Genomic DNA, 56,838 nt, shown 5'->3' with positions numbered 1-56,838 from the left:
GGACACTGGTTTCATCCATCCGTGTGGCAAAACGTCAGATAACGGCATTAAAACAGAAAGAAAAGAAATAGGAGGAGCATCAATTGAGTAAATTAGATTTAACACTGACTGTATCCTCATCACCACATATTCGCGCAAAGCATAACACCTCCAGTATTATGCAGAGTGTTATCGTTGCGCTTTTACCGGCACTCGCGGTTGCCGGATATGTATTTGGCATGAGAACCTTCCTGATCGTGGCGATCTGTGTCGCCAGCTGTGTTGTGACGGAAGCAGTTATCCAAAAACTGATGAAAAAACCCATTACGGTCAGTGACTGGAGCGCTGTTGTTACAGGTCTGCTGCTGGCTTTTAACCTGCCCATCACAGCACCGTGGTGGATGTGTATTGTCGGGTCTGTTTTTGCCATCGCTTTGGTTAAGCAGTGCTTTGGCGGCCTTGGACATAACTTTATGAACCCGGCTTTGGCAGCCAGGGCTTTTCTGGTTGCGTCATGGCCAACGCATATGACAGGCACAGCCTATATCCCGGCAGCAGATACCTTTACGACTGCGACACCGCTGGGAATTTTAAAAGAAGGCATGGATTTGACCACACTGCCCAGTAATCTGGATATGTTTCTTGGCATCAATGGCGTTTATGGCTCCATTGGAGAAATATCCGCTTTGGCGCTGCTGATCGGCGGCATTTATCTGATTGTCCGCGGCGTTATCAGCTGGCGTATTCCGGCGGTTTATCTTGCGACCGTCGCGATTTTGTCCCTTGTATTCGGTCAGGACCCAATCTTCCAGCTTTGCTCCGGCGGTTTAATGCTGGGCGCCTTTTTCATGGCGACTGACTATGTCTCATCCCCGAGTACGCCAGTCGGGCAGATTATCTTTGCCTTTGGATGCGGCTTGATTACCATGATTATACGAATGTTCGGCGGCTATCCTGAGGGGGTATCTTATTCCATTCTTCTCATGAATGTGGCGGCTCCGCTCATCGAACGGTTCACCCGTCCGCGTATTTACGGCGCGCCGAAAAAGGAAAAAAAGAATAAAGAGGTGAAAGTGAATGGCTAATAAAGAAAAAATGTCCATCGACTGGAAAAATGTCATCAAGCTGGCCGTTATTCTCTTTGTGATCACGGCGATCGCATCTCTTTGCCTCGCAATGACGAATTATGTCACATCCGATGTTATCGACCAGCGCAATGAGCAGGCCAACACAGAGGCAAGACAGGCTGTTTTGCCAGATGCCGATAAATTTGAAACGGTAGAAAATATCGAGGCGGTCGCGGCCGCTGCGGCGCCCAATGAAGCCAGTATTATTAAGGAAGCTTACATTGGTTATAAAGGCAGCGAGCTGGCCGGCTATACCATAAAAACAGCTCCGAGCGGCTATGGCGGAGAGGTTGAAGTACTGACCGGCATTGACGCAAAGGGTAAGATTACAGGCATCACTATTTTAAGTCAGAATGAAACCCCGGGTCTGGGTGCGAAATCCACCGATCCGTCATTTCAGGAGCAGTTTAAAGGGAAAGATGCTAAAAAAGAAATCGCGGTTATCAAATCCGGTGAAGCTTCTGACAGCCAGATAACTGCCATCACTGGTGCAACAATTACTTCAAAGGCCGTTACAACAGGTGTCAATGCATCTGAAAAAGTTTATGAAGCGCTTGCGAAGGAAGGAGGCGCACAATAATGGGTAATTTTAAACATTTTACAAACGGGCTGATCAAGGAAAATCCAACCTTCCGCCTGCTGCTGGGGATGTGTCCGACTTTGGCGGTTACGACCTCGGCGATAAACGGTCTGGGTATGGGGCTTGCGACCACTGTTGTTCTGATTGGTTCAAATGTAGTTATTTCAGCTTTAAGGAAAATCATTCCGGATAAAATCCGTATCCCGGCTTTTGTTGTCATCATTGCATCCTTCGTAACCATTGTCGGCATGCTGATGAAGGCCTATGTGCCGGCTCTGGATGCTGCACTGGGGATTTATATCCCTCTGATTGTTGTTAACTGTATTATTCTCGGACGTGCGGAAGCTTTTGCGTTTTCTAACCCTGTCCTGGCGTCCTTTGCGGACGGTGCAGGAATGGGCCTTGGCTTTACGCTGTCCCTGACAGTGCTGGGTTCGATCCGTGAGATTATCGGCGCAGGTGCGATTTTCGGCCTGAGTATTTTCGGCGCAGGCTATGAACCGGTTCTTATATTCATCCTTCCGCCAGGAGCATTCCTGACCTTGGGTGTTGGCATTGCCGCCATCAATAAGATTACACAAAAACTAGAAGCGAAAAAATCAAATAAGGAGGATAGCCTGTCATGACCAATATACTCCTGATTTTAGTCAGCGGCATTTTTGTCCAGAACTTTATTTTGTCAAAATTCCTCGGTATTTGCCCTTTCCTCGGCGTTTCCAAACAAATCGAAACAGCAGTGGGGATGGGGATAGCCGTTACCTTTGTAATGGCCATGGCTTCAGCGATCACCTACGTGGTGCAGTACGCTATTCTGGACCCGTTAGGTCTTGGATACTTACAGACCATTGCCTTTATTCTGGTTATCGCGGCCCTGGTACAGCTGGTTGAAATGATCATTCAAAAAACCAGCCCGTCACTTTATCAGGCATTGGGAGTATACCTTCCTCTGATCACAACCAACTGTGCGGTATTAGGGGTTGCGCTGTTAAATATCCAGTATGGCTACAATTTTATCGAAACAGTTTTCAATGGAATTGCCGGAGCCCTTGGCTTCACACTGGCGATCGTGCTGTTCGCCGGTATCCGTGAACGTCTGGAGCTGTCCGATATTCCAAAGCCCTTTGAGGGATTCCCGATTGCGCTTGTTACAGCGGGCCTGATGGCCATAGCATTCCTGGGATTCTCCGGAATGCTGTAAGGAGGTGCCGGAAATGATAATGGAATTACTGATTCCCGTTGGTATCTTAGGTGCCATGGGATTGATTTTTGGAGCGGGTCTCGCCATCGCCTCAAAGGTATTTGAGGTTAAAACGGACGAGCGGGTCCCTTTGGTAAGAGAGGCTCTTCCAGGAGCAAACTGCGGCGGCTGTGGGTTTCCAGGCTGTGATGCTCTTGCGGCGGCCATTGTAAACGGCGAGGCGGCGGTTAATGCCTGTCCGGTAGGCGGCGCGGCCACAGCCATGGCCATCGGGGAGATTATGGGAGAAAGCGTTGGCAGCAGCGAGCCGATGGTGGCCTGTATTCACTGCAACGGAGACTGCACCCATTCGCCCAACCGTGCAGATTATTATGGCATTCAGGACTGTCGTCAGGCGATGATCGCGAGCGGTGGTGTAAAGACATGCCGGCATGGCTGCATGGGACTCGGTACCTGTGTCAATGCCTGTATGTTTGGTGCGTTATCCATTGGTGATAACGGTTTGCCGGAGGTGGATGTTGATAAATGTACAGCCTGTGGTAAATGCCGGGAGGCCTGTCCAAAAGGCATTATTGATTTGATTCCGGCAGACCAGCTGGTACATGTGGACTGCCGAAATACAGATAAAGGCAAGCTGGTACGCGCGGTCTGTGATATTGGATGTATCGCCTGTAAAGCCTGTGTGAAGGTCTGTCCGGTAGAAGCCATTACGGTTGAAAATAATCTGGCCGCCATTGATTATGATAAATGTACCCAGTGCCAGGCTTGTTTTGAAAAATGCCCGACAGGCGCCATTACGCTGGAACAGCGCATTGTCATTGGCGATGAAACCACTGTCATTGAGCTGGAACCGGAAAAAGATCTGGATGAGGAAATGGAAGCGATCATGCAGGTCGATGCTGAGCCAGAAGAAGAATTTGTGGAGGTCAGCGAAGAAATTGAGGTTCTGGAAACGAAGGAAAGCGTAGAGGAATCTGAAAAAACAGTTGACTCTGGAGAAGAACAGACAGAAAATGAAAAAGATAAGGTCGAGTTTAAAATTAGCGATCTGAAATAGAATTGAGGAGTGCCGCGCAGGTTGCGGCGCTCTTTTTTTGAATTGACGATAATTTCCAGCAGAAAGAACTGGAAAAAGCATTGGGTTTAGGCTATAATAGAAACTCATGGGCCAAAGTGCCACATTTTTTCAAACCAGAGGAGTATAGAGATCACAGAATGATTACAGTATCTGATTTAAGTTTAAATTTTGATGGAAGCAATTTGTTTTCAAATGTTAATATAAAATTCACACCGGGAAACTGTTACGGGATTATCGGTGCCAACGGAGCGGGTAAATCCACTTTTTTAAGAATTTTGTCCGGCGATCTTGAGCCATCCAGCGGCGATGTCATTATGCCTAAAGAACTGCGTATGTCCGTATTAAAGCAGGATCATTACGCTTTTGATGATTATTCGGTATTAGATACCATTATTATGGGAAATCAGCATCTTTATGACATCATGAAGGAAAAGGACGCCATTTATGCCAAAGAAGACTTTTCCGACGAAGATGGAATCCGAGCCGGAGAGCTGGAGGGAGAATTTGCGGATCTGGGCGGTTGGGAAGCCGAATCAGACGCATCTCGTCTGGTACAGGGGCTCGGGATGGATGCATCCATTATTGACGCGCAGATGGGCGGTTTGACCGGGAATGAAAAGGTTAAGGTGCTTTTGGCCCAGGCCCTTTTTGGTAAGCCGGATATTATCCTGCTTGACGAACCCACCAACAACCTGGACATCCAGGCAGTGGTCTGGCTGGAAGAATTTTTGATGGATTATCCCGGAACCGTGATTGTAGTGTCTCATGACCGTTATTTCCTGAATAACGTGTGTACCCACATTGTGGATATTGACTTTGGAAAAATTAAACAGTATGTCGGGAATTATGATTTCTGGTACGAATCCAGCCAGCTTGTTCAGAGAATGCTGAAGGATCAGAATAAGAAAAAAGAAGATAAGATTAAAGAGCTGCAAAACTTTATAGCCCGTTTCTCGGCGAATAAGTCAAAATCCAAGCAGGCAACTTCCAGAAGAAAGCTGCTTGACAAGCTGGCCGTTGAAGAAATGCCGGCCTCATCCAGGAAGTATCCTTATGTTGGCTTTAATATGGACCGCGAACCAGGAAAAGAAATTTTGGAGGTAGAAAACCTTTCTAAAACCATTGACGGCGTGAAGGTTTTAAACAACGTGAGCTTCAGAATTAACAAAGAGGATAAGGTTGGTTTTGTCGCTGAAAATGAGATTGCCATGACGACCCTGTTTAAAATTCTGCTGGGGGAAATGGAACCTGACGAGGGCAGCTTTAAGTGGGGTCAAACAGTTTCGACCTCCTATTTTCCACAGGATAATACCTCCTATTTTGAGGGCTGCACCCTTAATATAGCAGAGTGGCTGAAGCAGTTCACCACTGAGGAAACAGAGACTTACCTGAGAGGCTTTTTAGGACGTATGCTTTTTTCAGGGGATGATATCTATAAAGAGGTGCGCGTGCTCTCCGGTGGGGAAAAGGTACGCTGCATGCTGTCCAGAATGATGATGTTTGGCTCTAACGTATTGGTGGTAGACCAGCCGACCAACCACCTGGATCTCGAGTCCATCACCGCGGTCAACAACGGATTGATGGATTTTAAAGGGGTCATTCTTTTTGCCAGCCATGACCACCAGTTTATGCAGACGCTGGCTAATCGAATCATTGAGCTGACAGATGACGGTATTATTGACCGGTTATCAAGCTATGATGAATTCCTGGAATATAAAAAACAGATGAATTCTTAATTAAATAAAAAAAGCACGGATTACCAAGTAGGTTTCCGTGTCTTTTTTATTTTATTCAAAGTTTATCCGCAATGAGCCGACACCGCCGCTTATATCTAAGCTGTTGGGAGCTCCGCTGTTTCTGAAACGATCCTCCGTATAGCGTGAGCCGTCTACTGTAAGCTCGCCAATTCCAGGCTCGCCTTTTATGTCAAAGTCAGAGGCTTTGCCATTGATGGCCAGGGTTGTCTCGCCGACGCCGCCTTCAATTTTATTCTTTCCTGTGAGAAAGCCCTCAAAGGAGACTTTGCCGACGCCGCATTCCATATCCATGTCATTTATCTTCATGTCTGAGAGAATAACTTCCCCTGCGCCATTGTTGAATTTGGCATTATCAGCGGTGATGCTTTTCATCTCAACGCGGCCGACGCCCATATCCACCCTTAAGCGGTCAGTTTTAAGGGTATCAATACTGGTGTCTGACGCACCAAAATCCAGATCCACTTCTTTAAAAGCAGTCCCATCAGGAATGGTGACGGTGAGATGCGGCTTCTGGGAATCCGACAGGGTATTTAAAAAATTTATCGGATCTTTAATGCTGTCTTTAATCTTCAAGGTGTCATTCTTTTGCTCAGCGGTAAAATTACTCGGAAGATTATAGCCTTCGACCTTAAAAACATCGCCCTTTTGAATTTCTAAATATCCGGCGGAATAATCGAGGTCGAGCGATGTGACACCATTAAATTCCTGAGAAAACTCCTTGTTTGTCACGGTGTTGCTGGCGGCATTTTTACCGAAGTGCCCAAAAGCGCCGAAGATACCCAGGACGGTTCTAACAATGACAGATATGATGAAAATCGCCAGGATCAGCCCAAGGGCGATAGCAACGTATTTTGCGACTTTATTGGTGCTTCTCATAAAATATCAACTCCTCCAAAAATACAGACGCTGTTAAGATAGACGGTGGGCGGGTTTATATCGGTGGGGCGGGGGGTTTTATCAGAAACGCCTCCAAATATCGGTGTGCTGGAGACATCCACCCGGACATTGGGAGGCACATTGATATCAATACCGCCGAAGATACTGGTGGTGGTGATAGTAATGTCCTCTGTGATAAGCGCGTCCCTTAAATCAAGCTCAATACCGCCAAATACAGCGGTCAGTGTTGCCCCTCGAAAGGACTCTCCTGGAAAACGCAGCTCCTGAGAGCCGAAGATAGCGGTATAATCCTGCGTTTCCCCCTGAGTAAGAAGCTTAACCTCACGGGCGCGGCGGCTGCCTTTACCACGGAAAATAATGCTGACGCCAATAACCACCAGAATTAACGGAAAAATGAGCTCGCCGATTAAATGTCCGCTGATAAAATCCTGTTCGCCGAGCAGTAATAAAACGCCGATGGCAAGTACAATACAATTGCCTGTTCTAAAGCCGTTTTGAACAATGCTGATAATACTGGGAACAATAATGACTAAAGTCCACCAGCCGTTAAAAAATAATGAAAAATGCCAGTATCCCATGACCTGTCCGCCAAAGCCGACGCCAAGAGCTATAAAGAAAATCCCCCAAAGGGCATTACCGAGTGAATGTCTCATTTTTATTCTCCTTGCTTTGTAGTGATTTCATTATAACGGATTCTAAAAGCTTTTAACAGCAAAATATAAAAGTGGTGACAGATGTAATATGGACATGATAAAAATCACAATAGAAAGCTTGATAAAAGCAGCGGCCTGGTTTAAAACGATAATTTATAAAGAAAAAGAGAAACTTTGTTTGATGATTTAAAGGTTTTGGGTATATTATAATAGATAGATAAGACCATATGATTTAATAAGGAGATGAGACCATGGCATTACAGGAAGTTAAAAAGTTTATTACTTACATTAAGGACAACCGCGAGGCTCTGGAAAAATATAATGAAAAGCTTCTGGAAACCGGCAGTTACATGTTTATGGATCCGGCATTGATGACCGAAAGCTATACACCGTTGACAACCATTCCGGATAATCCGGAGGATGACATTCTGGAAGAAATCATTCACATTGATGATAAACAGCAGGAAGAGGCTGAAAAAGAGGCGAATCCAGCGCCTAAAAAGGAAGGTCTTGGTGAAAAGATAGCGAACAAATGGGACGAGTTTGTTGAAGGTGTCGTATTTGATGGGAAATCAAAAGAAGAACGTCTGGAAGAAAGACGCCATCGTCTTTTTGGGAAGCTCGCGGAGATTGCAAGGGATGAAGATTTCAACGTTACCCAGGATGATCTGGAATATTATATCGGGCAGAGTGTCGAAAAACTGATCGAAGAAAACCCAGACGATGACGCTGTTCAGATATTAGAAAAGCTTTTAGACAGCTTTGCAGAAAAAGAAAACAGAGAAGATTAATAAAAAACCGGCTTAAGCCGGTTTTTTAGTCTTCAGTGATATAGAAGATTTCAGGTTTTTTATAGATGCCTGCAAAATTACTTTCAAGGAATTGAACAGTCGCCAGGAAGGGCTGCGCTGTAAATCTGCGGGCTTCGACCGGGCAGATTCTTACACAGGCACAGCAGCGGATGCAGAGATCCGGGTTGGTCTTAGTCGGGTCGTCAGGATTAATAGCGGCAACCGGACAGGCAGAGACACACTCACCGCATTGGGTACAGTCCTCTGAAACCTCTGGCGCCAGAGGTGTATAGCTCATACCCTCTTTATAAGGATAGTTCCCCTTTACGATAAGCGTTCCCTTATAGTCGTTTTTCCGCAGATATTTTTCGCGGATGGTACGGCCAAAATTCCCCATGATTTCAAGGTCGTTTTCATCCGGGCGCCCGCTGGCCAGTTTGTCACTGTAGGAATGGACTGCCAGAAAAGCGGCAGCTGCTACTGGAATAAAGCCATTTTCGATGGCAAGGTTTTTCAGCTCCAGTAAAGCATCGTCATACTCGCGGTTTCCATAGGTTACAACCAGGACAACGGGTGTGTCGTCACCTTCAATGCCTTCAAAAATATTTTCCGGTTTTGACGGGATACGTCCAGCATAGACAGGACATCCAAGAATCACAAAGCTGTCTTTTGTGAAGTGAAGTTTCTCCTTGCGGCTCTGCGGATAGGTTCTGTCATGCTCGATTACCTGGGTTTGGGCTCCGGCGGCGATGGTCTGGAGCGTTTTGCGGGTATTTCCTGTAGGACTGAAATAAACGAGATCAATATCTTTCATAAATACCTCCCTGATTTTAGGTTTTATTATTAAGCATACGCCTTAAAACGCCTCCTGTCAAGAAAGAGGGCAGAGGGCAGGCATTAAAAAATCCTTCTGGTTTAATCAAACCAGAAGGATTTATAGCTAAATTAAAGACTTCGTCTTACCTGGCGGACAACGCCGAGAATACGGGCTTTTTCTTTGCTGGTGTTTGCGTAAAAATCGCCTCGTTTAGAAGGTACTAAAGGCTGTACCAAAACGCCGTTCGGCTGCATGAAAACATATTTGATTTCTGCGTCATAGCCGCTTACCTGTACCAGCGCAATTTCGCCATCTTCGCAGTTGTCGCGGACTTCGACGATCAGAACGTCGTCTTTTAAGAAAACAGGCGCCATTTCGTCATCAGAAACTTTGAAGCCAACATAAGTTTTGCCGTTTTCAAGCATTTTAACGCCCAATTCTTCATAACCAGCGCGTTCTTCAATATTTGCCCATTCTACACCTGCAGGTACACGGGTGTAAACAACGATTTCATTATCCTTTTTCAGACGACTTGAGTCTACGCCAAGCAGGTAATCAGTTGTGACAGAATAAATATCTGCTAACTGTTTAATGGTGTTAATATCCGGATAATTTTTATCCGTTTCCCACTGGCTGACAGCAGTCTGTGAAACACCCAATCTTTCGGCAAGATTTGCCTGGGACAAGTTGCGTTCTTTTCTGAGTTGTCTGTACTTGTTCATTCTTCCAATCTCTCTCTCTTAACATTTTTTTATTGCTTTGATTAGTGCTCCAGTTAATCAAAGATAATATTATCTTATAAGTAAATGAAAGAAAAGTAAATAATAAATTCAAAACATTTTAAATTCAATTGAAAATGTTTAAGTAAAAAACATTAAATTGTATTTATTTTTTAATTATATGAAAACAGTTCCACAATTCTTAATGGTTTTAAAGAAGTGGTTGACCTGTTCAGTTGAAAAAATGCGGAGAATGGTTCATAATAAGAAATAGTTTATAGAAAAAGAGGAGAAAAATATTGAAGGCGATCAGTATACATCAACCTTGGGCAAACTACGTTGTTTTGGGGCTAAAGCAGTATGAAACCCGTTCCTGGCATACCAAAATACGCGGCAGGGTTGCGATCCACGCGGCTAAAATTAAAAATTTAGAATATGAGGAAGGGATGGCGTTAGGTGCAATTATTGGAACTGTCGAAATAACCGATTGCTTCCCGGTGGAGCTTTTGAGAAATTCTCTCTCAAAAGACGAAATAAAGCGGGGCGATTTTTCTGATGGGCGCTATGCCTGGGAGCTGAAACATCCAGTTTACTTTGAAAAGCCAATTTTGCTGAGAGGGTATCAGGGCTTTTGGAATTTAGACGATAATTTATTGAAACAGATTGAAAAGCAGAGCGGAGCATGTTAAAATAATCAAAAATACGTTAGGTGGTACCAATGATTTTATCAGATAAAAGCATTTATAAATATTTAGACAGCGGTGAGCTGATTATTGATCCTCTGGAAAAGGGACAGGTGCAGCCAGCCTCGGTAGATATTCGGCTTGGCCGCAACTTTCTGAAACTGGATGAAAATAAGTTTGAGGCAATGTCCATGACGGATGAAATCCAGTATGTCCAGTTTGAGAGTGATTCGATTATTATCCCTTCCAATTCCTTTCTGCTAGCTACGACCATGGAGTACATCAAGCTCCCCTGCGATTTGACGGCTTTTGTGGAGGGAAGAAGCTCTATCGGGCGTATGGGCCTGTTTATCCAGAACGCAGGGTGGGTTGACCCTGGCTTTGAAGGTGAAATTACTCTGGAGCTTTACAATGCCAATCGCCTGCCCATTAAACTGGAAGCAGGACGCCGCATCTGCCAGCTGGTATTTGCCCAGATGGACGAGGAGGCGCTTAATCCTTATGCTGGAAAATACCAGGGCCAGCGCAATGCCGTGGGAAGCCGTATCTTTTTAGATAAAGAGCTGAAGGCGAAGTAACAAAGCAAAAAATGTTATGGAAATTTAAATCGGACAATTCGTCCGGTTTTTTTATGGTATTTCTTGAGCGGCGGCTGCCGGTAGGGTATAATAGAGGGCAGACTTGGGAAATTGAAATTGAGATCAGGTGATGAGAGTGAACGAAATATATTTGGATAATTCCGCAACAACGCGTCCCCATCCGGAAGTTGCGAAAGAAATGATGCGCTATCTTACAGAGGAATATGGAAATCCATCCTCTTTATATGACCGGGGAATTGTGGTCGAAAGAGCAATTAAGGATGTGCGCGGCCGCATTGCCCACGCCATTCACTGTAAGCCAGAGGAGCTGTATTTTACGTCTGGAGGAACAGAAGGCAATAATACGATCATTAAAGGCATTGTTGAAAATCAGCGCGTTGAGGACATAAGGATTATAACAACTCAGATTGAGCACCCTTCTGTTTTGGAAGTCTTTAAGTTTTATGAAGACCACGGCATGGATGTGGTGTACCTCAGTGTAGACCACGATGGCTTTATCGATATGGATGAGCTGGAAAAAAACATTAACGAGCACACCGTGCTTGTCAGTATTATGGGAGTTAACAATGAAACCGGGACAGCGCAGGATCTGGCGGCCATTGGGGAGCTTATTAAAAAATGCAACCCGAGCTGTCTTTTCCATACCGACTATGTCCAGGGATTTATGAAACTGCCCGTCGATGTGAAAGCCTGTAAGATTGACGCATTGACCTTATGCGGGCACAAAATATGCGGGCCTAAGGGAATTGGGGCGATCTATATCAGAAAAGGCGTAAGGATCAAACCGCTGATTATCGGAGGCGGCCAGGAGAATAACCTCCGCTCCGGTACAGAGAATGTTCCAGGAATCATGGGGCTTGGCAAGGCCGTTGAAGTACAGCAGGCCTGCGGTTCCGGCCAGCTGGAGAAAATGCGTTTCATACGGAGTGAGATGATAAACTGCCTCAAGGAAAATATTGAGGACATGCGGGTGAATGGGCCTGAAAATGGCTGCCCTTATGTTTTGAGTCTGTCCTTTAAAGGCATCAGGGGCGAAGTGCTGCTCCACAGCCTGGAGGCGCAGCATATTTATGTTTCGACCGGCTCGGCCTGTTCGTCGCATAAAAAGGAAAAGCAGTATGTTTTAAAGGCGATTGGGCTTCCTGAGGAATATAAGGAAGGAACCATCCGTGTCAGCTTTTCGATGATGACGACCGAAGAGGAAGTGCTGAAGGCCGCAGAGGCCATTGAAAACGCAGTGGGCCAGCTGCGTAAGCTTTTGCGCCGAAAAAAATAAAAGTGAGGAATAAATTGATGAAACACGTCATTTTAGTAAGATATGGTGAGATCAGTCTGAAGGGCCTGAACCGAAATTACTTTATTGATTTATTGGTAAAAAATATCCGCAATACCCTGAAGCGCTTTGAGAGTGTAAAAGTCCAGAAAATACAGGGGCGCATTATTGTGCATCTTTCCGAGGAAGATCTGGAGGGTGCGCTGGAAGCAGTCACAAAGGTCTTTGGGATTGTATCGGTCAGCCCGGCCATTGTGGTGGAAAGTGATATTGAGGTCATCGAGAAGGCCACACTGGAACAGGCCAACGCAGCGGATTTTAAAACCTTCCGTATTACTGCCAAACGTGGAGATAAGCGTTTCCCCATTCAGTCACCAGAGCTCGGACGGCGACTAGGGGCTGTAGTGCTCCGCAACATTCCGGATATTAAGGTAGATATGCACACTCCAGACATGAACTTATGGGTTGAAGTCCGGGAAGAGACCTATATTTATCATAAATTTATTCAATGCAATGGCGGCCTCCCCGTAGGGTGTAGCGGCAAGACGGCTTTATTGCTCTCAGGTGGAATTGACAGCCCAGTTGCAGGTTATATGATGGCGAAAAGGGGAGTGGATCTGATTGGTGTTTATTTCCACAGCTTTCCTTTCACCAGCGACCGTGCCAAAGAAAAAGTCATTGATCTGGCAAAGATTGTGTCGGGTTACTGCGGTAAGGTTACTCTGTATGTCGTGCCTTTTACAGAAATCCAGACAAAAATTGTTGAGGTGTGTCCTGAACGTCAGACAACCATTATTATCCGCCGGTATATGATGCGGATCGCCCAGGAGATTGCCAGACGCAATGGGGCCATGTCTCTGACCACAGGAGAAAGCCTCGGGCAGGTAGCCAGTCAGACACAGGAAGGGCTGGGAGCTACCAACGCGGTTGTAGACCTTCCAGTATTCAGGCCTCTGATTGGAATGGATAAGCAGGAAATTGTAACTATTGCGGAAAGAATTGGTACCTTTGAGACCTCTATTTTACCGTACGAGGACTGCTGTACGATTTTTGTGCCCAAGCATCCAGAAACAAAACCCAAGCTGGAAGCCGTTGTTAAATCAGAAAGACCAATGGAAGAAATTGTAGCCCCCATGATTGAAAAAGCAATCGAGGACGCAGAAATTATAAGAGTTTAATAAAACAACATTTAAAAGGCAGGAAAACCAAATCGGTTTTCCTGCCTTTTAAAGTGGAGAGGGCTCTTGTAATATGAATTTAATAAGCAAAAGCTAGAGTTCGCTCTATTGTTTCCGTTTAAAAAAAGCGGCTGTTTTTATATTTAAAAAGAAACTTAAAAAAATCTTAAATATAAAAAAGAATAATTCTTGTATAGTTGCATACAAAAAACGGAAAGTACTTGATATAAAAACATCGAGAATCAGCCGTTGTAAACAGAATGATAATTTTCAATAAAATGTAATTTACATTTTGTTGAAAATTAATGTAAAATTAGAGATAAAAAAGCTTGACCTAGAGTATGCTCTAGGATTTAAAATGTAATCAAGTTAAGGGAACAGCCCAAGACAAGAAAGAAGGCAATAAAATGTATTACTATAACCCATTAAAAAAATTAAGAGAAAAAGCATTGAAAAGTGTTAAATAATTAAAACTGGGTAAATATATTTAAAGATCAGGAAATGATAATTTTTCCCCTAAGATTATCATCTGAAATATAACCAAACTTGAAAGAGGTGAAAAGAAATGATGTACTATAACCCATTAAAAGCAATGATGGAAAAGGCTTTAAAAGCTTCCAAATAATCTTACAATCTCCCTCCAATATTTGATAAATTAAAATATAGAACGAATTACATATTAAACTAAATAATCCTCCCCTTAGATTATAAATTAGTTTGATCTCCTCAAACCCCCTTATTAAATAATCTTTCAAAAACAAAGCAGGAAACTTTTCCCCTAAAGTTTCCTGCTTTGTTTTTTACGGGCAGTCTCCAATGTATGGCATTAAAAACCAGTAGGTTTCAAGAATGTCATGATTGCTGATCAACCCAAACTCCCTGAGAATGACATTGAGTGTCTCAAGGGAAGGCGTCAACTCAGTTTCATTGCTGACAGCATAATCATAGCCGTCTTCATTTAAAAGCTTTTCGACCATCTCATAATCTCCGGTTCCTGGTTTAATATCGTCTTCGTCGAGGTATTTTTTGAAAATCCCTGTAAAGTGAACAGAATCGCCGTATTGGATAATCGTTTCGTCTGTCGCCAGTTCACTGGCCTGCAGCAGTCTGAGAAAAGAGTCTTCTTCTGGTGAAAATGACGTTTTATTTTCCTTTAAAAAAATATCACGGACCTTTGGATACTGTGCCTCTATCTCGGAAATTTTTATCCGGTTTAGATCCTCTGCGCTGATAAAGTAACCAGTGCCATTGTATACGCCCATTGTTTATACCTCCAGTTTATAGCGAATATATTATTATAGTATTATAACACAGATGCGCCGGGCAGGAAGACTGTTTTTCGATCCCTAAAAAGAGAGCGATTGTATTGTTGTACAATGGAAGAATGGTTTTTCTGTGCTTGAACCCTATTGTATTGTGCATGAAAAAGGTTTACAATAAAAACAATTAAATGGAAAGTTAACAGGAGGTATGCAAATGGCAACATTTAAGACAAATGATAATGTTGAGCTTTATTATGAGGTTAAGGGTGAAGGGAAACCGGTTCTAATGATTCCAGGCTGGACCTGTACCACGCAGTTCTTTAAAAAGAACAGCGATGTACTGGCAGAAAAATGTCAGGTGATTCTTCTCGACTACAGAGGACATGGAGAATCTGAAAAAGTCATGCATAGCCACCGTATTTCACGCTATGCGATGGACGTAAAAAATCTTCTGGATCATCTGGACGTTGAGGACGTAACCGTTTTGGGATGGTCCATGGGGGCGGCTATCCTGTGGAGCTATATTGAGCTTTTTGGAAAACATCGTGTCAGCAAGCTGGTATGTGTCGATCAGGCGCCGCTTCAGTACACCGGCCCGGATTGGGTTTGGGGGCAGAACGGCTGCTATGATGTGGAAATGTTTATTCGTACCTGTTATGATATCAAATATGCCCCGAGAGAAAGTGCGGAGGGGCTGGCAACCGCCTGCCTGCACCATACGCCATCAGACGAAGAAGTGAAATTTATTGCGGATGAAATCTCAAAATGTCCGCCTTATGTAAGAATCGAAGTTATGCGTGACCATACCAATCTGGACTGGCGGGACTTCCTTCCTTTTATCGATATGCCTACGCTGGTGTGCGTGGCGCGTCACAGCAATGTTTTTGACTGGCAGGGAAGCGCCTATGTTGGCGAAGTGATACCAAATGCGAAGACCGTATTTTTTGAAGAATCCGGCCATATGCTTTTCTGGGAAGAACCAGATAAATTTAATCAGACTTTGCTGGAATTTGTGGAAGCATAAAAATTTTGATAAAATAACATGGAAGGAAATTTCCATGTTATTTTTCTTTTTAAGAAAAATTGTCAGGAGGATAAAATGAAAATTGTCATAGCACCAGATTCATTTAAAGGATCGCTGTCGGCCGAAGCGTTTTGTAATGTAGTGGGCAGGGAAGCCGCAAAAATTTTTGAATCAGCTGAAATTATAAAGCTTCCGGTATCCGACGGCGGAGAAGGCATGGTTGACAGCCTGCTGGCTGTAACGGGGGGAGAGAGAATTACCGCAAAGGTAAAAGGCCCTTTATTCGAGGAAACAGAAGCCGAGTATGGCATATTAGAAGACGGCACCGCAGTGATTGAGATGGCTGCGGCATCAGGGCTTCCGTTGATTTTGGAGGAAAAAAGGAATCCCATGGAGACAACAACTTATGGGACTGGTGAATTGATGCGGGATGCACTGGAAAGAGGGTGCAGGGAGATCATTCTTGGTATTGGCGGCAGCGCAACGACCGACGGGGGCATTGGCGCGGCCGCGGCTCTGGGAGCACAGTTTCTGGATAAAGAGGGATGTTCCGTGCCTTTATCCGGAAAAGGTCTGGAGAAGATAGCCACTGTTGATTTTTCAGCTGTCGACAGGCAATGGCAGGAAACAAAGATAACCATCGCCTGCGATGTGGTTAATCCCCTTTGCGGGCCGTTGGGCTCTGCGGCCATCTATGGCCCTCAAAAAGGTGCGGATACTGAAATGATCCGTCTGTTAGACATGGGGCTAAACCATTTTGAAGGGCTTATAGCCAGACAGAAGGGACAGGAATATCGTGAATTGCCTGGAATTGGCGCGGCTGGAGGATTGGCCCTGCCCTTTGTGGCATTTATGGGGGCAGAGCTGAGACCGGGGCTTGAAATTGTGTTGGATGTCCTGGAATTTGACCGTCATCTTCAGGGGGCAGATCTTGTTGTAACCGGGGAAGGAAGAACGGATGAGCAGAGTGCGATGGGCAAGGTGCTTTGCGGCGTTTCTGGCCGTGCCAGGGCTCAGGGAGTACCGGCTGTGGCCCTTTCCGGCGCCTTGGAGAAAGGCTACGAACCGTTATACGGAAAAGGACTGACAGCGGCTTTCTCGACCTGGAAGAGCGGCGAAGGGCTTGAATGGCAAATGGACCATGCAGAGGAGAATTTGTCAAACGCGGCCCGAAATCTGTTCAGACTGGTTCGGGCGTTCTGTTAAAAGGGGATAAAAATAATGCTGGATTCAAAAACTGCTCAGAAGATTGCAGATGAAGTAATGAACAGCCTGGGCTATAATATCAATGTCATGAATAAAAACGCCATTATTATCGGCAGCGGGATCGTTGAGCGTATTGGTACCTTCCACGAAACAGCCATGCAGACAATCCGTGACTGCGCCATTTATGAGGTGACGGAGGAGGATGCCGCCAAGTTGCAGGGAGTAAAGGCCGGTATTAATATGCCCATTGTCAGCAAAGACGGGAAAGTTTTGGGCGCTGTGGGGATTACCGGGAAACCGGATGAAGTCCGCAACATTGGAAAGCTGGTAAAAATGACGGCAGAACTGATCATCGAACAGGAAGAATCCATGAACCAGTTTTACCGTCATCGAAACGATAAGGAGCTTTTTGTGACAATGCTGCTCAGCGACAGTCCGGGTATGTCGTCTGAGGAGATGAAGCGCTGGGGGCAGCGGATGGGTTATAATATGGAGCTTCCAAGGGCAGCCTGTATTATTTCCATCAAAGCCAGGCCAAACCCAGGCGGCTATGAAAGACTTCTGGACCGTATTAAGCGTTCAAAAAACCACTCGAAGCAGGATCTTTCTGTGGTAATGTCCGCCGGATATATTTTGGTTTTTAAAAAACTGGATCAAACTGAGCCCTGGCAGATTGAACAGACGCTGAAGGATTATCAGGAACATATTTTGAAGCATCTGGATAGGGAGGACCAGCAGGCCATTCGGTTTTTTATCGGAGGCTACCACGCGGGGATCAATGGCTATCGGAAATCCTATGAGGATGCCGTGGCAATGTACCACAGTGTTTCACTGCCCCAGGATACAGCATTGTTTTTCAGCCACCGACGCTTAACGGAGGGCTTTTATAATCAAATGGAGACTGAGACCCGGGAAAGGGTTTTGGACCCTTATATCAGTCTGCTGGAAAATTCTTTTGGAAAGGGGGTACTGGACGCGGTATTGACCATGAAGCATCTTCTGGAAAATGGTTTTCGCTATGAACAGACAGCCAATGAAATGTTTTTGCACAAAAATACAGTTATTTTCAGAAAAAAGAAGGTAGATCAGTGTCTGGGGATAGAACCAAAAGAAAATATGAATGATTTGCTGTTAATGTGGCTGATTATCTGCCGGTATCTTGACCAGGTAAAAGAATAAACAACTAAAATACGCCTAAAATATAAAGAAAATGTAAAGCTTTTAAAAGAAGCTGTTAATTCAGCGTAAATTAGGTTATAATGGTTTCAACATAAGTGAAAGGAGGCGTTAATATGGAGGGTATCAGCATGGTCACAGTGTGGATCGTACTGCTTGCAGTTTTTTTGATAGCAGAGATTTTAACAGTGGGCGCTCTGGTTTCTATTTGGTTCTGCTTTGGCTCAGGCGCGGCATTGATCTGCGCGCTGGCTGGCGGCGGAGTTGGCCTGCAGACAGGTCTCTTTATCGGTGTCTCCCTTATTCTGCTTTTGTTGACCCGGCCTTTTATCAAACGATTTATCAGGCCAAAGGAATCAAAAACCAATGCGGACCGTATCGTTGGTTTCAGAGCCGTTGTTCTGGAGGAGATTGATAATCTGCATGGTACAGGGAGCATTGAGGTAGATGGTAAGATATGGACCGCCCGCAGCGTAATGGATAACGATATTCTGCCGGCCGGTTCCGAAGTACTGGTAGAGCGGATCGAGGGCGTTAAAGCCATGGTCCGTAAGTATAAACTTTAAAGGAGGACAAAATGGGTTTTATTTTTCTATTGATCCTGATTATTGTGGTAGTGGTGCTGGTTGTACTCAATACCAGGATTGTGCCGCAGGCACACGCTTATGTTATTGAGCGCTTAGGCGCTTATCATGCCACCTGGGAAACCGGCTTTCATATGGCGATTCCGATTATTGATAAAATTTCAAAACGGATCAGCCTCAAGGAAAGCGTGGCGGATTTTCCACCGCAGCCGGTTATCACCAAGGATAATGTTACCATGCAGATCGATACAGTAATCTACATGCAGGTGACAGATCCGAAATTTTATATGTATGGTGTCGATCACCCGATGCGGGCCATTGAAAACCTTACGGCTACGACGCTTCGTAATATTATTGGGGATCTCGAGCTGGACCAGACCCTGACCTCCAGAGATACCATCAATTCGCAGATGCGGATCATTTTGGACGAGGCAACCGACCCGTGGGGGATTAAGATTAACCGCGTTGAGCTGAAAAATATTATGCCGCCGACCGAGATTCAAAACGCCATGGAACGCCAGATGAAGGCAGAGCGTGAGCGGCGTGAAAAAATTCTCCAGGCAGAGGGCGAAAAGAAAAGCGCGGTACTCGTAGCAGAAGGTGAAAAGGAAGCGTTGATTCTCCAGGCCCAGGCTCAAAAGGAAGCAGCGATTCTGGAAGCTGAGGCTGATAAGGAAGCCCAGATACGCCGAGCCGAAGGGGAAGCAGAAGCGATCCTTAAGGTGCAGAAGGCAACGGCTGAAGGGGTTAAGATGATGAATGAGGCCGAGCCGATTAAAGAGGTAATCGCCATTAAAAGCCTTGAAGCTTTTGAAAGGGCAGCTGATGGGAAAGCGACGAAGATCATTATTCCATCAGAGATACAAGGTCTTGCGGGTTTAGCCGCCTCTCTGAAAACACTGGTAGAGGATGACAGCAAGCCTAAAATTGCGCCTCGTCAAAAATAAAAAGAGACAAAAGAAGAGTTGATAGAAAAAAGCCGGTATCCCTGAAGTGAACCCCATTTGTTAGACATGTGGTATAATACTAACAAGTGGGGTAATTTTATATGCCAAAAGGAATACCAAACAAGAAATACACCGGTGAATTAAAGCAGAAGCTGGTTGAATTAGTGCGTAATGGCGGACTTAGCCAAAGGGAAGTGTCAACACAATAGGGTGTTAGTCGATATTCTCTGCAGCTTTGGGAGCGCATCTATCTCGAGGAAGGCTCGGAAGGACTGTATGTAGAACGGCGAGGCCGCGGCAGTAAAGGCGGCGGCAGACCGCGAAAGCAGCTCAAGCCGGAGGTCGAAGAGGATCTCATCGCCGAAGTACAAAGGCTTCGATCGGAGAATGTATACTTAAAAAAATGGCGAGCCTTAATTCAGGAAGAGGAACGCCAAGGCAAAGGGCGCAAATGATCTGGGAATTAAGGCATGAATTCAAGCTGTCGCTGCTGTTGGAGATAGCAGAGCTTCCCCGTTCTACGTACTATTACTACATCAAGCACATGAAGGACGAGGACAAGGACAACGAGATAAGGAAACAGATCACTGACATATTCCATGAGAACAAGGGACGATATGGCTATCGAAGGATAACCATGGAAATGCACAACCGTGGTTACGTCATCAATCACAAAACCGTTTTGCGATTGATGAATGAAGAGAAGATAAAATGCATGGTACGCATTAAGAAATATCGCTCCTACAAGGGCGAAGTCGGGAAGGTAGCACCGAACCTGCTTGAGAGAGATTTCAGCACCTCGGCGCCGAACGAGAAGTGGGTAACGGACGTCACGGAGTTCTCTCTCTTCGGACGGAAACGCTATCTCTCACCGATACTCGATCTCCATTCGAGCTACCTTGTGAGCTACACTATTAGCGAACGTCCGGCTCTGTCTCTGGTGCTGAACATGGCGAGGCGGGCGCTGTCGGTTCTGCCCCGCAGGGCAGAACCGATCCTCCACTCCGATCAGGGCTGGCAGTACCAACACAAGCAGTATCAGAAGTTGCTTAAAGATCATAGTATCAAGCAGAGCATGAGCAGAAAGAGCAACTGTCTTGACAATGCTGTGATAGAGAACTTCTTTGGACTAGTGAAGAGCGAGCTCCTATACATGAAAGAGTTTGACTCTATGGATCAGTTCAAAGCCGAGCTGATCGAGTACCTTGACTACTACAATAACCGTCGTATCAAAGCCAAGCTAAAGGGCTTACCTCCTGCTGTTCACAGGAAGCAAGCCCTCGAAGTTTCTTGATTTAATTCTTTTGTCTAACTTTTTGGGTTCAGATCAAAATGCCGGCTTTTTAAATACGAAAATAATACTGTAAATAGTTATTTTAAGAGCTTAAATAAAGGGATTCCGGGTCCAGAAGCGTGATTTCTCCGCGGGAGAGGTGAACGAGCCCTTCGGATTGAAACTGGTTGAGCAGACGGGTTACGACCTCGCGGGCCGTTCCTAAATCCCGCGCCAGTGCATCATGCGTTAAATGGAGCGTTTTGCTTTTTTCCAGACGGTAGTGCTCTAAAAGAGCATTGGATAAACGGTTTCGCATACTGGAGAAGGCAAACTGATTAAAACGATCCATGATGATGGAAAAGTTGTTGGCGACCATGCCAAGGGTAAAATCCTTCACAGTTGGGTTTGTATCGCTGATGGCCTTAAAGACATCCTTTGGGATGATGCAGCTCTCCGTATCCTCCTCATAGGCAATATCAATATCAAAATTCAGATTGTGGATCATGCAGGCAGCACTGAGGATGCAGACCTCGCCTTCAAGCAGGCGGCATAAAGTGATTTCATCCCCTTCGGGTGAGGCAATGAAAATGCGTGCGCGCCCCTTTTGAAGAATATTGAGACCGATACAATTGCCGCTGTATTGATGGATCACAGTTCCCTTTTCATATTTCTGGATAAAAATGCTTTGATTGATGGCGGCCTTTTCTGAATCGGTCAGGGCATCCCAAAACGGGAGAAAGGAAATAGATTCAGGCATGATGAACCTCCGATTATTAATTTTATTAAATTCATTATAACAGTTTATTCTAAATTTAGCCATAAAGCGCTTCAGTGACTTTGTCACCGACACGCAGTCTTCAGTGGGATATAATAAGAAAAAATGAGGAGGTTAGCAATGAATACAATATTTAAGGCAACAGCAAAAAAATTACCGGAAGGTTTGCAGGTTGAGACAACTGCACGGAATTTCAAAATTTTATTGGACGAACCAGAAGATCTGGGCGGGACCGACAAAGGATTAAATCCTGTGGAAGCAGTATTGAGCGCTCTGGGCGCCTGCCAGACTATCTGCGCGTATGCTTTTGCGGGAGCCATGCACATTGATTTAAAAGACTTTTACGTCGAACTGGAGGGTGACCTCGATCCGGATGGCTTTATGGGACTGAACAAAGAAGTGCGAAATGGTTTTTCTGAAGTTCGTTTTACCATGCACATGACAACTGACGCATCACAGAAAAAAGCAGAAAAACTGGCGGATTTCATCGAATCACGCTGCCCGGTAGGCGATTGCCTGGAAAATTCGGTAAAATTAATAAGGACTGGTGTGGTGGTGCATCAGGAATAACAGAAAGCCAGTGAAAGCTGGCTTTCTTATTTTGGTAAAAAAGCGTTTGATTTGGTAAAAAGATCGATAATGACGATGGTTTGTTCTATAATAAGGATTGCATATTTTCTGTTTGCCGAGAGTTTTTTGAAAAATGTATTTGCATTTTATTTTCTTTATAGTATAATAGACCAGTAACAAATGCGCCCGTAGCTCAGGTGGATAGAGCAATGGTCTCCGAAGCCATGTGCCGTTGGTTCGAATCCAATCGGGCGCACCATATAATATGAAATTTTCAAAGCTTGGTCTCTAACAAAAAGAAATCAGGCTTTTTTTATTATGTTATGAATTTTATTAATAGCTGAACTTTATTTTAAGCTGGCTAATTTGTCTGTTATGGTATATAATCATTACAATATACTTAAATGAAAAGGGGGAAAAGTATGAAAAAGAAAATTGGTGTTTTTTCACTTGCCGTGCTGCTTGTTTTATCGGTTACATTAGCGGGGTGCAGCGCCTCACCAGCGACCAAGGTTAAGCTGAGTCCTGATGATCCGGTATCGCTTGAAGTCTGGCATTATTACAACGGCCCGCAGAAAGAGGCCTTTGACGAAATGGTAGCAGAGTTTAATGATACCGTCGGTATGGAAAAGGGTATTACCGTCGAGGCTTTTAATAAGGGGAATGTTAACGAGCTGACTGACGCGGTGCTGGCATCGGCCAATAAAAAGGTTGGTGCGGATGAGGTGCCGGATATTTTTGCCGGTTATGCCGATACGGCCTATCAGGTTGACAAGCTTGGAATGGTTGCTTCTCTGGATAACTATCTGACTAAAAAGGAAATTGAGGAGTATATCCCGAGCTATATCGAAGAGGGTCGTTTTGACAGTGAGGAAAATCTGAAAATTTTTCCATTTGCCAAATCAATGGAAGTCATGATGATCAACAAGACTGACTGGGATAAATTTGCTTCTGCCACAGGCGCTTCACTGGACAGCCTAAATACCATTGAAGGATTAACTGATACAGCCAAAAAATACTATGACTGGTCTGGCGGGAAGGCTTTCTTTAACCGTGACGCCATGGCGAATTATATGATTATCGGTTCTAAACAGCTTGGCGTTGAAATTTTTGAGGTCAAAAACGGAGAGGTGACGTTTAACCTGGACAAAGATGTCATGCGTAAGCTTTGGGACAACTATTACGTACCTTTTATTAACGGGTATTTTGCATCTTATGGACGTTTTGCTTCTGATGACGCTAAGACCGGCGATATTATTGCACTCGTTGGCTCATCATCAGGCGCTACTTACTATCCTACAAAAGTAACAGTCAGCGATACCGAGAGCTATCCGATCGAAACGGTGGTAATGCAGGCACCGGAATTTAAGGACGGCAAAAAGGTAGCAGTGCAACAGGGAGCTGGTATGGTCGTTGTTAAATCGGATGAGCGAAAGGAATACGCATCAACTGTTTTCCTGAAATGGCTGACCGATGCGAAGAGAAACATTGACTTTTCAATCACCTCTGGCTATCTGCCTGTCAAGAAAGAGGCTAACACGCGTGAAATGCTTGAGACCGCAGTGGAAGAAGCTGGCGATAATGCCATTTCGGATAATCTGGCCAAAACCCTTCCGATAGCCGTAGATATTACGAATAATAACGAGCTTTACACTAACAAAGCTTTTGAAGGCGGCACGAATGCCCGTAATATTCTTGAGGCTTCAATGAAAAAGAAAGCCGCGGCAGATGCAGAAGCTGTTAAAGCTGCCGTTGCTTCCGGTACAGCTAAGGAAGCCGCCATTGCAGCCTATAATACCGATGAAAATTTCAATCAATGGTATGAAAAGCTGAAAAAAGAACTGGATGAAACTCAAAAATAATGCTCGATGAGGTGTTCAATGGCAAAACATAAATTTTTGGATTGGGGTAACCGGTCCATTATCCGAAAAATCTTCACTCCAATGATTATTGTTATGGTGATACAGGCAATTCTATTTTCCTTTGTCATCCTGTGGGGTGGAACAATTGAACAATTAAATAACAACGCCTTGGACATCCTCAATGAAAGAGTCATTAACCGGAAAAATTATCTTGAGAACGAAATGATTCAACGCTGGTCTAATGTGGATGAGTCCGTTAAGAGTATCAACAGCACTGTTGAAAAAGTGCTGAAGGAAAAAAATGCTTCGGTGCAGGACCTCGGTACAAACGCAGCCCTGCCTGAAGCGGTCATTTCCTCAAATACCCAGAATCTGATTTATCTGATCCGAAAAAATTTTGTGACAGGCGCCTTTATCATTTTGACGGGCAATGACACAAATTATGAGCTGGAGCCAGGTCAGTCTGTACAGAAGACCTCTTTGTACATCCGGGACTCAGACCCGGGGAGCGATGTTGTCGACAATTCTGACCTTTCACTGGAGCGGGCGCCGGTCGATGTTACAAAGGCCACGAATGTGACCATGGCAACCGGATGGGCGCCGCTGCTGAACTTCTCGGGAGATGATCCTGACGCGTCGGCTTTTTATTACAAACCGCTTAAAGCCGCGGCGGAGAACCCTGATTTTGCCTATTCAGATCTTGCCTACTGGAGTCGTCCTTTTAAGCTGAATTCAGACGAAAGCGATGTGATTACCTATTCGGTGCCGCTGAGGACAGAAAATGGGACGATTTATGGTGTGCTGGGTGTTGAAGTCTCAGCGGATTATCTCCAGAAGATTCTCCCGAACACGGAGCTGGATTCCAATAAGAACGCTTCCTATCTGCTGGCAGTGGACGCTAATCAGGATGGAAGCTTTCAGAATGTAGTAACGACCGGGACCGCCTATAAACGGCTTGCCGGAAATGCCGACCACACAACCTTTGAAGATGATCCTTATTATAAAAATATCTATGGCATAAAAAAGAATGAGCGAATCACAGAAGATGCGCTCGGCGCAGTTCAATACCTGAACCTGTACAACAGCAATACGCCCTTCTCAGGAGACAAGTGGGCACTTGTCGGCGTGACAACCAATAAAAACCTGTTTGCCTTTTCGGATATGGTCATGCGGATGGTTATGATCGCATTGTCCATTTCGCTTGCCATTGGATTGATTGGAATTCTGCTCGCTGGCATCCATTTTACCAAGCCCATTACGACATTGGTGCAGCAGGTTAAAAAGAGTAACCCCAGAATGCCGGTAAATCTCGATAAAACAAACATTACTGAGATAGATGAACTGGCCGGAGCTATCGAGACACTGAGTCAGGATGTGGCCAGTTCTGCTTCCAAACTCTCGCGTATCATCGCCATTGCGGGGATACCGATCGCCGCTTTTGAGATTAATAAGGTAACAGAAGAGGTCTACTGCACAGACAGCTTTTTCAAGATGCTGAATTTGAGCCATGTGAAAGAGGCGTCTGATGGTCTGAACAAAGAAAACTTTGAATCCATTATGCTTGGCCTTAAAATTCTGAATCAGGATTTTGACCCTCAGACAAATGTGACGGTTATTGAAATTATGGATCAGAACAAGCAGAGCAAATGGATCGAAATCAAGCTGGTAGAGGATGATGTGAACATTCTTGGCGTTATCCGGGATGTGACCATTGAAACACTGGAACGGCTGAAAATAGAGCATGAACGCGACTATGATATTCTGACTAACCTGTTAAACCGGAGGGCCTTCTACGCTGCGCTGAACGAGCGTTTTGGGACACCTGAAAGACTGAAAACGGCGGCGGTTCTTATGCTTGACCTGGATAACCTGAAATACATCAACGATACCTATGGTCATGATTTTGGGGATGAATACATACGCAGTACAGCGAATATACTTAAGCAGTTTGCTTCTCCCAACGCGATTTTTGCGAGAATATCCGGCGATGAATTTTATGCTCTGATTTATGGCTATGACAGCAAGGATCAGATACGCCCGATTATATCGGAGATACGGCAGAGGCTTTTGAACACAGCTTTCCCGCTGTTGAATGACCCTGACCTTAAAATACGGGCTTCCGGTGGCGTAGCCTGGTATCCGGATGATTCATGCTCCTATGAGGCGCTTTTAAAATACGCTGATTTTGCCATGTACCAGATAAAAAATTCTGTAAAGGGTGAGTTCTGCGAGTTTGATTCCAAGAGCTACAGCGAAAACGCCTATCTTCTTGAAAACAAAGAAGAACTGAATAAATTTATTGATGGAAATCTGGTCGATTACCACTTCCAGCCCATCGTTGATATACGTGACGGGCAGATCATCGGCTATGAGGCGCTTATGCGCTCCAGACTCTCAACCTTGAAGACCCCAATGGAAATTCTGGCGCTTGCCAAGTCACAGTCCAAGCTTCACCAGATTGAGTGGCTGACCTGGTTTAACAGCCTGAAAGCACTCAAAGAAAATCAGGAAGCCTTTGGCGGTGCGCGGATGTTCATTAACTCCATTTCAAACCAACTGCTCTCCAGCGATGAGATGGAAGAGCTGGAACAGCTTTACCAGCCCATTCTGGGGCAGGTTGTTGTCGAGCTGACAGAGGAAGAGCGGACAAACGAAAGCTTCACACGCAAAAAACAGCGTTATATCCGAAACTGGGGAGCAGGCTTGGCCCTGGATGATTTTGGAACAGGCTATAACAGCGACGCAAATCTGCTTTTTATGACGCCCGATTATGTAAAGATTGATATGTCGATTGTTCAGAATATTGATGAAGATATTAACCGGCAAAAGCTGTTGCAAAACCTGGTAACCTATTTCAAGGAAAGAAAAATCAAGATTATTGCTGAAGGGGTGGAAACCGTCAATGAACTGCATGCGCTGATCCGTTTTGGCGTGGATTATGTCCAGGGCTTTTATCTGGGCAGGCCAGATATACAGCCACAGAAGCTGACGGATGAACAGGTGGCAGAAATTTTGCGGCTAAACGCAGAAGTTAGAAACGAAGTATAAAAAGAAAACCCGGAATGAATATCCGGGTTTTTTTAATGGTTGCAGTAATTATAGACTGAACCGACACTCAGACCAAAGTTTTCCGCAATTTCTGCGTAGGTACAGCCCTTTGCGCGGTAGCTCTTAATCAATTCAATATCCTTACTGTTCAGCTTGCGCTTTCTTCCGGCACCACGGCTGTTCTGCGCCTCAAGCTGAGCCTCGAGCTTGGAGATATAATCTTTTTTTGTCTGGAGCTGATCCTCCAGCAGCCGAATCTGTTCATATGGGTCCATGAGAATGACTCCTTTCAAAAATTAATTTATGAATATATTATAACGGATATTTCTTAAAAATTCAATAATTAATTTATGAAAAATACAGATATTTGTGAAAAGCGTTTCTTTTCGCTTTTAAAAATGTCTGGAATAGTATAGAATAGAGGAAATAGGAATGAAAGAGAGAAAATGTTGTGAAAAAACTTCTGAGCGGCGGCATCGAAAAATTATTCAGCAAACTTGAGGAAAACCGCATACTGACCGCTGTACGTGACGGAATGATCCTGGCAATACCGTGGATTATGGCCGGGTCCTTTGCGTTGCTGCTTAAAAGCCTGCCGATACCGGCTTACAAGGCTTTTTTAGAGACCTTTTTGAATGGCTTTTTCTTGAATATGCTGCTGCTGATTAACGACGCGACCCTTGGTATTATCTCACTCATCCTGCTGCTGACAATCAGCCTGAGCTTTGAAAAGCAGACAAGTACGGAAAATCTGGGGCTTCTTCCGCTCATCAGCCTCTGCGCTTATATAGCCTTTGCCTACAATATTGAGAGTGGATTTACCTTTGAGATATTTCAGAGCACCTGGCTTTTTAATGCGGTGGTAGTCTCGATTGTGACCTGCCTGCTTTATGACAAATTATCCATACTTTTTTTAAACACCTTTAAATCTTATTCGGAAGGGGCGGACAATCATTTTAACCAGGCTCTGGCAGCACTGGTGCCGGGTGGGATGATTATTTTTCTGTTTGCCCTTTTAAATAATCTGATGGTCATGGTTTTTGGCATCCCCAATTTTCAGATGCTGGTATCCAATTATCTTTTTGGGCTTTTTCAGCATTTGGGAAGGGGACTGGGCAGTGCACTTTTCTTTGTGTTTATTATGCACTTTTTGTGGTTCTTTGGCGTGCACGGGGCCAATATGCTGGATGACGTCGCAAAAACCTTTTTTAGCCAAGGCCCATGGATTGCGACCAAGACCTTTTTTGACACGTTTATCTTTTTTGGCGGCTGTGGCGCGCTGCTGTGCCTGGTAGTTGCCATCTTTATCGGAGAACGGCGTAAAAGCGTGCGGGAGCTTTCGGCCATCGCGACCTTTCCGGTTTTGTTTAATATGAATGAGCTGATCCTTTTTGGCGTCCCTGTGGTCTTTAATCCTGTTTATTTTATTCCCTTTATCCTGACGCCGCTGGTGCTGACGCTTATCAGCTATGGTGCTTTTTATTTTGGCCTGGTGCCAATGATCACGAGCACGGTGGAGTGGACAAGCCCGATTTTTCTGAGCGGTTACGCGGCCACTGGCTCCATTGCCGGGAGTCTGCTCCAGCTTCTGAATCTGGCGGTGGGGACTTTGATATACCTGCCCTTTGTGCAGCTGTCCCAGAAGCAGCAGCTCAAAACCCTGACGCGTCGGATTGAGGAGCTCAGCGATGTGGTCAGAAGAGCAGAGGAAAGCGGAGAAAAGCCGGTTTTATTGAGACGCACAGGCAGACTGTCGACAGTGGCCAAGGGCCTTGTCAGTGAGCTGCGGCGGGATATCCGAAATCGCAGTATCAACCTTTATTATCAGCCCCAGGTTAACGCGGAGGGCAGGGTGATCGGCGCAGAGGCACTGCTCAGATGGAAGCACCCTGTGGCAGGATTTCTTTACCCGCCGCTGGTTATCGCCCTGGCTGAGGAAGCAGGCTTGCTTGAAGAGCTTGGCCGGATCATTACAGAGACGGCCTGCGACGATTTGGAAGGGCTCCGGCCCCTGGTTGATGACCAGTTTATGATTTCCGTCAATCTGACCGCGAGCCAGCTTGATAATCCCAAAATTTATGAGCAGATGAAAGCCCTGCTGGATCGCCATAGCTTTGGGCCTTGGCAGCTGGGCCTTGAACTGACGGAGCAGATGGCACTGTCCAGTTCGCAGACAATGACGGACCGGCTGATGGCGCTTCATGAGATGGGGATGCCATTGATTATGGATGACTTCGGAATGGGGCACAGCTCGCTGATGTATCTGCAGAATAACCAGTTTGATATCGTTAAGCTCGATGGCTCGCTCGTCAAGCAGCTGATGAGCAATAAGCGCAGCAGTGATATTATTTCCTCGATCATCTACCTGTCGCATTCTCTTAAATTTGAGGTGCTGGCTGAGTTCGTGGAGACCGCCGAGCAGCGAGACGCGCTGCTGGCGCTGGGGTGCAGAAATTATCAGGGCTACCTGTACAGCCCGGCCATCCCCATTGACGCGCTGAGGCTTTTTGTGCAGAAAACCGATTGAAATGCCGCCGGTAGCTGAGCGGTTACCGGCCTTTTAAAATGGGTACAATTGTTGTGACAGCAAGGAGAAAGAATCAATGAAACTGAGCAGTATTAAAGCACCAGATTACAGACAATTGAAAAACTGGGCGGCTTCTCCCCATAAGCCTTCTCCCAGTGACCTTGTCCCCTCGTTTCTATCCGAGGAAGACTTTAATAAAACAGCGGATGTTTTTTTTATCCATCCGACCACTTATCTATGCCAGCGGCATGGGCGCTGTAGCATTATGCTGGACAGGACCGAGATGAACCGGATGAGGGCCCAGGCCAATGATGAGCCCTGGAACAGTGACACTGACGATACAGCCCTTAACGCTTTTACCGACCGGGGGACGATCCGGATGCAGGCCAGTGTGTTTAACCGCTGCGCCAGAGTTTTTGCGCCGAGGTACCGACAGGCCCATGTCAAGACCTTTTTTCTAAAGCCCTCAGACGCGGTTCAGGCCGCCTTTGATATGGCCTATTCCGATATTCGCAATGCCTTCAGCTATTATCTTGAGCATGAAAACAACGGCCGGCCAATGATCATCGCAGGACACAGTCAGGGAAGCTTTCACGGGCTTCGGCTGCTGAGAGAATTTTTTGACGGTACCAGTCTCCAGAGACAACTGGTGTGCGCCTATCTGCCGGGCTTTCAGATCCCTCATAACCATTTCAGGCAGCTTCCCTTTGCCAATACGCCGGAGATGACCGGCGGTTATCTTGGCTGGAGAAGCTATCAGCGGGGCACTGTGCCGGAGGACCTGCCAGCCGAAAGGGGAGACTCCCTGTGTGTTAATCCCTTTATCTGGAACGATACCATCTTTAAAATATCACTGGGGAAAAAGGAATATGGGATTGAAGACTGTACCCATGTGATGCCTCAGGGCATGGCAGCCACCATTGAGCCCAGAACCGGGGTACTGCTGGTGGATTTGCCGGATACAGCGCCGGAGAAAATGAAAAGGCATCAAAACCTGCATTTATATGATTATAGTCTTTTTTGGCTCTGTATTCGGGAGAATGCCGCGCTTAGAGTTCAGAGGTTTATTGAAAAACAATAAGAAGGTCTTGCCGCTCAATAAAAAATATGGTATCTTATGGATAAAGAGGAGGTTCTGCTATGTGGAATGAAACAAAAAGCCTGGCTTTATCCAAGCTGTGCGTAAAGCTTTTTATGGCTTTGCTCATAGGCTTTGGCGTCAGCGCGCCCTTTTGGTTAAGAAGCCTTTTGGCCTTTTACTCAGAGCTGGGGCTGGAAACTTTTTATGCCTGTTTTTTAATGACAATTTACGCCTGCTGCGTACCGGCGGCACTGCTTTTGTACCATTTGTACCGGCTTTTGAACAACATTGGGCTGGATCAGATTTTTAACGCTGAAAATGTCCGGCACCTCAGGGTGATCTCCTGGTGCTGTATTGCGGCTGGACTGGTCTGTCTGATTTCCGGGCTTTACTATCTTCCCTGGCTTTTACTCGCTGTGGCGGCAGCCTTTATCGGGTTAATCCTGCGGGTGGTAAAAAACGTGGTTCAGCTGGCTGTGGTCTTAAAAGATGAGAATGACTACACGATTTAGGGGGGACCGGGATGCCCATTGTTGTTAATATTGATGTCATGATGGCAAAGCGTAAAATGTCAGCTGGTACACTGGCAGAAAAAATTGGAATAACCCCTGCTAATCTGTCGATTCTTAAAAACAATAAAGCCAAGGCAGTACGCTTTACAACGCTTTATGCCCTGTGCAGGGCGCTGGATTGCCAACCGGGTGATATTCTGGAATATATACCCGATGAAGCCCCGGATAGCAGTGATTAAAAAGGACGACCGTCCGAAACAGACGGTCGTCCTTTTTTTTGTGTTTATCAATTGATAATTATCGAAAAACAATAAAAATCACTTGAAAAACAGAAAATAACGTGTTATACTGTCCTCAATGTAAGAAGTGTTTTGAGAAATTAAGAGCTCAAAGCGTGCATGCAGCTTCTGCACAGGAGGATTTACAGTGAAAGAGAATACAATTTATCTGAAAAGTCAGGAAACGCAGCAGGCATCTGTTGACGAAAAACTTTTGGCGGTAATGTCGCTGTTCACGGCTTATGTTTTTGTACGCTGCTTTATTCCAGGCCACTATGGATTTCTGGGAATGACCGTAACGCTGTTTACAGGGGTGTTTGCTTTGGCAGGCGGCTTTTATTTTCATAAAAAGGGCCTCGCCCTTACAGGGGAAAGCCTTTATTGGCTTGTGATGGCACTGGCTCTGGGAGGGAGCTATACGCTTTTTGTCAATCAGCGCTTGAACGTGCTGATGCTCCCTGTCCTTTTTACCGCGCTGGCCTATTGGGTACTGTGTGCCGCGGGTGCAAGAATTGGCAGGGGGAGCTTTTTCCTTTCGGATCTTTTTAATGGGTTTCTGGCATTGCCGCTCTTTAACTATACAAGGGAATGGCATACCTTTAAAAAAATGGGCAGCGGGAGCAGTACAGGCCATGCCCTGAAGGCTGTTTTGCTGGGGCTTGTCCTTGGCATACCGGTTTTCCTGGTGGTGCTTTATCTGTTGGTTGAGGCCGACGCGGCCTTCCAGGCAATGATCGGGCGTTTGTTTTTTAATGTGCCTCAAATGCTGCTGGAGGTTTTGAGGATTGCATTGGCGTTTGTTCTTTCAGCTTATTTCTTTGGTCTGTTTTATGGCGCGTGCAAAAAAGAAAAGACGGTGTTTGACGCTGTGAGCCTGGAAGCACAGAAGCAAAAGCTGAAAAAGCTGCCAGCGGTTACAGGTTGTACGGTTCTGGGCCTTTTATGCCTGGTCTATTTTATGTTCTTTGCCGCCCAGGGAGGTTACTATTTCTCGGCCTTTTGGGGGAGCCTGCCGGGCGGGGGCATCACCGCAGCCGAGTATGCCAGACGCGGTTTCTTTGAGCTGTGCCAGGTTTCAGTCATCAACCTCTTTGTAATGGGGGCAGGACAGCTCTTTTTAAGAGAGGCTCAAAAAACGGTCCGAATACTGCTCAAGTGCCTGAATGTGACGCTTTCAATCCTCACCCTGCTGCTCATCACGACTGCGCTCAGCAAGATGTTTTTGTACATTGGACGGTTTGGCATGACACAGCTCCGGGTTTTTACCAGCTGGTTTATGCTCCTGCTGGCTCTGTTCTTTATCCTGCTGATCATACGCCAGTTTAAGGCCTTTGCGGTTATGAAGACCTGCGCGGCGGTGGCGGCGGCCATGGTGGTGGTGCTCAGCTATGCGAATATGGACCGGATGATCGCTGTCTACAATCTTTCGGCTTACGGTAAGGGCCAGCTTGAGGAGCTGGACATGGATACTCTGGCGGCCTGCGGCCCCGCGGCGATTGAGCCGATGAAGGCCTTTTATGAGCAGACAGAGAATGCTGGGGCCAGAGAGCGCATCGAGGACTATCATCACGCTGAGTACGCCTCCTATCTGGCAGAAGCGCGTTTTTATGGCTATAACCTGGAATACGAGAGGGCGTCTGCGCTTTGGAAAATGGATTGGAAGGCCGCGGAATAAAGGGCTGATTTAAAAGATTATTGACATATGCCCATAATAACGGTATAATAAAGACAGATGAACCACTGAGGGAGGAATAGATATGCCAAGGCCAACGAAACGCAGGCGGATATGCGGACTGCCTGAGGGAAAAATATTTGTCTGCGCAGACGCGTGCAAAAAGCAGGCTGAGCCAGTGGTGATGACGCTGGAGGAATACGAGACCGTCCGGCTCATTGACCATGTTGGCCTTAACCAGGAAGAGTGTGCAGAACAGATGGCAGTGGCCCGCACGACGGCCCAGCGCATTTATAACAGCGCCCGGTCAAAACTGGCGGAGCACCTGATTACAGGCGCGACGCTTAAAATAGAGGGCGGAAGCTATGATATCTGTACCGACCGGGAATGCGGCTGCAGAATGCGGCAATGCGGCAAAAGACAATGTGGCTGTCATCAGGAAAAGGGACGCTGTCCTAAAAAACCGAAAAAGAGGAATGAGGTATAACAATTGAGAATTGCAGTTACTTATGAAGATGGACATGTATTTCAGCATTTTGGGCATACCAGCCAGTTTAAGATTTATGATGTCAACGCAGACCAGATTCTGGCCTCGCAGGTCGTGGACACCAACGGTGTTGGACACGGGAGCCTGGCAGGCTTTTTAAAGGATGAGTCCGTTGACCTGTTAATCTGCGGCGGTATCGGCGGCGGAGCCCAGAATGCCCTGATGGATGCCGGCATCCTGTTTAAAGGCGGCGTAGCCGGCAGCGCAGATCAGGCTGTTCTGGCCTATATGAACGGCACGCTGGACTACAACCCCAATGTCCACTGTGATCACCATGACCACGCCCACGGCGAGAGCTGCGGGCACCATCATGAAAACGGCGGCTGCGGCCAGCATGGACATAGCTGCGGACATCATCACTGATCAAATAAAAAAGACGATGGACATTAATCCATCGTCTCAGGCTGTCAGAGAAAAGATGCAGTCCGAGACTGAACCTTTTATCCAGATAAGAAAAAGGCCCAGGCGCCGCAGCAAACGACCGGGAATCGTGCCGCATTACTGGAATAGCCGGACACTGGAGAGATCAAGCATCTGCTTTAGTGAAGAAGCTACAGGTGTAAGGGCAGTGTCCCGCAGGACGCTTTTTCTTCCTTAGGTAAAAGGTTTTGTCTCTTGAGATTTTTAAAACGCTGGGACGATGGGCATTAATCCATCGTCTTTTTATTTTGACCGAAGGCCCGGATGCCGCCCTCGATAAATTGGTTCAGGGCATGATTGACGGACTCAGGCGAATAGAGTTCCCGGTGCTGCATGCAGTTTTGGAGGACGCCGGCGCAGCCATAGGTGATAAAAGTGGTGCAGATATCCTGGGACAGGGGATCGCCCTCAAATATTTTTGTATAGCCTTCATTGGATAAAAGCTTTTCCTTAAAGACTTTGTGAAGCTTTTTAAAAAACATCTCAGATTCTCTGGAGTTGAGAAGCCTCTGGCTGAGCTTGATATCCTTGTTCAGATAACAGTCGATGGGGTGCATCATGTCACCGATATTTTCAACCGAATTATTTAGATTGTCGAGGAAATGGCTGAGGTTCTCGATGGCCTCGTCCTCAATCTGCTCGAGGACATCGTAAACGTCACGGTAATGGGCGTAAAAAGTACCCCGGTTGATGTCTGCTCTGTCTGCAATATCCTTTACCGTGATTTTTGAAATTTCTTTTTCAGCAGCCAGCTCCATAAAAGCTGTTTTTATGAGCTTGCGCGAACGAATGGCGCTGCGGTATTCCGCTTTACTTCCCATGGATTAAGCTCCTTTTAAGTTGAATTTTATAAAATCAAACAAATTTATGCTAAATGTTCAATTTTGTACAAAAGTCGATGTATTGTTTATTGAAAGAAGTGGTTTCCTTTATTATAATACAACCAACGTACAAAAATCAACATTTGTTTAATTTTAGTGGAGTGTTCAAAAAAATCGAAGGAGAAAAAATGGAACAGAAAAACCCCCACAGGAAACCCCTTATATTTTATTATCTGATCGGACTGGTGATCATCATGCTTCTTAACGCGCTGGTATTCCCATCGCTGATGAAGGAACAGGTAACCGAGGTTGATTACGGAACCTTTTTATCAGCCATCGACAGTGGAACCATCGATGCGGTTGAAATAAATAACGATGAAATTGTGTATAAGACAAAGGACGGCAGCGGTAAGGAGACGATTTACAGCACCGGTAAAATGGATGATCCGGACCTGGTCAACCGTTTGTCTGCCGCCAAGGGCAGCAATGACCAGGGCAAAATTTCCTTTACCCAGATTGCACAGCAGAGGACATCCCCCATTATCAGCTTCCTGCTCACCTGGATTCTTCCCTTCCTGCTGATCTTTGGAATCGGGCAGCTCATGGGCAACAGGCTTCAGAAGAAAATGGGCGGCAATGCCATGACCTTTGGCAAGAGCAACGCTAAAATATACGTCGAGGCGGAAACGGGCAAAACCTTTAAGGATGTGGCCGGCCAGGATGAGGCCAAGGAGGCCCTGACAGAGATTGTCGATTTTCTGCACAATCCTAAAAAATATGCCGACATCGGCGCAAACCTGCCAAAGGGCGCTCTGCTTGTGGGCCCTCCGGGAACCGGTAAAACCCTTCTGGCAAGGGCCGTCGCGGGTGAGGCTAAGGTCCCGTTTTTCTCGATCTCGGGCTCTGAATTTGTGGAAATGTTTGTTGGTATGGGCGCGGCCAAGGTTCGTGACCTGTTTAAGCAGGCCACCGATAAGGCGCCGTGTATTGTCTTTATTGACGAGATTGACACCATTGGCAAGAAGCGTGACAGCAAGAGCTTTACCGGGAACGACGAGCGTGAGCAGACCCTTAACCAGCTGCTGTCGGAGATGGATGGCTTTGACGGAAAAAAAGGGGTTGTTATCCTGGCAGCGACCAACCGTCCGGAAACCCTTGACCAGGCGCTGCTGCGCCCGGGCCGTTTCGACCGGCGTATCCCGGTTGAACTGCCCGATCTCAATGGCCGTGAAGCGATTCTGAAGGTTCATTCTCAGGATGTCAAGATGGATGGGAACATTGACTATAATGCCATTGCCCGGGCCACTGCCGGAGCCTCCGGCGCGGATCTGGCCAATATCATCAACGAGGCGGCATTACGTGCAGTGCGCTGCGGCCGCAATAAGGTTAAGCAGAACGACCTTGAGGAAAGTGTTGAGGTCGTTATTGCAGGCTACCAGCGCAAGAATGCGGCCATATCCCCCAAGGAAAAGGAAATCGTGGCTTACCATGAGGTGGGGCACGCCCTGGTGGCGGCAAAGCAGACCGATTCGGCGCCGGTACACAAGATTACCATTATTCCGCGTACCTCCGGAGCCCTGGGCTACACCATGCAGGTGGATGAGGGTGAGCACAACCTGATGAGCCGGGATGAGATCTACAATAAGATTACGACCTTTACAGGCGGCAGGGCCGCTGAGGAAATTATCTTTAATTCGGTGACTTCTGGCGCGTCCAATGACATTGAGCAGGCTACGCGTCTGGCGAGGGCTATGGTTACCCGCTTTGGTATGAGTAAGGATTTTGGAATGGTGGCCCTGGAAACAGTGGACAATCCATATCTCGGCGGCGACACCTCGCTGGCCTGCTCTGCCGAGACTGCGGCCCGGGTAGACCGGGAGGTCATGGATATTATCGGCAGCGCCCATGAGAAGGCCATTGGTATCCTAAAGGATAATCAGGAAAAGCTCCACGAGCTGGCCCGTTATCTGCTCGAAAAAGAAACCATCACAGGAGAGGAATTTATGGAGATTCTGAACCGTTAAGGCAAAAAAGGATGACCGTCCGAAACGGGCGGTCGTCCTTTTGTCATTTTTTGAAATAGTAAAAGGGCTTCTGTCGATGCTTGTGGGATTTTACCGAAAAGACCTCTTTAATACGGTTATTGTAATCGAAGATTATGCGGTATTGTGATATAGTAGAATAAAAAAGAATAATTAAATTTTCAGGAGGAATCAGATGAGTATTCAGGAAAAATTCAGCGATGCGATGGAACGTATTAAGTCAGACCCGGATCTGGCCAACGAGTTTAAGGAAGATCCCGTTAAAACAGCCGAATCCGTTTTGGGCGTGGATCTGCCGGATGAACAGATTGCAGGCTTCATCAATCATATCAAGGATAATGTGGATCTGGGTGAAATCAAAAGCCCGTCAGACCTTTTCAACTCTATTAAGCATTTATTCTAAACTAAAAAACCAACGGCGTACAGCACCGTTGGTTTTGTTTTTTATCAGCGTTTAAGGACGTCGAAGAGCCCGCGTACCAGGCTTTTTCCAACCTCGCGTCCAATGGTGGACAGCGCGCTGTCTGCAGCCTTTTCAAAAGAGGACTTCTGGTGTCTGGGCGCGGCTTCTTTGGCCGGCTTCTTTTCTGCCTCGGCCGGGGCGGCTTCCTGGGCTGCGGCTTCGGCCTGCTGCTGGAGATCCTCATAGGCGGATTCGCGGTCGATGGTGTCCCTGTATTTGGCGTTAAAGGGGCTCTGCTCGATCAGGGCGTTCCGGCTATCTGGGGCGGCGGGGCCCATGTGGCTCTGCGGCGGAAGGATAAAGCAGCGCTCAACCACCGTAGGGCGGCCCTCCTCATCCAGGCAGGATATCAGGGCTTCGCCGGTGCCCAGGTCGGTGATGGCCTCCTCGGTTTTAAAAGCCGGGTTGGGGCGGAAGGTTTCGGCCGCGGTTTTGATGGCTTTTTGTTCGGAGGGGGAGTAGGCCCGGAGCGCGTGCTGGATGCGGTTGCCAAGCTGTGAGAGGATGCTGTCCGGCATATCTGTGGGGCTTTGTGAGATGAAGTAGATGCCAACGCCCTTTGAGCGGATCAGCCGCACGACCTGTTCGATTTTTTCGAGGAGTACCTTGGGCGCGCCGTTGAAAAGCAGATGGGCTTCGTCAAAGAAAAAGACCATCTTGGGCGCATCCAGGTCGCCTGCTTCGGGCAGCACCTCAAAGAGGTCGGACATGAGCCAGAGCAGGAAGGTGGAGTAGAGGGCAGGGGTCTGGATGAGCTCGACGCAGTCCAGAATATTGATGGTACCCAGGCCGTTTTCGTCGGTTTGAATCCAGTCCATGATGTCTAAAGCGGGCTCGCCGAAAAACTGGTCGGCGCCCTGGTCTTCCAGGGACAGGATGGCGCGCAGAATGGCGCCGACGCTCTGGGAGGAGATGTTGCCGTATTCCATTTTCAGGTCTTTGGCGTTGTTGCCCACATACTGGAGCATGGCCTTGAGGTCCTTAATGTCAATGAGCAGCAGGTTTTTCGCGTCGGCTACCCTGAACACAATGTTCAGGATGCCAGACTGGGTATCGTTGAGGTTGAGGAGACGCGAGAGCAGCAGAGGCCCCATCTGAGAAATGGTGGTGCGGATGGGGTGCCCCTGCTTGCCGAGCAGGTCCCAGAAACGAACCGGGTACGGCTTATAACCGAATTGATCCCCCAGACCGAATTTTTCAATGCGCTTTTGCATATCCTCACTGTCGGTTCCGGGCTCGCAGGTGCCGGAGAGGTCTCCCTTTACGTCTGCCAGAAAGACCGGGACACCAAGATCGCTGAATGATTCGGCTAACACCTTCAGGGTAATGGTTTTGCCAGTACCGGTGGCTCCGGCCACCAGGCCGTGCCGGTTGGCCATTTTGGGCAGGAGATAAACAGGCTGTTCACCTTTTGCAATCCAGATTTTATTGTCAGTATACATGTGCTTTCCTCCATAAATAATCTATCTTAATTATACTAGAGGCAGAAAGTACAGCGGTGTTGAAAATGGTAAAAACAGGACGAATTTGGAAAAAATAAAAAACAGCCCCCGTGGGACTGTTAAAAGGCCAGAAGCATATCATACCAGACAGCGCCGCCGTGAGTCGAGGCCGAAACGCCAAGATTCTGATACCCGAAGCTTTCGTAAAACGAGATCAGCCTTTCCTTACAGGTCAGGATCAGGCCCTCTCTTCCGGAATCCATGGCTTTATGAATTAAATAGGTCATTAAGATGGTCGCAATGCCCTTGTGCTGCCAGTCGGGCAGGACGTCCAGGCCAAAAATGCTCTGGTAACGGCCATCAGGGTGGTGGCGGGAGCTGTCCTCGAAAAGGATGTCTGAAATGGTTTCGTCATCGGTGACGCAGCCGTTAATCATGCCGACGATCTGTCCCTCGACCTCCGCAACAAAAAAGCTTTCGGGAAAGGTTTTGATGCGTTGTTCAAAGGCGGCGGAATCCGCTGCTTCGGCAGCCGGAAAACAGGCCGCTTCCAGGGCAGCGATTGAGGGTAGATCCTCAGGCCTGGCTTGCCGGATACGTATGTTCATACAAAATTTACCTCACTTAATCAATGCTGAGATAAGTATACACCTTTGTCATTCAGAGAGCAAGGGGCTAGGCCAAAGTAGATTTATTTGTTATAATTTATCATAACAAATAAAGATATGGTGAGGAAATGATGACCGAAAAAGAAAAAATGCTGGCCGGGCAGCTCTACTGTGCTGAGACACCGGAGCTGACTGCGGAGCGGATGAAAGCCCATGAGCTCTGCCGCCTTTTTAATTTAACCACAGAATACGAGCCGCTGCACCGCCAGATGCTCATCGGGCAGCTCTTTGGACAACTTGGCAAAAACCCCATGGTTCAGCCGAGCTTTAAGTGTGATTACGGCTATAACATAACCGCCGGAGATAACCTGTACGTCAATTTTGACGCTGTTTTCCTGGATGTCTGCCCGATTACCATTGGGGATAACTGCTTTATGGCGCCCCGCGTCTGTATTTTTACGGCCTGGCATCCAGTGGTCAGTGAAGAACGCAATACGCTTCAGGAGGGCGGCAGCCCTGTGACCATCGGGGACAACGTGTGGATCGGCGGCAATACCACCATCAACCCGGGAGTAACCATTGGCAGCAATGTCGTGATTGGTTCTGGCTCTGTGGTGACAAGGGATATACCGGATAATGTGGTGGCAGCCGGCAACCCGGCGAGGGTGCTCCGTGAGATAACAGATGCGGACAGAATGATGGCAGAACGCTAAAAAAAGCGCGCTCCTGTATGGAACGCGCTTTTTTAATGCCTGCATTACGACGCTTTTGGCGACAGCTTCTGTATTTTTTTGACCAGGGGCAGTAAAAACCGTTTGCCCGGCAGCAGCTCCAGCTCATCCTCGCTGAGGATACCGAAGAAAATGATCAAAAAGAAGTAGATGACCGCAGCCACAACAATGGCGGCAAGGACCGAAATCGTATTGCCGGTACGGGGCAGCAGAAAATTGTAGCAGCCAAGAGCCGACATGCCCATGATGGCCGAGGCGATAAAAGGTTTGATCATGGTGTTTATATAGCTCAGGCGAACGTGGGTGTAGCGGCGGATAAACAGAAAATTGACGATCATTAAAAAGATAAAGGTCAGCATTGTGCTCAGGACAACCCCGTAGATATTGAGCGCGGGGATAGCCATGAACACATAGCTGCAGCCAATGCGCACCACAGAGGCTCCCAACAGCGCAATGAGCGGGATGATAAAGCGGTCAATGGACTGCAAAATACTCTGGAAGGTATTGGACAGCATGATAAAAATGGTCGCGAAGGCATAGACCTCCATGATGGCCGCGCCGTGCTCAGAGCCGGGGAAGATCAGCGTGAAGATACCGTCCGAGAGCACAGAAAGGCCGATACAGCAGGGCAGGGCCACCAGCACAACCAGCCGGATAGCGGTATTGATGCGCTCGTTGATCCCGGCCTGATCTTTGAGGGCAAAGGATTCCGAGATGGCGGGGATCATGGCAGCGGCGAAGGTGGCGCTGATGCTTAAAGGGATGTTGACAAAGGTATCGGCATAGGAGAAGTCCCCCATGAGGGCTGTGGCTGTGTAGGAATCGAACCCGGCCAGCGCCAGCCGGTCGACATACATCATGGCGTCGGCAAAGGAGAAAAAGGTAATCATGGCAGAGGTCAGGGTAACCGGAACAGCGATGAGCACCAGACGTTTCAGAATCCTTTTGCGGGACAGGGGAGTCTTGCGGCTGGTTTTGAGCAGCAGTGTTTTGTGCTTTCGGGTAAAATAAAAATGCCAGACGATTAAAAGCAGGCAGGCCGCCAGACTGCTGATGGTGGTTCCAAGGTAAGCGCCGCCAACGCCAAGGCTGACGTTTTGCAGCATGACCACACAGTACCAGCATAAAAAGACGCCCAGCACAATGCGGACAACCTGCTCGATTACCTGGGAGATGGCCGTGGGCAGCATATTCTGAAAACCCTGGAAGTAGCCCCGGTAGACAGAACAGACCGCCACGATCAGCGGGGAGAAGGCAATGCCCTGGATGGCATAGATACTTTCAGGCGGCCAGTTGGTCACCCCGATGAGCCAGCTGGCCCCAAAAAACAGGAAAAGGCTGGAAAGCCCGCCCAGCACAAAGAGGGTGAGCAGGGAAACCTTGAAAACATTGGTGACAGCCCTGAAGTCTCCGATGGCCACATTTTCTGAAATCATTTTGGATACAGCCACCGGAAAGCCGACGGTGGATACCATCAGCAGGAGGCTGTAAATACTGAAGACATTTGAGAAAATGCCATTGCCGTAGCTGCCCACCAGGTTGCTGATGGGAATACGGAAAAGGATGCCAATCAGTCTTACAAAGATACCGGCAGCGGCGAGAATGGCCGCGCCCTTAACCCAGCTTTTTTCTGTTTTACGCATATATTATATTCTCCTTGGTTAGTGTGTGTCACGACCGTACGAAACGGACGTTCGTCTAAAGTGAGAGAAGCATTCTGTAGAGCATTTCCAGTGCCGGGCCGAAGATGCCCTCGTTAAAGTCAAACTTGGGGTGGTGGATAGGATAATTGGGTGCAGTGTCCTGGGCGGCAAAGAAGACAATGCGCAGGTCTGGGATATCCTTAAAATACCAGCCTGCATTGTCGCCGACCAGAAAAGGTGAACCGGAGAGGACACAGCGGCCGCCAAAGACCGCTCTGCCCGCGTCACAGCCCTTTTGGATAAGCCGAGGATCGTTGATGACAGCAGGCGTCCTGTGGGACAGGCTGACGCGGATCTGGGTGCCGGTGCGCTTTTCGGTGTTTTCAGCCATGCGCCGGATGGCTAAGAACAGGAGATCGAAGTCTGATTCTGTAAAAGCGCGCAGGGTACCCTCCATGGCGCAGGTGTCAGGAATAACGTTGGATTTAACGCCGCCGCTGATGGTTCCAAAGCCGATTATAAAAGGCCTCTGAGTGACGGCTGTGGCGTTGAGCCCCTCAATAGCGCATAACAATGAGGCAGCCGCGCTGACCGCGCTGTTGCCCAGAGAGGACTCTGCCCAGTGGCCTGAGGAGCCAGTAACCTCGATTTTGAGACCCGCGACCGTGGCTGTGGAGGCCTCCCGCTGTATTTCCATGCCAAAAGGCTCAGAATTGGCGAAATGAAAGATGATGAGCTGATCAGGCTTTGGCGATTCCAGCGCCCCGCCGTCAATCAGCAGTCTGGCGCCGCGGCCGGTTTCCTCGGCTGGTTCAAAAAGAAAACGGATATTGGTGGACAGCGCGTTCTTATGCGCGCTTAAAAGCCGGGCCAGCCCCAGGGTAAGGGCAGTGATCCCGTCATGGCCGCAGGCGTGGGATACGCCCGGCGTCTGGGAGGCGTAAGGCACTGCTTTTTCATCGGCAATGGGCAGCGCGTCGATTTCGGCCCGGATGGCAGTAGTGGGGTAATCTGGATTGACGATGAGGTCAGCGACCACGCCAGTAGGCGCGACACGGCGGTGAGGGATGGACAGGGCGTCCAGATGGGCCTCGATGCAGTCCGCGGTCTGGTATTCCTTAAGGCTCAGCTCAGGATTCTGGTGGAGCTACCGCCTCAGCAGGATGATTTCCGGCAGCAGCGCGTGGATTTCAGTTTTAATTTGAGTCATTAAAATCCTCCGATGATGGGTTAAAAAGATGTTTTTTCAATTATACCATAAAATTTTCAAAATCCTTATAAAATCCTGAAAATTGCCTTATATACTAGAGCCATCAAAAGAAGTAAGGAGCGATAACATGACTGAATATTTGTTGGAAACACGGGCTCTGAGCAAGAGCTTTAAGAAAACAGAGGCTGTCAAAAAACTAAACCTCAGGGTAAGAAAAAATACGATTTACGGCCTTCTGGGCCCCAATGGGGCGGGCAAGTCCACCACGCTTAAGATGATGACCGGTATGCTGCGCCCCACCGCTGGAGAGATCATTTTTAACGGGCACAGCTGGTCCAGAAAGGATCTTGAAAACATGGGTGTCCTGATCGAATGGCCGCCCCTTTACGACAATCTGACGGCTGAGGAGAACCTGAAGGTCCGCACAACCCTGCTGGGTCTTCCTGAGAAGCGGATCGGGCAGGTGCTGAAACTTGTTGACCTCAAGAATACAGGCAGCAAGCGCGCCGGGCAGTTTTCCATGGGGATGAAACAGCGGCTGGGGATTGCCCTGGCGCTGCTGGGAAACCCGAAGCTGCTGATTCTGGATGAGCCGACCAATGGTCTGGACCCCATCGGAATCCAGGAGCTGCGTGAGCTGATCCGTTCTTTTCCAAAGCACGGGATTACAGTGATACTGTCGAGCCATATCCTTTCAGAGGTTGAGCTCATGGCCGATGATATCGGCATTATCAGCGACGGCGTGCTGGGCTACCAGTCAAAAATTCATAAAGGCGAGGACCTGGAGGCTTTGTTTATGCAGGTCGTTAAAAACAGCCGCGCGCAGGAGGAGGGCGACACATCATGCTGAATCTGATGAAGGCAGAAAATTTGAAATTCAAACGCACTTTCAGCCGTAAGCTGATTTTTCTGGGGCCTCTGGGGCTCATACTTCTGAGCTTTACCTTTGGTTTTGGTTACTATCAGATCAATGCTTTTAACTGGTGGTATACGCTGATCTACCCGGGCTGTATCGCGCTGTTCGCGGCGCTCTCCAACCAGAAGGACGGGAATAAAAAGCTTAAATATCAGAACCTGTACACCGTGCCTGTCGATCTCAGGGATTCTTGGCTGGCTAAAATGGGCGTCACCGCTTTTTATGTCCTGATGTCCTGCGGCGTGGTGCTCCTGGGGATTATTCTGGGTACCGGAATCAAAAGTTTTTTCTGGCAGGGGACAACCCTGCCGCTCTCAGACACTATTTTACCCATGATATTGGGGATGGCGGTGGTCTTTCTGACCAGTGTGTGGGAGATTCCCCTTTGCTTTATACTCGCTAAAAAGCTTGGCTTTTTGGGGGCAGTGCTGCTCAATGTCGGTGTGGGGACCGTTGGCGGTGTCATACTGGCGGAACAGGGCTTCTGGTTTATGATCCCATACTCATGGACACCCCGGGCGATGTGCCCGGTACTGGGCATCAGGCCGAATAACCTGCTGGTGGAGCCCGGAAGCCCTCTGCTTGACATGAGCGTGGTTCCAGTGGCGATCGTGCTGTCCCTGGTACTGTGCGCAGCCCTGACACTTCTCTGTGTGCGCTGGTTCAGCAAAAAGGAGGCGGCATAAATGAAAAGCTTTTTCAGGTCTTTGAAGGCCGAATCCCTTAAAATAAAACACACGCCCCTATTGTGGCTGCACCTGATCATCCCCCTTGTGGGGGTGTGCCTTTTTCTTTTTTACAGTGTACTGTCGGCATGGAGCACTGAGGTTTTGTTGACCTTCTATTTCGAGGCGCTGGCCCTGGCCTTTCCGATGCTTATCGGGATTGTCTGCGGCATGGCGGCCTCCCAGGAGGAGCAGGCCGGTGGTTTCCAGAACATGCTCGGCGTGCTGCCGTCCAGGCTGGTTCCGTTTTTGAGCAAGTTTGGTTTCCTCGCCGTTCTGGGGCTTGGCGCGCTGGTCGCGGCTGTCGGCCTTTACGGAGCAGGCTTTGCCCTGCTGCCGGGCCAGCAGGCTGTACCGGCACTGCTCTATCTGAAGCTGGCAGGCGCTCTGTTTGCCTCTAATTTATTTTTATATTTACTCCATCTCTGGATCAGCCTGCGCTTTGGCAAGGGCGCGTCCATTTCTGTGGGGGTTGCCGGTTCGCTGGTAGCGGCGCTGATGCTGACAGGCCTCGGGGAAGGAATCTGGTATTTTATTCCCTGGGGATGGGGCGTGCGCTTCTGCGACATGGCTGTTATAAAAGCCCTGACAGCCCCGGCACCGGAAGGACTCGCGTTTATCCAGAACGAAAACACCGTGGGATGGCTGGCTGTCGGCTGCGCCACCTTGTTCCTTTTTGCGCTCTGTCTGCTCTGGTTTAAGCGTTGGGAGGGGAGAAGCGCCAGCGAATAATTAATCCTTGTGCACCGGGGCACAAAAGGCTATACTGGTGGTAGAAATATGGAAACAACAGGAGGGACACCATGGCAAGAATATTGGCAGTCGACGATGAAAAAGGCATTTTAAATCTGGTGAAGCGTGTGCTGGAAAAGGATGGTCATCAGGTGAAGACCCTGTCCGACCCGGCAGCGCTTTCCATGAACGGGCTGGAAGCCTTTGATCTCATCCTTCTGGATGTGATGATGCCCGGAACTGACGGCTTTACCCTCTGCCGGGAGCTTCGGGACAATGTGGACTGTCCCATCCTTTTTCTGACAGCCAAAACCATGGAAAAGGATATTATGTACGGTCTGGGGATCGGCGGTGATGATTACATCACAAAGCCCTTTGGCAATGGCGAGCTGAGGGCCAGGGTGGCGGCCCATCTGCGGCGTGAAAAGCGTGAAAAGCGAAGCGTACTGGGCCTGGACGGCATAAGGTTTAACCTCGGCGCCCATGAGATGATGATCGGAGAGCAGAAGGTATCTCTGACCAAAAGCGAGTACGCCATCTGTGAATTTCTGGCCAGAAGCCATGGCCAGGTCTTTTCCAAGGAGCAGATCTACGAGGCGGTGTACGGCTATGAGGGCGAGGGAGACAGCGCTGCCATCGCGGAGCATGTCAAAAATATCCGGGCAAAGCTGAGCGTTTATGGCTGCGCCCCCATCGAGACTGTCTGGGGGATTGGGTATAAATGGCAATGAGAGAGCACTCTAAAAAGATCAGCCGGATTATTCTGACCTATGCCTGCCTGCTCGTCTTATCCTTTGTGGTAGTGCTGGCTATGGCGGCCGGCGCTCTGGCTGAGATTATCACATCGGATCAGTTCGTCCCGGCCAATACGGTGGAGAACGCGATCAGGGATCAGAAGGAGGCCATCCAGGCCGCGGAGCCCTTTGATGCGTCCCTTGTCCCGGCGGGGAGCCGCTACGCGCTTATCAGCCACGATGGTCAGGTGCTTGATACCGACATGGATCAGAAAATGCTGGCAGAGGCCCGGGAGTATGCCCAGAGAGGCCAGAACCTCTTTGGCGATCGGTTTTATTACCAGATTCCCCGAGACGATGGGGTTTGTGTCCTTCAATACTATATCAAGGCCTCCTATAAGGACGAAGCCCTAAACCAGAAGCTTCCCTCTCCGGAGCGACTGATGAATGCGGTTATCATTACGGCGGCGGCACTCTATATTCTGGTGGTTTTTTTAGCGACCAGAGCATTCAGCAAACGCCTGAAAAACGAGCTGGCTCCGCTTATGGAGGCCACAAATGCCATCCGGAATCAGGATCTGGAATACAGAGCCGGCCCATCCGGTATATGGGAGTTTAACCAGGTGCTCAGCTCCATGGATGATATGCGCCTTGCCCTGAAGGAATCACTTCAGAAACAGTGGCGTGAGGAGCAGGAAAAGAAAGAGCAGATCAGCGCGCTGGCCCATGATATCAAGACGCCGCTGACCATTATAAAAGGAAACAGCGAGCTGCTCACAGAGGACAACCTGAATGAGGAGCAGGCCGAGTGTGTTCGTTATATCCACGATAACGCAGAGGTCATTGAGGAGTACACACGCCTTTTGATGGAGGTGTCGCAGGACAGGGCAGCCTGGAACCTGAACGCAGAGAGCATTCCGGCCGCGGCTTTTATGGAGCGGATAAAAAAACAGGCCGAGGGCTATACGGCCGGGAGGCAGATTCACCTGTACTTTGACACTGAGCACCTGCCAGAAGCCTTTTTCGGCGACAGCGGACTGCTGAACCGGGCGGTGATGAACATCATCGCCAACGGCGCCGACTATACGCCAGAGGGCGGCAGCCTCAGCCTTAAGGCAGAGGGAGACAGCAGTGTGCTCTCCATAACCGTCACAGATGGTGGGCCAGGGTTCAGCGCACACGCGCTCAAAAACGCGGTCCATAAATTTTACATGGGTGACAAAAGCAGAAGCGCCCAAAAACACTATGGTATGGGGCTCTACATTACAGACAGCATTATCAGGCAGCATGGCGGCAGCCTGCGCCTGGAGAATGATGCCCAGACTGGCCATGGGAGAGTGGTGATAAAACTTCCGTTAAAGGATTTTTGTCATCGTTTTGTCAAAATTAGGGTGTATACTGGTCATAAGGAAGCTTAACACGAGGTAAAAAATATGGAAAAAATGCTGATCGCGGATGATAACAGGCAGATAACAGCAGTGCTCACAGCCTACGCGCGCAAGGAGGGCTTTGAGCCTGTCGTTGCCTATGACGGTGAGGAGGCCCTTGCTGCCTACAGGCGGGAGGCTCCGGCGGTTATCCTGCTGGATGTGATGATGCCAAAGCTTGACGGCTTTGAGGTTTGCAGACAAATACGGGAGGAATCAGCCGTTCCGATCATTATGATAACAGCCCGGGGCGAAGACTTCGAGAAAATCATGGGGCTGGACATCGGGGCGGATGATTATATCGTCAAGCCCTTTTCCGGCGGAGAGGTCATGGCACGGGTGCGGGCCATTTTACGGCGACTGTCCCGGGACGGCGGGGCCAGGCTCCAGTTTTTCAGCTACAAGGGCCTGACCATTGACCTGGACACCTATACGACGACTGTGGACGGCGAAGTAATACCGCTGACTAAAAAGGAGACAGAGCTGCTCTGGACCCTTGCCGCTAACCGGCAGAAGGTCTTTTCACGGGATAACCTGCTGGACGCTGTCTGGGGCTATGACTATTACGGTGATAACCGCACCGTCGATTCCCATATCCGGCGCCTGCGGGCCAAGCTGGACAAGAGGGACCACTCCGGGTGGAGCATCGCGACGATCTGGGGTGTGGGTTACCGTTTCGAGGTGAACGATGGGGAAGCGTAGCATTGCTTTTAAGCTGGGGCTCTATTTTGCGCTGGCCCTTTTGGCCTTTGCGCTGGTGGCAGGCTCGGTGTTTTTTCTGCTGTTTAAAAAGCAGAATATCACCCTGACTCAGAAACAGCTGGAGGACCGGGCCGCGGCCATAGCGGATACCTTTGGCAGCTTTATATCCGCCGAGGGCAGCGGAGCCGGGAAGCATGGCGAGGGAAACCGCGGCAGCGGGACAGGAAGCGGGGGCAGTAATGGGCTGGGCTACGCGGCCTACATCCGTTTTCTGGATGATATTGCCATGGCAGATGTATGGGTCGTGGACGCTGACCACAACCTGGTAACCCCCACCACCCACGAAGGCCATCAGGCTCCGGCGTCTACCTATAACTACGCCGATCTGCCGGCTGACGCCGAAACTGTTGTGGATCAGGCCTTTGGCGGGCAGGTCACTGCGAGCGAGGGCTTCTCGGGCCTGTTAAACACCCCGACGCTGACAGTGGGCGCGCCGGTCCGGGACAGCTCCGGCAATGTACAGGCCGTGGTGCTGCTCCATTCGCCGGTGGAGGGCATTGAAAGCGCAGCCAACGAGGGCTTGAGGACCCTGGCCATCAGCCTGTGCGTGGCGCTGGTGATCGGGATCGGCTTTGCGGTGCTGCTGGCCCGCAGCTTCACAAAACCCATGAAAGAAATGCAGGTAATGGCCGGGCGGCTGGCCGGGGGCGACTATACAGCCGCCAGCCATATTGAGCGCCAGGATGAGATCGGGCAGCTGGCCGGTTCGCTGGACATCCTGAGCTATCAGCTCAAGCTTTCCAGTGAGGAGCATGAGCGGTTCCAGAAAATGCAGCGGGCTTTTTTTTCAAATATCTCCCATGAGCTTAAAACCCCGGTGACCGTGCTCTGCGGCTCCTTAGAGGCTCTGGCCGGCGGTGTGGTGACAGACCCGGACCAGGTAGCCGCCTACCATCAGGAAATGTACGCGGAAAGCCTGGCCCTTAAACGGCTGGTCAATGACCTGCTGGACCTGTCCAGGCTCCAGAATGCCCAGTTCCGGCTGAACCTGGAGCGTGTGAACCTCTGTGATATCATCAGCGAGGTGCGGCGGAGCGCCCAGAATATGGCAAAGGAAAAGGAGCTGACCGTTACCACTGAGGTGGATACAGGCGTTTACTTTATGCAGGGTGATTACCTGCGGCTGAGACAGCTGCTGATGATTGCCATGAGCAATGCCATCAAATTTTCACCAGGGGGCGGGCAGATTGAAATGCGCCTGTCTGAGAGTATCCTCACCATTTCAGACCACGGCTGCGGCATCAGCGAGGAGGACCAGAAGCATATTTTTGAACGCTTTTATAAAACCCTGTCCGAAGAAAATGCCGAGGGAACCGGTTTGGGACTGCCCATCGCCAAAGAGATTGCCGAGCGCCACGGCATTGGCCTGACGGTCACAAGCGAGGAAGGTCAGGGCACAACTGTGACCCTGGAGCTGCCCGGCAAAGAGAACACGACCGTCTGAAACGGACGGTCGTGAAAAAGTGGAGCTAAAATCCGTCGAAGGATATTCCAGTGATGCGACGCAATCAGGGTACTCTTACCTCACTGCTTCGGCGGTCTGCGAAAAATGTACAACCTTCTTTCTCAATGAGACCGCAGGCTCAGTTCGGTAAAGTACCCTGCTCGCGCCACGGGGGAGAATATCCTTCGGCTCCTCTGCAAATGGTGGTTTTGTGGTGCAGCGCCTAAGAGCAGGAGAGCAATATAAATTTTATCAAGTTTAACAGAGCTGTATATCAGCTTGTCAATTCTTTGAGGAAGTAATGGATTTTCTACCTGTCCCGCCGCAGAGCGCGGCACTTTACCGAACTGAGCCTATGGTCCCATGACCAAACAATTTGGTACAGAGTTGCGCAGACCATCGAAGCTGTGAGGTAAGAGTGCCGCGATTTGGGGCATCCAGAAAATCCATTGCTGGTTCTTCGCTGCGCCGCAGCCTCCACTTCGTCACGTCCGCCCGTTTCGTACGGTCGTGAATGAAATGCAGGTTGGGAGGAGTGGAAGGGATTAGCCTGTCAGGATAATTTACTATAGAGAATAAGAGAAATGACTAAGGTGCGGCCTGAATGGCAGAAGGCGTGAGGGATGAAGTGAAAATTCTTAAGAAAAGCTTTGGTGTTTTATAAAAAAAGTGCTGGCTGGAGGCTTCCAACCGGCACTTTTTATTTTTTTTATTGGGCGGAAGCGAGTAAATGGTGTGGAGCAGTTTTGGATACCAAGAGAGAAGTGCTTCCGCCTGATTTCACTGTGGGCAGAGAAAGGAACTGCCTCATAGATAGTGAACTTTATTGTTTGTTGATTGACATTAACTATTTTTCTTCATAATATCTTTAATGATGATACTAATAATAACACTCATCGCGTAAAAAGTCAACTCAGGGTATATTAGTTTATTATTAGAATACAAGCAAATGGTATTGTTATTAAAAACGCGATGGAGAAAACTAAATGGTATATTTCGGATCAAAGCTCAGACAACTCAGACAGGAAAAAGGATATACGCAGCAGCAGCTGGCAGATAAGCTGGGGATTACCAAGGGGAGTGTTTCGGCCTATGAGACTTCTGCAAAGTATCCGTCGGTCGATGTGCTGCGAAAAATAGCAGTGACTTTAAATACTTCGACCGATTTTCTTCTGGGCTTGTCCGATGAGCGCGTTTTTAATCTTGACTTTTTAACAGACGATCAGATTCATATCATTAACAGCCTGATCGCAGAATTCAATCATTTAAACAATAAAAACAATTAGGGGTAAAGCGATGGCTTTGCCTCTTTTAGATTGGAAAGGGCTTTACGGGCAATAGTAATTTTATGCAAAAGAGGGTATAATGTTAAAAAGGAGGCGCATTATGTTTCAGATTACCGATTCACGTTTAAAGGATGCTCTGGACTTTGCTTCAGATAAACACGCGGGCCAGCTGCGCTGGGGTGGTATCCCTTTTATTACACACCCTGTGGCGGTGGCAGCTTATTTACAGGAGCGGGGCTATAATGATAATACGTTACTCACGGCTCTTTTTCATGACTTACTGGAGGATACGGACACCACCCAGGATGAGATTTTAAAGCGCAGCGACAGGGAGGTGCTGGACGCTGTGATCCTGCTGACCAAGCCCAAGCCCTACGACATGGCAGACTATCTGGGCGGGATCGACCGCAACGCCATGGCAAAGGATGTAAAGTGCGCGGACAGGATTCACAACCTGAGGACAACCGCGGATTCGAGCCAGGCCTTTCGGAAAAAGTACTACGACGAGAGTGTGCGCTGGTATGTTCCTTTTTTTAAAGATACGCGCTTCGAGTCTGATTTTCTGGAAGCGTTGGACCGTCTGGAAAGAATGCTTAAATAGCGTCAATTTTTTTAAAGTAAAAATCTAAAAATCCATTGACAACGACCGTCAAATATGAGAAAATATTCACAAGTTAATACCTGTATATACAAAGTCATGAAGGCTTATTTTGCGGTTTGCAGACCGCTTTGGTTCTTCGTGGCTTTATTTTTTGTAATGAACAAGCAGCGTGATAAAAATCAAAAGGGGATGTTAAAAATGGAGAATATTTTAGAGAGAGTCGAGAATTATTGGGAAGGCCGGGCAGACGGCTATTCTGAAGTAAACGAGGCTGAGCTGAACAGCTATAAAATGGATGTATGGAAAGAGCTGATCAACAGCTATAAGCCGGATGTGATTGGCAGAAAACTGAAGGTGCTGGACATCGGTACAGGTCCGGGATTTTTTGCGATCACCATGGCCTCCTGCGGCTATGATGTTACTGCTGTGGACTACACCGACGCCATGCTGTATAAGGCTAAAAAGAACGCTGGCATTTATAAAAGCGCCATTGATTTCAGACGCATGGACGCCCACTCGCTGGATTTTGAAGATAACACCTTTGATCTGATCGTAACCCGAAACCTGACCTGGAACCTGGAAAGACCAGATGAAGCCTATGAGGAGTGGCACCGCGTGCTGGCGCCAGGCGGCAGAATGTTAAATTTTGACGCGAACTGGTATCTGCATCTCTACGATGAGGACAAGCGCCGGGAATACTTTGAGGACCGCAATAACTCTCAGGCCCAGGGCTACAACGACCACTATGTATGCACAGACACCACTGCCATGGAAGAGATTGCCAGAAATTTACCGCTGAGCCGTACCATGCGCCCACAATGGGACGCGGCGGTTCTGCTGAACATCGGCTTTAAAAAAGTCATGATCGAACAGGATATGGGAGACCGTGTCTGGAATGACGAGGAACAGGTAAACTATGCCTCAACCCCCATGTTCATGATCGCAGCGACCAAATAAGGCCGCGCATAATATCAAACACTATGGATACGCCTTTACCGTTTTACAGAGTCTGTGAAATGGCAGAGGCGTGTTTGTTTAAAACACTGAAACCCATAAGGAGAAGAAAATGAAGCTTAAAAAAATTGCGGCGCTGTTCGTGACAGCAGTCATGTGTACCGGCCTTCTGGCAGGCTGCGGCAGCACAGGCGGCACAGATGTGTCCGCGAAGGATGAGATCAACTACGCCTGCACCAAGGATATAAGAGACATCAACCCACACCTGTACTCGGGAGAAATGTCTGCCCAGAACATGGTGTTTGAAGGGCTGACAAAGAATGAAGGCGGCGAGGTAAAGCCTGCCCTGGCAGAAAGCTGGGATATCTCGGATGACGGGCTTACCTATACCTTTCATTTAAGAAAAGGCGTGACCTTTACGGACGGCGAGCCCTTTAACGCCCAGGCGGTCAAACAGAATTTTGACGCCATTATCAGCAACAAGGAGCGCCATGCCTGGCTGGATATGGTCAACGAAATCGCAGATACGGTGGTCGTGGACGACAACACCTTCAAGCTGGTGCTGGCCCACCCCTATTACCCGACACTGGTCGAGCTGGGCCTGACACGGCCCTTCCGTTTCATCTCCCCCAAATGCTTTGTGGATGGGAATACCAAGGACGGCGTCAGCGGTTATGCCGGAACCGGGCCGTGGGTCCTCGCAGAGCATGAGGACAACCAGTACGCGACGTTTACCCGCAACGATAACTACTGGGGTGACAAGGCCAAGGTGTCCAAGATTAACTGGAAGGTAATGCCCGATCCTCAGACCATTCTGCTGGCCCTGCAAAACGGCGAGGTCGATCTGCTTTTCGGCGCTGACGGCGACCAGATTGATCTGGATTCCTTTAAAAAGCTGGAATCAGAGGGCGCATATGTGACCTACCTCAGTGAACCGGTAGCCTCGAGAGCGATTCTGCTGAACAGCAAGGCGCCGGTCACCAGTGATCTGAAGGTGCGTGAGGCTTTTGAGATGGCCATTAACAAGCAGAACATCATCGAGGGCATCTTAAATGGCTCTGAAGATCAGGCCGATACTCTGATGGCGAAGACAGTTCCTTACTGTGACATTGATCTAAAAACCTATGCCTACGACCCTGATAAAGCCGGAAAGCTTCTGGATGAGGCGGGCTGGATCATGGGCTCAGACGGTGTGCGTGAGAAGGACGGCAAAAAATGCGAGGTGACCTTTTCCTACAATTCTCAGAATGCCCAGGAGGGAACCATCGCAGAATCCATCCAGGCTGATCTGGCAGCTGTCGGGATTAAGATGAATATCCTGGCAGAAGAAAAGCAGGCATTCCTGGACCGCCAGAAGTCCGGCGATTTTGATCTTCAGTACTCCCTGTCCTGGGGAACACCATACGATCCCCAGTCCTATGTCTCCTCCTGGAGAATCCCGGCACACGGCGATTACCAGGCGCAGACGGGTCTTGAGAGGAAGCAGTGGCTTGACGATACCATCACTAAGATTATGATCGAGGCGGACGACAACGCCCGGGCAGGTATGTACAAAGAAATCCTGACCTACATCAATGACCAGTGCGTCTATGTGCCCATCTCCTACTCCAAGACCAAGGCTGTTGGGATTAAAGGCCTGAAGGGGGTCACTTTTAACGATTCTCAGTACGAGATTCCCTTTGAGAAGATGTACTTTGAAGCTGAGTCCAATTCCTGAAAAGGAATTGGCAGCGAACAGGGAGCGTTAGCGGGTGAGCGGTAACGAAGCAAACGCAGATGATGAAGAAATATCCTGAAAGGATAAGAAATTTCTGAAGAATCTGTGCTCCTTTGGAAAATTAAAAAAATTTCCCTTCGGATCAAGATTACAATTCTAAAAAAGGTTTCCAATGAAAAACTACATTATCAAGAGAATTTTATGGATGATCCCGATTCTTATCGGGATCTCCTTCTTTGCGTTTATCCTCATTAATTTAAGTCCCAGTGACCCTGCCGAGGTGGCGCTTCGGGTCAATGAGGTGGTGCCAACGGAACAGAATATTGCGGATATGCGGGAAAAACTTGGCCTGGACGAGCCTTTTTTGACCCGCTATTTCCATTGGGTGGGGAATGCCCTTCAGGGTGACTTTGGCAACAGCTATGCGAATAACAAGCCTGTGGGCGCCGAGATCGCAAAGGCGCTGCCGCCGACACTGTACCTGGCCTTTGTCTCCCTGATCATCATACTGGTGGTCTCGGTAGGGGCCGGGGTGCTCTGCGCGCTTTACAGAGACAGCATCGGTGACCGGATGATCCGGGGGGTTATCTTTATCGGCACAGCCATGCCGGCCTTTTGGGCAGGTATCCTGCTCATGTGGCTCTTTGCCGTTAAGCTGAGACTGCTGCCCACCAGCGGTATGACCGCGCCGGGCTCGGTCATCATGCCGGCAGTGACCCTGTCGCTTGGGTATATCGCCACCTATGCGAGGCTGCTGCGCAATAATATGATTAAAAATGAGGGTGAGAATTATGTGCTCTATCTGCGGGCCCGGGGCCTCAGCCAGGGCACCATCACCCGCCATGTGTTGGGGAACTCCCTGCACACTGCGCTCAACGCCCTGGGCATGTCCATCCCCAAGCTGATCGCGGGCACAGTGGTCATTGAGAACATTTTTGCCTGGCCGGGCATGGGCAGGCTCTGCGTGACCGCTATTTTCAACCGGGACTTCCCGGTGATTCAGGCCTATGTGCTGATCATGGCAGTGCTTTTTGTCCTCAGCAATTTTGCTGTGGATATGATTACCACGCTCATGGACCCGCGAATGCGGCAGGAGGTATAACATGACCGGATTTTTCAAACGCTTTAAGGCCGACCGGCTGGCTGTGGCCAGCGCCCTGTTCCTGCTGCTGGTTATTCTGGCCGCAGTCCTGGCGCCGATCATTGCGCCCTATGACCCGACTGCCCAGAATATCATCATGAAGTTTCAGGGGCCGTCCCTGGCACACTGGTTCGGAACCGACCAGCTGGGCAGGGATACCCTCTCGCGTATCTTGTACGGCGGCCGTATTACAGTCCTTTTATCCATTGTCACCATGCTCTGCACCATTGGCATCGGGCTGGTTCTGGGTGTGATCGCAGGCTATTTCAGAGGGCTTGTGGACGAGGTGATCATGCGTGTCTGCGACGTGATGCTGTCCTTTCCCAGCGAGGTAATGATCCTGGCCATTGTGGGGGTTCTGGGCGCAGGCATCTTTAACATTGTCATTGCCACCATCATTGCCAAGTGGGCCTGGTATGTGCGCATGATCCGGGGCATTGTGATCCGCTTTATGGATAAAAATGACATCCGGTTTGCCCGTGTGGCAGGGTGCAGCACTGGTTATATTATCAGAAAGCATCTGATTAAGGGCGCCTTTGGCGAGATCGCCGTACTGGCAACGCTGGATACCGGGGCCATTATCTTAAACATATCCGCCCTCTCCTTTCTGGGCCTTGGGGTCCAGCCGCCCACCGCGGAATGGGGCATGATGCTGAACGAGGCCAAAAATGTCATGACCACCAACCCCGGCCAGATGCTGGCGCCGGGGATCGCCATTTTTCTGGTGGTGGCAGCCTTTAACTTTTTAGGCGATGGCATTGAGGAGGCCATGAATCCAAAGCTGGATAAGGGCTTTAAGCGTAAGCGCAGATCCATCTTCGCGCGCAAAAAGGCGGTGGTGTCATGAGCAATCTGCTGCGGGTAAGGGACCTGAGTGTCACCGATGTGCGCGACGGCGAGGTCATTGTGAACAAGCTGAGCTTTGCGCTGAGAGAGAACAGCTGCCTTGGCATTGTGGGCGAGAGCGGCAGCGGCAAATCCATGACTGCGAAGGCAGTGCTGAACCTTTTAAACCCCTGGCTTAAAACCACCGGATCCGCCCTGTTTACGCAAAACGGCTGTGAAACAGAGCTGATCGGGCTGGAGGAGAGCCGGCTGAGACACATCCGGGGACAGGCGGTCTGTATGATCCTCCAGGACGCCATGACCGCCTTTGATCCCCTGGCGCGTGTGGGCAGCCAGATGGCCGAGACCTTTGTGCAGAATCTGGGAATGGATAAAAAGGCCGCGAAGGCCATGGCGCCTGAGGTGCTGGCCGCCTTAAATATTCGGGACCCGGAGCAGGTGGTTAGGAAGTACCCGCACCAGTTATCCGGCGGTATGCTTCAGCGCTGTATGATCGC

At 48.4% G+C, this 56,838-nt stretch carries 59 protein-coding genes and 1 tRNA gene (2 of these 60 only partly in view); 48 read left to right on the top strand and 12 right to left on the bottom strand.

All coding sequences use genetic code 11. The features are described from left to right. From rsxC to B2M23_RS19775, 7 genes are all read left to right on the top strand, one after another. Positions 1-71: the end of an electron transport complex subunit RsxC gene (gene rsxC / locus B2M23_RS19805; RefSeq protein ID WP_038351329.1), read on the top strand. Its footprint begins 1,270 nt before the window's first position; the window shows 71 of its 1,341 coding nt (coding positions 1,271-1,341); its start codon lies off the left edge, out of view; the stop codon is at positions 69-71. Between the two features lie 12 nt (positions 72-83). Continuing rightward, complete coding sequence (locus tag B2M23_RS19800; protein WP_038351330.1) at positions 84-1,064, top strand: RnfABCDGE type electron transport complex subunit D; 981 nt, start codon at positions 84-86, stop codon at positions 1,062-1,064. Beyond that, a complete protein-coding gene (locus tag B2M23_RS19795; RefSeq protein WP_052237107.1) occupies positions 1,057-1,686 on the top strand; it encodes an RnfABCDGE type electron transport complex subunit G in 630 nt (209 codons plus the stop codon). Before B2M23_RS19800 ends, B2M23_RS19795 begins: the two co-directional genes overlap by 8 nt. Then, positions 1,686-2,312 (top strand): electron transport complex subunit RsxE, encoded by a 627-nt coding sequence (gene rsxE / locus B2M23_RS19790; protein ID WP_038351331.1) that lies wholly within the window; start codon positions 1,686-1,688, stop codon positions 2,310-2,312. The genes B2M23_RS19795 and rsxE overlap by 1 nt, the downstream gene beginning before the upstream one ends. Then, positions 2,309-2,884: an electron transport complex subunit RsxA gene (gene rsxA / locus B2M23_RS19785; protein WP_013380941.1), complete on the top strand. Its 576-nt coding sequence runs from the start codon at positions 2,309-2,311 to the stop codon at positions 2,882-2,884. The genes rsxE and rsxA overlap by 4 nt, the downstream gene beginning before the upstream one ends. Positions 2,885-2,897: 13 nt before the next feature. Then, positions 2,898-3,941 (top strand): RnfABCDGE type electron transport complex subunit B, encoded by a 1,044-nt coding sequence (locus tag B2M23_RS19780; RefSeq protein WP_052237108.1) that lies wholly within the window; start codon positions 2,898-2,900, stop codon positions 3,939-3,941. A 158-nt stretch (positions 3,942-4,099) separates the two neighbouring features. After that, the gene (locus tag B2M23_RS19775; protein WP_038351332.1) at positions 4,100-5,698 is read left to right on the top strand and encodes an ABC-F family ATP-binding cassette domain-containing protein; all 1,599 of its coding nucleotides are present in this window, start codon (positions 4,100-4,102) and stop codon (positions 5,696-5,698) included. A 51-nt stretch (positions 5,699-5,749) separates the two neighbouring features. On the opposite strand, the gene B2M23_RS19770 is transcribed toward B2M23_RS19775, so the two are convergent. Together B2M23_RS19770 and B2M23_RS19765 are read right to left on the bottom strand one after the other, a co-directional pair. Beyond that, positions 5,750-6,595, bottom strand: coding sequence for a DUF4097 family beta strand repeat-containing protein (locus B2M23_RS19770; RefSeq protein ID WP_038351333.1), 846 nt, complete (start codon positions 6,593-6,595; stop codon positions 5,750-5,752). Next, the gene (locus tag B2M23_RS19765) at positions 6,592-7,269 is read right to left on the bottom strand and encodes a LiaF transmembrane domain-containing protein (RefSeq protein WP_013380937.1); all 678 of its coding nucleotides are present in this window, start codon (positions 7,267-7,269) and stop codon (positions 6,592-6,594) included. Before B2M23_RS19765 ends, B2M23_RS19770 begins: the two co-directional genes overlap by 4 nt. Positions 7,270-7,520: 251 nt before the next feature. Here B2M23_RS19765 and B2M23_RS19760 point away from each other — a divergent pair, with 251 nt between their 5' ends. Then, entirely contained in the window at positions 7,521-8,060 is a 540-nt protein-coding gene (locus tag B2M23_RS19760; protein ID WP_038351334.1) for a hypothetical protein, read from the top strand. Between the two features lie 25 nt (positions 8,061-8,085). Here the strand turns inward: B2M23_RS19760 and B2M23_RS19755 are convergent, their stop codons facing one another. Together B2M23_RS19755 and B2M23_RS19750 are read right to left on the bottom strand one after the other, a co-directional pair. Then, a complete protein-coding gene (locus B2M23_RS19755) occupies positions 8,086-8,874 on the bottom strand; it encodes an EFR1 family ferrodoxin (protein ID WP_038351335.1) in 789 nt (262 codons plus the stop codon). 131 nt (positions 8,875-9,005) lie between these two features. Then, positions 9,006-9,599, bottom strand: a complete 594-nt coding sequence (locus B2M23_RS19750) for an XRE family transcriptional regulator (protein WP_052237109.1) — start codon at positions 9,597-9,599, stop codon at positions 9,006-9,008. 296 nt (positions 9,600-9,895) lie between these two features. Here B2M23_RS19750 and B2M23_RS19745 point away from each other — a divergent pair, with 296 nt between their 5' ends. From B2M23_RS19745 to thiI, 4 genes are all read left to right on the top strand, one after another. Continuing rightward, on the top strand, positions 9,896-10,285 hold the full coding sequence (locus B2M23_RS19745; RefSeq protein WP_052237110.1) for an ASCH domain-containing protein: 390 nt from the start codon (positions 9,896-9,898) through the stop codon (positions 10,283-10,285). Positions 10,286-10,314: 29 nt separating this feature from the next. Next, complete coding sequence (gene dcd, locus B2M23_RS19740; protein ID WP_038351336.1) at positions 10,315-10,857, top strand: dCTP deaminase; 543 nt, start codon at positions 10,315-10,317, stop codon at positions 10,855-10,857. 130 nt (positions 10,858-10,987) lie between these two features. Continuing rightward, positions 10,988-12,154 carry a cysteine desulfurase family protein gene (locus B2M23_RS19735; protein ID WP_038351337.1) on the top strand — a complete coding sequence of 389 codons (1,167 nt, stop codon included), beginning with the start codon at positions 10,988-10,990 and terminating at the stop codon, positions 12,152-12,154. A 17-nt stretch (positions 12,155-12,171) separates the two neighbouring features. Further along, complete coding sequence (gene thiI / locus B2M23_RS19730; RefSeq protein ID WP_038351338.1) at positions 12,172-13,329, top strand: tRNA uracil 4-sulfurtransferase ThiI; 1,158 nt, start codon at positions 12,172-12,174, stop codon at positions 13,327-13,329. Positions 13,330-14,129: 800 nt separating this feature from the next. On the opposite strand, the gene B2M23_RS19725 is transcribed toward thiI, so the two are convergent. After that, positions 14,130-14,591 carry a hypothetical protein gene (locus tag B2M23_RS19725; protein WP_038351339.1) on the bottom strand — a complete coding sequence of 154 codons (462 nt, stop codon included), beginning with the start codon at positions 14,589-14,591 and terminating at the stop codon, positions 14,130-14,132. Positions 14,592-14,805: 214 nt separating this feature from the next. Between B2M23_RS19725 and B2M23_RS19720 the strand changes: the two genes are divergently transcribed. From B2M23_RS19720 to B2M23_RS19695, 6 genes are all read left to right on the top strand, one after another. Next, the gene (locus B2M23_RS19720) at positions 14,806-15,615 is read left to right on the top strand and encodes an alpha/beta fold hydrolase (RefSeq protein ID WP_038351340.1); all 810 of its coding nucleotides are present in this window, start codon (positions 14,806-14,808) and stop codon (positions 15,613-15,615) included. Between the two features lie 75 nt (positions 15,616-15,690). Then, complete coding sequence (locus B2M23_RS19715; RefSeq protein ID WP_038351341.1) at positions 15,691-16,821, top strand: glycerate kinase; 1,131 nt, start codon at positions 15,691-15,693, stop codon at positions 16,819-16,821. A 15-nt stretch (positions 16,822-16,836) separates the two neighbouring features. Next, positions 16,837-18,000, top strand: a complete 1,164-nt coding sequence (locus B2M23_RS19710; protein WP_038351342.1) for a CdaR family transcriptional regulator — start codon at positions 16,837-16,839, stop codon at positions 17,998-18,000. 113 nt (positions 18,001-18,113) lie between these two features. Next, positions 18,114-18,563, top strand: a complete 450-nt coding sequence (locus B2M23_RS19705; RefSeq protein ID WP_052237111.1) for an NfeD family protein — start codon at positions 18,114-18,116, stop codon at positions 18,561-18,563. Positions 18,564-18,574: 11 nt separating this feature from the next. Further along, positions 18,575-19,528 (top strand): SPFH domain-containing protein, encoded by a 954-nt coding sequence (locus tag B2M23_RS19700; protein WP_038351343.1) that lies wholly within the window; start codon positions 18,575-18,577, stop codon positions 19,526-19,528. A 403-nt stretch (positions 19,529-19,931) separates the two neighbouring features. Next, positions 19,932-20,822, top strand: a complete 891-nt coding sequence (locus B2M23_RS19695; protein WP_081571316.1) for an IS3 family transposase — start codon at positions 19,932-19,934, stop codon at positions 20,820-20,822. An 82-nt stretch (positions 20,823-20,904) separates the two neighbouring features. Here B2M23_RS19695 and B2M23_RS19690 read toward each other — a convergent pair whose 3' ends face one another. Continuing rightward, on the bottom strand, positions 20,905-21,561 hold the full coding sequence (locus B2M23_RS19690; RefSeq protein ID WP_038351345.1) for a Crp/Fnr family transcriptional regulator: 657 nt from the start codon (positions 21,559-21,561) through the stop codon (positions 20,905-20,907). A gap of 138 nt (positions 21,562-21,699) precedes the next feature. Between B2M23_RS19690 and B2M23_RS19685 the strand changes: the two genes are divergently transcribed. From B2M23_RS19685 to B2M23_RS19670, 4 genes are all read left to right on the top strand, one after another. Further along, positions 21,700-22,149, top strand: coding sequence for an OsmC family protein (locus B2M23_RS19685; RefSeq protein WP_038351346.1), 450 nt, complete (start codon positions 21,700-21,702; stop codon positions 22,147-22,149). Positions 22,150-22,331: 182 nt separating this feature from the next. Further along, a tRNA-Arg gene (locus B2M23_RS19680) sits at positions 22,332-22,408 on the top strand. 163 nt (positions 22,409-22,571) lie between these two features. Beyond that, the gene (locus B2M23_RS19675; protein ID WP_081571315.1) at positions 22,572-24,011 is read left to right on the top strand and encodes an extracellular solute-binding protein; all 1,440 of its coding nucleotides are present in this window, start codon (positions 22,572-22,574) and stop codon (positions 24,009-24,011) included. A gap of 18 nt (positions 24,012-24,029) precedes the next feature. Next, the gene (locus B2M23_RS19670; protein WP_052237112.1) at positions 24,030-27,059 is read left to right on the top strand and encodes a bifunctional diguanylate cyclase/phosphodiesterase; all 3,030 of its coding nucleotides are present in this window, start codon (positions 24,030-24,032) and stop codon (positions 27,057-27,059) included. 32 nt (positions 27,060-27,091) lie between these two features. On the opposite strand, the gene B2M23_RS19665 is transcribed toward B2M23_RS19670, so the two are convergent. Continuing rightward, on the bottom strand, positions 27,092-27,334 hold the full coding sequence (locus B2M23_RS19665) for a helix-turn-helix domain-containing protein (RefSeq protein WP_013380912.1): 243 nt from the start codon (positions 27,332-27,334) through the stop codon (positions 27,092-27,094). Positions 27,335-27,510: 176 nt separating this feature from the next. Between B2M23_RS19665 and B2M23_RS19660 the strand changes: the two genes are divergently transcribed. From B2M23_RS19660 to B2M23_RS20995, 8 genes are all read left to right on the top strand, one after another. Further along, the gene (locus B2M23_RS19660) at positions 27,511-29,586 is read left to right on the top strand and encodes a PTS sugar transporter subunit IIC/EAL domain-containing protein (protein ID WP_013380911.1); all 2,076 of its coding nucleotides are present in this window, start codon (positions 27,511-27,513) and stop codon (positions 29,584-29,586) included. A 76-nt stretch (positions 29,587-29,662) separates the two neighbouring features. Then, the gene (locus tag B2M23_RS19655; protein WP_052237113.1) at positions 29,663-30,667 is read left to right on the top strand and encodes a DUF3089 domain-containing protein; all 1,005 of its coding nucleotides are present in this window, start codon (positions 29,663-29,665) and stop codon (positions 30,665-30,667) included. Positions 30,668-30,726: 59 nt separating this feature from the next. Further along, on the top strand, positions 30,727-31,179 hold the full coding sequence (locus B2M23_RS19650) for a DUF2975 domain-containing protein (protein ID WP_013380909.1): 453 nt from the start codon (positions 30,727-30,729) through the stop codon (positions 31,177-31,179). 11 nt (positions 31,180-31,190) lie between these two features. After that, positions 31,191-31,418, top strand: coding sequence for a helix-turn-helix domain-containing protein (locus tag B2M23_RS19645; RefSeq protein WP_013380908.1), 228 nt, complete (start codon positions 31,191-31,193; stop codon positions 31,416-31,418). A gap of 187 nt (positions 31,419-31,605) precedes the next feature. Beyond that, complete coding sequence (locus tag B2M23_RS19640) at positions 31,606-33,132, top strand: DUF4153 domain-containing protein (protein ID WP_038351348.1); 1,527 nt, start codon at positions 31,606-31,608, stop codon at positions 33,130-33,132. A gap of 82 nt (positions 33,133-33,214) precedes the next feature. After that, on the top strand, positions 33,215-33,616 hold the full coding sequence (locus B2M23_RS21590) for a DUF134 domain-containing protein (protein ID WP_013380906.1): 402 nt from the start codon (positions 33,215-33,217) through the stop codon (positions 33,614-33,616). Between the two features lie 3 nt (positions 33,617-33,619). Further along, on the top strand, positions 33,620-34,039 hold the full coding sequence (locus tag B2M23_RS21585; protein WP_013380905.1) for a NifB/NifX family molybdenum-iron cluster-binding protein: 420 nt from the start codon (positions 33,620-33,622) through the stop codon (positions 34,037-34,039). Next, the gene (locus tag B2M23_RS20995; RefSeq protein WP_152025456.1) at positions 33,987-34,274 is read left to right on the top strand and encodes a hypothetical protein; all 288 of its coding nucleotides are present in this window, start codon (positions 33,987-33,989) and stop codon (positions 34,272-34,274) included. The genes B2M23_RS21585 and B2M23_RS20995 overlap by 53 nt, the downstream gene beginning before the upstream one ends. A 49-nt stretch (positions 34,275-34,323) precedes the next feature. Here B2M23_RS20995 and B2M23_RS19630 read toward each other — a convergent pair whose 3' ends face one another. Beyond that, the gene (locus B2M23_RS19630) at positions 34,324-34,917 is read right to left on the bottom strand and encodes a TetR/AcrR family transcriptional regulator (protein WP_052237114.1); all 594 of its coding nucleotides are present in this window, start codon (positions 34,915-34,917) and stop codon (positions 34,324-34,326) included. Between the two features lie 188 nt (positions 34,918-35,105). On the opposite strand from B2M23_RS19630, the gene ftsH reads away from it, so the two are divergent. Beyond that, complete coding sequence (gene ftsH, locus B2M23_RS19625) at positions 35,106-36,941, top strand: ATP-dependent zinc metalloprotease FtsH (RefSeq protein WP_038351349.1); 1,836 nt, start codon at positions 35,106-35,108, stop codon at positions 36,939-36,941. 193 nt (positions 36,942-37,134) lie between these two features. Continuing rightward, positions 37,135-37,362, top strand: a complete 228-nt coding sequence (locus B2M23_RS19620) for a hypothetical protein (RefSeq protein ID WP_013380902.1) — start codon at positions 37,135-37,137, stop codon at positions 37,360-37,362. Positions 37,363-37,406: 44 nt separating this feature from the next. Here B2M23_RS19620 and B2M23_RS19615 read toward each other — a convergent pair whose 3' ends face one another. Together B2M23_RS19615 and B2M23_RS19610 are read right to left on the bottom strand one after the other, a co-directional pair. Next, on the bottom strand, positions 37,407-38,864 hold the full coding sequence (locus B2M23_RS19615) for a helicase HerA-like domain-containing protein (RefSeq protein WP_038351350.1): 1,458 nt from the start codon (positions 38,862-38,864) through the stop codon (positions 37,407-37,409). Positions 38,865-38,983: 119 nt separating this feature from the next. Continuing rightward, entirely contained in the window at positions 38,984-39,472 is a 489-nt protein-coding gene (locus B2M23_RS19610) for a GNAT family N-acetyltransferase (protein WP_013380900.1), read from the bottom strand. A 131-nt stretch (positions 39,473-39,603) separates the two neighbouring features. On the opposite strand from B2M23_RS19610, the gene B2M23_RS19605 reads away from it, so the two are divergent. Further along, positions 39,604-40,185, top strand: a complete 582-nt coding sequence (locus tag B2M23_RS19605) for a sugar O-acetyltransferase (protein ID WP_013380899.1) — start codon at positions 39,604-39,606, stop codon at positions 40,183-40,185. Between the two features lie 44 nt (positions 40,186-40,229). Here the strand turns inward: B2M23_RS19605 and B2M23_RS19600 are convergent, their stop codons facing one another. Then, positions 40,230-41,846, bottom strand: coding sequence for a putative polysaccharide biosynthesis protein (locus B2M23_RS19600; protein ID WP_038351352.1), 1,617 nt, complete (start codon positions 41,844-41,846; stop codon positions 40,230-40,232). A gap of 55 nt (positions 41,847-41,901) precedes the next feature. After that, positions 41,902-42,942: a M20 metallopeptidase family protein gene (locus B2M23_RS19595; protein WP_341455950.1), complete on the bottom strand. Its 1,041-nt coding sequence runs from the start codon at positions 42,940-42,942 to the stop codon at positions 41,902-41,904. Between B2M23_RS19595 and B2M23_RS21370 the strand changes: the two genes are divergently transcribed. From B2M23_RS21370 to B2M23_RS19525, 15 genes are all read left to right on the top strand, one after another. Then, a complete protein-coding gene (locus tag B2M23_RS21370; RefSeq protein ID WP_167617961.1) occupies positions 42,907-43,059 on the top strand; it encodes a hypothetical protein in 153 nt (50 codons plus the stop codon). The genes B2M23_RS19595 and B2M23_RS21370 overlap by 36 nt on opposite strands. A 124-nt stretch (positions 43,060-43,183) precedes the next feature. Then, positions 43,184-43,906 (top strand): lantibiotic protection ABC transporter ATP-binding protein, encoded by a 723-nt coding sequence (locus tag B2M23_RS19590; protein ID WP_038351353.1) that lies wholly within the window; start codon positions 43,184-43,186, stop codon positions 43,904-43,906. After that, complete coding sequence (locus B2M23_RS19585) at positions 43,900-44,658, top strand: lantibiotic immunity ABC transporter MutE/EpiE family permease subunit (protein ID WP_038351354.1); 759 nt, start codon at positions 43,900-43,902, stop codon at positions 44,656-44,658. Before B2M23_RS19590 ends, B2M23_RS19585 begins: the two co-directional genes overlap by 7 nt. Next, positions 44,659-45,429, top strand: a complete 771-nt coding sequence (locus B2M23_RS19580) for a lantibiotic immunity ABC transporter MutG family permease subunit (protein WP_038351355.1) — start codon at positions 44,659-44,661, stop codon at positions 45,427-45,429. It begins immediately after the preceding gene. 71 nt (positions 45,430-45,500) lie between these two features. Beyond that, complete coding sequence (locus B2M23_RS19575) at positions 45,501-46,160, top strand: response regulator transcription factor (protein WP_038351356.1); 660 nt, start codon at positions 45,501-45,503, stop codon at positions 46,158-46,160. Continuing rightward, positions 46,151-47,581: a HAMP domain-containing sensor histidine kinase gene (locus tag B2M23_RS19570; protein WP_052237116.1), complete on the top strand. Its 1,431-nt coding sequence runs from the start codon at positions 46,151-46,153 to the stop codon at positions 47,579-47,581. Before B2M23_RS19575 ends, B2M23_RS19570 begins: the two co-directional genes overlap by 10 nt. 15 nt (positions 47,582-47,596) lie before the next feature. Continuing rightward, entirely contained in the window at positions 47,597-48,292 is a 696-nt protein-coding gene (locus tag B2M23_RS19565; RefSeq protein ID WP_038351357.1) for a response regulator transcription factor, read from the top strand. Further along, entirely contained in the window at positions 48,279-49,796 is a 1,518-nt protein-coding gene (locus B2M23_RS19560) for a sensor histidine kinase (protein ID WP_052237117.1), read from the top strand. The genes B2M23_RS19565 and B2M23_RS19560 overlap by 14 nt, the downstream gene beginning before the upstream one ends. A gap of 986 nt (positions 49,797-50,782) precedes the next feature. Next, on the top strand, positions 50,783-51,082 hold the full coding sequence (locus tag B2M23_RS19555) for a helix-turn-helix domain-containing protein (RefSeq protein ID WP_013380888.1): 300 nt from the start codon (positions 50,783-50,785) through the stop codon (positions 51,080-51,082). A gap of 100 nt (positions 51,083-51,182) precedes the next feature. Then, a complete protein-coding gene (locus B2M23_RS19550; protein ID WP_052237118.1) occupies positions 51,183-51,683 on the top strand; it encodes an HD domain-containing protein in 501 nt (166 codons plus the stop codon). Positions 51,684-51,881: 198 nt separating this feature from the next. Then, positions 51,882-52,640, top strand: a complete 759-nt coding sequence (locus B2M23_RS19545) for a class I SAM-dependent methyltransferase (protein WP_038351755.1) — start codon at positions 51,882-51,884, stop codon at positions 52,638-52,640. A gap of 109 nt (positions 52,641-52,749) precedes the next feature. Next, positions 52,750-54,354 (top strand): nickel ABC transporter substrate-binding protein, encoded by a 1,605-nt coding sequence (nikA, locus tag B2M23_RS19540; RefSeq protein ID WP_038351358.1) that lies wholly within the window; start codon positions 52,750-52,752, stop codon positions 54,352-54,354. Positions 54,355-54,526: 172 nt separating this feature from the next. Beyond that, a complete protein-coding gene (gene opp1B, locus B2M23_RS19535; RefSeq protein WP_038351359.1) occupies positions 54,527-55,456 on the top strand; it encodes a nickel/cobalt ABC transporter permease in 930 nt (309 codons plus the stop codon). 1 nt (position 55,457) lies between these two features. Beyond that, positions 55,458-56,342: a nickel/cobalt ABC transporter permease gene (gene opp1C / locus B2M23_RS19530; protein ID WP_038351360.1), complete on the top strand. Its 885-nt coding sequence runs from the start codon at positions 55,458-55,460 to the stop codon at positions 56,340-56,342. Further along, positions 56,339-56,838: the 5' portion of an ABC transporter ATP-binding protein gene (locus tag B2M23_RS19525; RefSeq protein ID WP_038351361.1), read on the top strand. It continues 349 nt past the right edge of the window; the window shows 500 of its 849 coding nt (coding positions 1-500); it begins with the start codon at positions 56,339-56,341; the stop codon falls past the right edge of the window. Before opp1C ends, B2M23_RS19525 begins: the two co-directional genes overlap by 4 nt.

Origin of the sequence: Eubacterium limosum, from assembly GCF_000807675.2 — a bacterium.
Lineage (GTDB): Bacteria > Bacillota > Clostridia > Eubacteriales > Eubacteriaceae > Eubacterium > Eubacterium limosum.
Note: the sequence above shows the minus strand (reverse complement) of the source record. Positions and strands in the feature narration are given on the sequence as shown.

Coding starts and splice junctions, on each gene's coding strand:
- B2M23_RS19605 (WP_013380899.1), top strand. CDS start 39,604: ATGACCGAAAAAGAAAAAATGCTGGCCGGGCAGCTCTACTGTGCTGAG.
- B2M23_RS19675 (WP_081571315.1), top strand. CDS start 22,572: ATGAAAAAGAAAATTGGTGTTTTTTCACTTGCCGTGCTGCTTGTTTTA.
- B2M23_RS19545 (WP_038351755.1), top strand. CDS start 51,882: ATGGAGAATATTTTAGAGAGAGTCGAGAATTATTGGGAAGGCCGGGCA.
- B2M23_RS19720 (WP_038351340.1), top strand. CDS start 14,806: ATGGCAACATTTAAGACAAATGATAATGTTGAGCTTTATTATGAGGTT.
- opp1B (WP_038351359.1), top strand. CDS start 54,527: ATGAAAAACTACATTATCAAGAGAATTTTATGGATGATCCCGATTCTT.
- B2M23_RS19690 (WP_038351345.1), bottom strand. CDS start 21,561: ATGCCTGAATCTATTTCCTTTCTCCCGTTTTGGGATGCCCTGACCGAT.
- B2M23_RS19685 (WP_038351346.1), top strand. CDS start 21,700: ATGAATACAATATTTAAGGCAACAGCAAAAAAATTACCGGAAGGTTTG.
- B2M23_RS19705 (WP_052237111.1), top strand. CDS start 18,114: ATGGAGGGTATCAGCATGGTCACAGTGTGGATCGTACTGCTTGCAGTT.
- B2M23_RS19585 (WP_038351354.1), top strand. CDS start 43,900: ATGCTGAATCTGATGAAGGCAGAAAATTTGAAATTCAAACGCACTTTC.
- B2M23_RS19550 (WP_052237118.1), top strand. CDS start 51,183: ATGTTTCAGATTACCGATTCACGTTTAAAGGATGCTCTGGACTTTGCT.
- B2M23_RS19795 (WP_052237107.1), top strand. CDS start 1,057: ATGGCTAATAAAGAAAAAATGTCCATCGACTGGAAAAATGTCATCAAG.
- B2M23_RS19775 (WP_038351332.1), top strand. CDS start 4,100: ATGATTACAGTATCTGATTTAAGTTTAAATTTTGATGGAAGCAATTTG.
- B2M23_RS19710 (WP_038351342.1), top strand. CDS start 16,837: ATGCTGGATTCAAAAACTGCTCAGAAGATTGCAGATGAAGTAATGAAC.
- B2M23_RS19615 (WP_038351350.1), bottom strand. CDS start 38,864: ATGTATACTGACAATAAAATCTGGATTGCAAAAGGTGAACAGCCTGTT.
- ftsH (WP_038351349.1), top strand. CDS start 35,106: ATGGAACAGAAAAACCCCCACAGGAAACCCCTTATATTTTATTATCTG.
- B2M23_RS19750 (WP_052237109.1), bottom strand. CDS start 9,599: ATGAACAAGTACAGACAACTCAGAAAAGAACGCAACTTGTCCCAGGCA.
- nikA (WP_038351358.1), top strand. CDS start 52,750: ATGAAGCTTAAAAAAATTGCGGCGCTGTTCGTGACAGCAGTCATGTGT.
- B2M23_RS19590 (WP_038351353.1), top strand. CDS start 43,184: ATGACTGAATATTTGTTGGAAACACGGGCTCTGAGCAAGAGCTTTAAG.
- B2M23_RS19555 (WP_013380888.1), top strand. CDS start 50,783: ATGGTATATTTCGGATCAAAGCTCAGACAACTCAGACAGGAAAAAGGA.
- B2M23_RS19725 (WP_038351339.1), bottom strand. CDS start 14,591: ATGGGCGTATACAATGGCACTGGTTACTTTATCAGCGCAGAGGATCTA.
- opp1C (WP_038351360.1), top strand. CDS start 55,458: ATGACCGGATTTTTCAAACGCTTTAAGGCCGACCGGCTGGCTGTGGCC.
- B2M23_RS19765 (WP_013380937.1), bottom strand. CDS start 7,269: ATGAGACATTCACTCGGTAATGCCCTTTGGGGGATTTTCTTTATAGCT.
- B2M23_RS19580 (WP_038351355.1), top strand. CDS start 44,659: ATGAAAAGCTTTTTCAGGTCTTTGAAGGCCGAATCCCTTAAAATAAAA.
- B2M23_RS19575 (WP_038351356.1), top strand. CDS start 45,501: ATGGCAAGAATATTGGCAGTCGACGATGAAAAAGGCATTTTAAATCTG.
- B2M23_RS19630 (WP_052237114.1), bottom strand. CDS start 34,917: ATGGGAAGTAAAGCGGAATACCGCAGCGCCATTCGTTCGCGCAAGCTC.
- B2M23_RS19600 (WP_038351352.1), bottom strand. CDS start 41,846: ATGCGTAAAACAGAAAAAAGCTGGGTTAAGGGCGCGGCCATTCTCGCC.
- B2M23_RS19610 (WP_013380900.1), bottom strand. CDS start 39,472: ATGAACATACGTATCCGGCAAGCCAGGCCTGAGGATCTACCCTCAATC.
- B2M23_RS19755 (WP_038351335.1), bottom strand. CDS start 8,874: ATGAAAGATATTGATCTCGTTTATTTCAGTCCTACAGGAAATACCCGC.
- B2M23_RS19560 (WP_052237117.1), top strand. CDS start 48,279: ATGGGGAAGCGTAGCATTGCTTTTAAGCTGGGGCTCTATTTTGCGCTG.
- B2M23_RS19700 (WP_038351343.1), top strand. CDS start 18,575: ATGGGTTTTATTTTTCTATTGATCCTGATTATTGTGGTAGTGGTGCTG.
- B2M23_RS19645 (WP_013380908.1), top strand. CDS start 31,191: ATGCCCATTGTTGTTAATATTGATGTCATGATGGCAAAGCGTAAAATG.
- B2M23_RS19770 (WP_038351333.1), bottom strand. CDS start 6,595: ATGAGAAGCACCAATAAAGTCGCAAAATACGTTGCTATCGCCCTTGGG.
- B2M23_RS19620 (WP_013380902.1), top strand. CDS start 37,135: ATGAGTATTCAGGAAAAATTCAGCGATGCGATGGAACGTATTAAGTCA.
- B2M23_RS19715 (WP_038351341.1), top strand. CDS start 15,691: ATGAAAATTGTCATAGCACCAGATTCATTTAAAGGATCGCTGTCGGCC.
- B2M23_RS19735 (WP_038351337.1), top strand. CDS start 10,988: ATGAGAGTGAACGAAATATATTTGGATAATTCCGCAACAACGCGTCCC.
- B2M23_RS19650 (WP_013380909.1), top strand. CDS start 30,727: ATGTGGAATGAAACAAAAAGCCTGGCTTTATCCAAGCTGTGCGTAAAG.
- rsxE (WP_038351331.1), top strand. CDS start 1,686: ATGGGTAATTTTAAACATTTTACAAACGGGCTGATCAAGGAAAATCCA.
- thiI (WP_038351338.1), top strand. CDS start 12,172: ATGAAACACGTCATTTTAGTAAGATATGGTGAGATCAGTCTGAAGGGC.
- B2M23_RS19780 (WP_052237108.1), top strand. CDS start 2,898: ATGATAATGGAATTACTGATTCCCGTTGGTATCTTAGGTGCCATGGGA.
- B2M23_RS19670 (WP_052237112.1), top strand. CDS start 24,030: ATGGCAAAACATAAATTTTTGGATTGGGGTAACCGGTCCATTATCCGA.
- B2M23_RS19570 (WP_052237116.1), top strand. CDS start 46,151: ATGGCAATGAGAGAGCACTCTAAAAAGATCAGCCGGATTATTCTGACC.
- B2M23_RS19665 (WP_013380912.1), bottom strand. CDS start 27,334: ATGGACCCATATGAACAGATTCGGCTGCTGGAGGATCAGCTCCAGACA.
- rsxA (WP_013380941.1), top strand. CDS start 2,309: ATGACCAATATACTCCTGATTTTAGTCAGCGGCATTTTTGTCCAGAAC.
- B2M23_RS19565 (WP_038351357.1), top strand. CDS start 47,597: ATGGAAAAAATGCTGATCGCGGATGATAACAGGCAGATAACAGCAGTG.
- dcd (WP_038351336.1), top strand. CDS start 10,315: ATGATTTTATCAGATAAAAGCATTTATAAATATTTAGACAGCGGTGAG.
- B2M23_RS19655 (WP_052237113.1), top strand. CDS start 29,663: ATGAAACTGAGCAGTATTAAAGCACCAGATTACAGACAATTGAAAAAC.
- B2M23_RS21590 (WP_013380906.1), top strand. CDS start 33,215: ATGCCAAGGCCAACGAAACGCAGGCGGATATGCGGACTGCCTGAGGGA.
- B2M23_RS19695 (WP_081571316.1), top strand. CDS start 19,932: ATGGCGAGCCTTAATTCAGGAAGAGGAACGCCAAGGCAAAGGGCGCAA.
- B2M23_RS19760 (WP_038351334.1), top strand. CDS start 7,521: ATGGCATTACAGGAAGTTAAAAAGTTTATTACTTACATTAAGGACAAC.
- B2M23_RS20995 (WP_152025456.1), top strand. CDS start 33,987: ATGAAAACGGCGGCTGCGGCCAGCATGGACATAGCTGCGGACATCATC.